Source organism: Ensifer adhaerens, assembly GCF_002940685.1.
GTDB lineage: Bacteria > Pseudomonadota > Alphaproteobacteria > Rhizobiales > Rhizobiaceae > Ensifer > Ensifer adhaerens_E.
This window is the reverse complement of the sequence record NZ_PNFP01000013.1, coordinates 56106-112911: the sequence shown is the minus strand read 5'-3', so window position 1 is coordinate 112911 and position 56806 is coordinate 56106. Positions and strand designations below refer to the sequence as shown.

51 protein-coding genes (2 of these 51 only partly in view) are annotated in these 56806 nt (G+C 61.6%); 30 read left to right on the top strand and 21 right to left on the bottom strand.

The window, feature by feature from the left end; translation table 11 throughout:
* The 4 genes from C1A35_RS24040 to C1A35_RS24025 form a co-directional block, all read left to right on the top strand.
* Positions 1–616, top strand: partial view of an HpcH/HpaI aldolase/citrate lyase family protein gene (locus C1A35_RS24040; RefSeq protein ID WP_104666790.1) — the 3' portion only. The gene continues 233 nt to the left of window position 1, outside the view; the window shows 616 of its 849 coding nt (coding positions 234–849); the start codon falls outside the window, past its left edge; the stop codon is at positions 614–616.
* 27 nt (positions 617–643) lie between these two features.
* Positions 644–1672, top strand: a complete 1029-nt coding sequence (locus C1A35_RS24035; protein WP_104666789.1) for a hydroxyacid dehydrogenase — start codon at positions 644–646, stop codon at positions 1670–1672.
* Positions 1673–1695: 23 nt separating this feature from the next.
* Entirely contained in the window at positions 1696–2373 is a 678-nt protein-coding gene (locus tag C1A35_RS24030; protein ID WP_104666788.1) for an RraA family protein, read from the top strand.
* Between the two features lie 352 nt (positions 2374–2725).
* A complete protein-coding gene (locus C1A35_RS24025) occupies positions 2726–3775 on the top strand; it encodes an ornithine cyclodeaminase (protein ID WP_104666787.1) in 1050 nt (349 codons plus the stop codon).
* 184 nt (positions 3776–3959) lie between these two features.
* Here C1A35_RS24025 and C1A35_RS24020 read toward each other — a convergent pair whose 3' ends face one another.
* The 3 genes from C1A35_RS24020 to C1A35_RS24005 form a co-directional block, all read right to left on the bottom strand.
* Complete coding sequence (locus tag C1A35_RS24020; RefSeq protein ID WP_104666786.1) at positions 3960–4355, bottom strand: hypothetical protein; 396 nt, start codon at positions 4353–4355, stop codon at positions 3960–3962.
* A gap of 852 nt (positions 4356–5207) precedes the next feature.
* On the bottom strand, positions 5208–6446 hold the full coding sequence (locus tag C1A35_RS24010) for an NAD(P)/FAD-dependent oxidoreductase (protein WP_104666784.1): 1239 nt from the start codon (positions 6444–6446) through the stop codon (positions 5208–5210).
* Positions 6447–6470: 24 nt separating this feature from the next.
* The gene (locus C1A35_RS24005; RefSeq protein ID WP_104666783.1) at positions 6471–7295 is read right to left on the bottom strand and encodes a M55 family metallopeptidase; all 825 of its coding nucleotides are present in this window, start codon (positions 7293–7295) and stop codon (positions 6471–6473) included.
* Positions 7296–7406: 111 nt separating this feature from the next.
* Here C1A35_RS24005 and C1A35_RS24000 point away from each other — a divergent pair, with 111 nt between their 5' ends.
* The 10 genes from C1A35_RS24000 (at position 7407) to C1A35_RS23955 (ending at position 19355) form a co-directional block, all read left to right on the top strand.
* Positions 7407–8864: a M81 family metallopeptidase gene (locus tag C1A35_RS24000; protein WP_104666782.1), complete on the top strand. Its 1458-nt coding sequence runs from the start codon at positions 7407–7409 to the stop codon at positions 8862–8864.
* 178 nt (positions 8865–9042) lie between these two features.
* Entirely contained in the window at positions 9043–9675 is a 633-nt protein-coding gene (locus tag C1A35_RS23995) for a helix-turn-helix domain-containing protein (protein ID WP_104666897.1), read from the top strand.
* Positions 9676–9798: 123 nt separating this feature from the next.
* The gene (locus C1A35_RS23990) at positions 9799–11340 is read left to right on the top strand and encodes an ABC transporter substrate-binding protein (protein WP_104666781.1); all 1542 of its coding nucleotides are present in this window, start codon (positions 9799–9801) and stop codon (positions 11338–11340) included.
* Positions 11341–11474: 134 nt separating this feature from the next.
* Positions 11475–12488 (top strand): ABC transporter permease, encoded by a 1014-nt coding sequence (locus tag C1A35_RS23985; protein WP_104666780.1) that lies wholly within the window; start codon positions 11475–11477, stop codon positions 12486–12488.
* Between the two features lie 2 nt (positions 12489–12490).
* Positions 12491–13399: a D,D-dipeptide ABC transporter permease gene (gene ddpC, locus C1A35_RS23980; protein ID WP_104666779.1), complete on the top strand. Its 909-nt coding sequence runs from the start codon at positions 12491–12493 to the stop codon at positions 13397–13399.
* Positions 13396–14421, top strand: coding sequence for an ABC transporter ATP-binding protein (locus tag C1A35_RS23975; RefSeq protein WP_104666778.1), 1026 nt, complete (start codon positions 13396–13398; stop codon positions 14419–14421). The genes ddpC and C1A35_RS23975 overlap by 4 nt, the downstream gene beginning before the upstream one ends.
* On the top strand, positions 14418–15410 hold the full coding sequence (locus C1A35_RS23970) for an oligopeptide/dipeptide ABC transporter ATP-binding protein (RefSeq protein ID WP_234822972.1): 993 nt from the start codon (positions 14418–14420) through the stop codon (positions 15408–15410). The genes C1A35_RS23975 and C1A35_RS23970 overlap by 4 nt, the downstream gene beginning before the upstream one ends.
* Before the next feature lie 229 nt (positions 15411–15639).
* A complete protein-coding gene (locus tag C1A35_RS23965; protein ID WP_234822971.1) occupies positions 15640–16794 on the top strand; it encodes an alanine racemase in 1155 nt (384 codons plus the stop codon).
* Between the two features lie 63 nt (positions 16795–16857).
* Entirely contained in the window at positions 16858–17682 is an 825-nt protein-coding gene (locus tag C1A35_RS23960; RefSeq protein ID WP_104666776.1) for a creatininase family protein, read from the top strand.
* 53 nt (positions 17683–17735) lie between these two features.
* On the top strand, positions 17736–19355 hold the full coding sequence (locus C1A35_RS23955; RefSeq protein ID WP_104666775.1) for an ABC transporter substrate-binding protein: 1620 nt from the start codon (positions 17736–17738) through the stop codon (positions 19353–19355).
* Here the strand turns inward: C1A35_RS23955 and C1A35_RS23950 are convergent.
* The 8 genes from C1A35_RS23950 to C1A35_RS23920 form a co-directional block, all read right to left on the bottom strand.
* On the bottom strand, positions 19298–19606 hold the full coding sequence (locus C1A35_RS23950) for a hypothetical protein (RefSeq protein WP_158665144.1): 309 nt from the start codon (positions 19604–19606) through the stop codon (positions 19298–19300). The two genes, C1A35_RS23955 and C1A35_RS23950, sit on opposite strands and share 58 nt — an antisense overlap.
* Before the next feature lie 206 nt (positions 19607–19812).
* Positions 19813–20043 carry a 30S ribosomal protein S21 gene (rpsU, locus tag C1A35_RS23945; protein WP_057249963.1) on the bottom strand — a complete coding sequence of 77 codons (231 nt, stop codon included), beginning with the start codon at positions 20041–20043 and terminating at the stop codon, positions 19813–19815.
* Positions 20044–20209: 166 nt separating this feature from the next.
* Positions 20210–21013 carry a L,D-transpeptidase gene (locus C1A35_RS23940; protein ID WP_104666773.1) on the bottom strand — a complete coding sequence of 268 codons (804 nt, stop codon included), beginning with the start codon at positions 21011–21013 and terminating at the stop codon, positions 20210–20212.
* 227 nt (positions 21014–21240) lie between these two features.
* Entirely contained in the window at positions 21241–22812 is a 1572-nt protein-coding gene (locus tag C1A35_RS23935) for a DHA2 family efflux MFS transporter permease subunit (protein WP_158665143.1), read from the bottom strand.
* Between the two features lie 16 nt (positions 22813–22828).
* Entirely contained in the window at positions 22829–23998 is a 1170-nt protein-coding gene (locus tag C1A35_RS23930; protein WP_104666771.1) for an HlyD family secretion protein, read from the bottom strand.
* A 115-nt stretch (positions 23999–24113) separates the two neighbouring features.
* The gene (locus C1A35_RS23925) at positions 24114–25109 is read right to left on the bottom strand and encodes a LysR family transcriptional regulator (protein ID WP_104666770.1); all 996 of its coding nucleotides are present in this window, start codon (positions 25107–25109) and stop codon (positions 24114–24116) included.
* A gap of 65 nt (positions 25110–25174) precedes the next feature.
* Entirely contained in the window at positions 25175–25456 is a 282-nt protein-coding gene (locus C1A35_RS36030; protein ID WP_158665142.1) for a hypothetical protein, read from the bottom strand.
* A gap of 12 nt (positions 25457–25468) precedes the next feature.
* Positions 25469–26419, bottom strand: a complete 951-nt coding sequence (locus tag C1A35_RS23920) for a LysR family transcriptional regulator (protein WP_104666769.1) — start codon at positions 26417–26419, stop codon at positions 25469–25471.
* An 89-nt stretch (positions 26420–26508) separates the two neighbouring features.
* Between C1A35_RS23920 and C1A35_RS23915 the strand changes: the two genes are divergently transcribed.
* From C1A35_RS23915 to C1A35_RS23870, 10 genes are read left to right on the top strand one after another with little or no spacing between them, the layout of a single operon-like run.
* Positions 26509–27132: an NUDIX hydrolase gene (locus C1A35_RS23915; protein ID WP_104666768.1), complete on the top strand. Its 624-nt coding sequence runs from the start codon at positions 26509–26511 to the stop codon at positions 27130–27132.
* A complete protein-coding gene (locus C1A35_RS23910; RefSeq protein WP_104666767.1) occupies positions 27129–28127 on the top strand; it encodes a Gfo/Idh/MocA family protein in 999 nt (332 codons plus the stop codon). Before C1A35_RS23915 ends, C1A35_RS23910 begins: the two co-directional genes overlap by 4 nt.
* A 3-nt stretch (positions 28128–28130) precedes the next feature.
* Positions 28131–29285, top strand: a complete 1155-nt coding sequence (locus C1A35_RS23905; RefSeq protein ID WP_104666766.1) for a DegT/DnrJ/EryC1/StrS family aminotransferase — start codon at positions 28131–28133, stop codon at positions 29283–29285.
* Positions 29282–31165 carry a DegT/DnrJ/EryC1/StrS family aminotransferase gene (locus tag C1A35_RS23900; protein ID WP_104666765.1) on the top strand — a complete coding sequence of 628 codons (1884 nt, stop codon included), beginning with the start codon at positions 29282–29284 and terminating at the stop codon, positions 31163–31165. Before C1A35_RS23905 ends, C1A35_RS23900 begins: the two co-directional genes overlap by 4 nt.
* Positions 31162–32538: an NAD(P)/FAD-dependent oxidoreductase gene (locus tag C1A35_RS36025; RefSeq protein WP_158665141.1), complete on the top strand. Its 1377-nt coding sequence runs from the start codon at positions 31162–31164 to the stop codon at positions 32536–32538. The genes C1A35_RS23900 and C1A35_RS36025 overlap by 4 nt, the downstream gene beginning before the upstream one ends.
* On the top strand, positions 32535–33239 hold the full coding sequence (locus C1A35_RS23890; protein ID WP_158665140.1) for an HAD family hydrolase: 705 nt from the start codon (positions 32535–32537) through the stop codon (positions 33237–33239). The genes C1A35_RS36025 and C1A35_RS23890 overlap by 4 nt, the downstream gene beginning before the upstream one ends.
* Positions 33236–34501: an MFS transporter gene (locus C1A35_RS23885; RefSeq protein ID WP_104666762.1), complete on the top strand. Its 1266-nt coding sequence runs from the start codon at positions 33236–33238 to the stop codon at positions 34499–34501. The genes C1A35_RS23890 and C1A35_RS23885 overlap by 4 nt, the downstream gene beginning before the upstream one ends.
* Positions 34502–34521: 20 nt before the next feature.
* Positions 34522–35400 (top strand): hypothetical protein, encoded by an 879-nt coding sequence (locus C1A35_RS23880; protein ID WP_104666761.1) that lies wholly within the window; start codon positions 34522–34524, stop codon positions 35398–35400.
* 7 nt (positions 35401–35407) lie between these two features.
* Positions 35408–36223, top strand: a complete 816-nt coding sequence (locus tag C1A35_RS23875; RefSeq protein ID WP_104666760.1) for an HAD hydrolase family protein — start codon at positions 35408–35410, stop codon at positions 36221–36223.
* Positions 36220–36792, top strand: coding sequence for a nucleoside 2-deoxyribosyltransferase (locus tag C1A35_RS23870; RefSeq protein WP_104666759.1), 573 nt, complete (start codon positions 36220–36222; stop codon positions 36790–36792). Before C1A35_RS23875 ends, C1A35_RS23870 begins: the two co-directional genes overlap by 4 nt.
* 250 nt (positions 36793–37042) lie before the next feature.
* Here C1A35_RS23870 and C1A35_RS23865 read toward each other — a convergent pair whose 3' ends face one another.
* Together C1A35_RS23865 and C1A35_RS23860 are read right to left on the bottom strand one after the other, a co-directional pair.
* Entirely contained in the window at positions 37043–37270 is a 228-nt protein-coding gene (locus tag C1A35_RS23865; protein ID WP_104666758.1) for a hypothetical protein, read from the bottom strand.
* Positions 37267–38619, bottom strand: coding sequence for a S8 family peptidase (locus C1A35_RS23860; protein ID WP_104666757.1), 1353 nt, complete (start codon positions 38617–38619; stop codon positions 37267–37269). Before C1A35_RS23860 ends, C1A35_RS23865 begins: the two co-directional genes overlap by 4 nt.
* A gap of 641 nt (positions 38620–39260) precedes the next feature.
* Here C1A35_RS23860 and C1A35_RS23855 point away from each other — a divergent pair.
* The 3 genes from C1A35_RS23855 to C1A35_RS23845 are packed head-to-tail and all read left to right on the top strand — an operon-like array spanning position 39261 to position 42429.
* On the top strand, positions 39261–40529 hold the full coding sequence (locus tag C1A35_RS23855) for a tyrosinase family protein (RefSeq protein ID WP_104666756.1): 1269 nt from the start codon (positions 39261–39263) through the stop codon (positions 40527–40529).
* Between the two features lie 38 nt (positions 40530–40567).
* Positions 40568–41383, top strand: a complete 816-nt coding sequence (locus tag C1A35_RS23850) for a hypothetical protein (RefSeq protein ID WP_104666755.1) — start codon at positions 40568–40570, stop codon at positions 41381–41383.
* Entirely contained in the window at positions 41380–42429 is a 1050-nt protein-coding gene (locus C1A35_RS23845; protein ID WP_104666754.1) for an SCO family protein, read from the top strand. The genes C1A35_RS23850 and C1A35_RS23845 overlap by 4 nt, the downstream gene beginning before the upstream one ends.
* Positions 42430–42533: 104 nt before the next feature.
* Here the strand turns inward: C1A35_RS23845 and C1A35_RS23840 are convergent, their stop codons facing one another.
* The 7 genes from C1A35_RS23840 to C1A35_RS23810 form a co-directional block, all read right to left on the bottom strand.
* Positions 42534–45446, bottom strand: coding sequence for a phospholipase D-like domain-containing protein (locus C1A35_RS23840; RefSeq protein ID WP_104666753.1), 2913 nt, complete (start codon positions 45444–45446; stop codon positions 42534–42536).
* 347 nt (positions 45447–45793) lie between these two features.
* Positions 45794–46861 carry an ABC transporter ATP-binding protein gene (locus C1A35_RS23835; RefSeq protein WP_104666752.1) on the bottom strand — a complete coding sequence of 356 codons (1068 nt, stop codon included), beginning with the start codon at positions 46859–46861 and terminating at the stop codon, positions 45794–45796.
* A 30-nt stretch (positions 46862–46891) separates the two neighbouring features.
* A complete protein-coding gene (locus tag C1A35_RS23830; RefSeq protein ID WP_104666751.1) occupies positions 46892–47746 on the bottom strand; it encodes a carbohydrate ABC transporter permease in 855 nt (284 codons plus the stop codon).
* Positions 47736–48641: a carbohydrate ABC transporter permease gene (locus C1A35_RS23825; protein WP_440271561.1), complete on the bottom strand. Its 906-nt coding sequence runs from the start codon at positions 48639–48641 to the stop codon at positions 47736–47738. The genes C1A35_RS23830 and C1A35_RS23825 overlap by 11 nt, the downstream gene beginning before the upstream one ends.
* A 98-nt stretch (positions 48642–48739) precedes the next feature.
* Positions 48740–49954 (bottom strand): ABC transporter substrate-binding protein, encoded by a 1215-nt coding sequence (locus tag C1A35_RS23820; RefSeq protein ID WP_104666750.1) that lies wholly within the window; start codon positions 49952–49954, stop codon positions 48740–48742.
* A gap of 86 nt (positions 49955–50040) precedes the next feature.
* Positions 50041–50826, bottom strand: a complete 786-nt coding sequence (locus C1A35_RS23815; RefSeq protein ID WP_104666749.1) for a DUF4037 domain-containing protein — start codon at positions 50824–50826, stop codon at positions 50041–50043.
* 32 nt (positions 50827–50858) lie between these two features.
* Complete coding sequence (locus C1A35_RS23810; RefSeq protein ID WP_104666748.1) at positions 50859–52178, bottom strand: alpha-L-fucosidase; 1320 nt, start codon at positions 52176–52178, stop codon at positions 50859–50861.
* Positions 52179–52380: 202 nt separating this feature from the next.
* Here C1A35_RS23810 and C1A35_RS23805 point away from each other — a divergent pair, with 202 nt between their 5' ends.
* Positions 52381–53388: a LacI family DNA-binding transcriptional regulator gene (locus C1A35_RS23805; protein WP_104666747.1), complete on the top strand. Its 1008-nt coding sequence runs from the start codon at positions 52381–52383 to the stop codon at positions 53386–53388.
* Between the two features lie 53 nt (positions 53389–53441).
* Here the strand turns inward: C1A35_RS23805 and C1A35_RS23800 are convergent, their stop codons facing one another.
* A complete protein-coding gene (locus C1A35_RS23800; protein WP_104666746.1) occupies positions 53442–54713 on the bottom strand; it encodes a Zn-dependent hydrolase in 1272 nt (423 codons plus the stop codon).
* 142 nt (positions 54714–54855) lie between these two features.
* On the opposite strand from C1A35_RS23800, the gene C1A35_RS23795 reads away from it, so the two are divergent.
* Both C1A35_RS23795 and C1A35_RS23790 read left to right on the top strand, forming a co-directional pair.
* On the top strand, positions 54856–56358 hold the full coding sequence (locus C1A35_RS23795) for an aldehyde dehydrogenase family protein (RefSeq protein ID WP_104666745.1): 1503 nt from the start codon (positions 54856–54858) through the stop codon (positions 56356–56358).
* Positions 56359–56492: 134 nt separating this feature from the next.
* A protein-coding gene (locus C1A35_RS23790; protein WP_158665139.1) for an amidohydrolase crosses the window boundary here: on the top strand, positions 56493–56806 show its start. 1393 nt of this gene lie beyond the right edge of the window; the window shows 314 of its 1707 coding nt (coding positions 1–314); it begins with the start codon at positions 56493–56495; the stop codon falls past the right edge of the window.

The following is a 56806-nucleotide window of genomic DNA, read 5'->3' as shown; positions in this document are numbered from 1 at the left end:
GGCGGCGGCCTGCGTAGCCGGCGCCGATGCGCTTTACGTGCCCAAGGTTTCCTCGCCTGAGCTCCTGCACAGGCTCGACCGCCATCTGCAGCCGATCGAAGCGGCGACCGGTCGCAGCCAGATGCGCTTCGTGCCGCTGATCGAGGATCCGATCGGATTGCAGAATGTCGCGTCCATCGCTGCAGGGCCCCGGGTTTTCGCGATTTCGGCTGGTGGCGAAGATCTCGCCACATCCATGGCGGCGCAACCGACGCCGGAGGTTCTGCGTCTGCCGAAGCTGCTGATTCACTACGCGGCGAAAGCCGCGGGGATCATGTCCTTCGGATTGCTGCGCAGCACCGCAGATTATGCCGACAAGGTGGCGCTCGCCGCCGCGATAAAGGAGGCCAAGGACTTCGGCTTCGATGGCGCGACCTGCATCCATCCGAGCGTCGTTGCCTTGCTGAACGACGGCTTTTCGCCGTCCGAAGCCGAACTCGACCGAGCCCGACGCCTCATCGATGCGGCGGATGCCGCGTCAGCCGACGGCGTCGGTGCCTTCGTCTTCGAGGGCAAGTTTGTCGACCTGCCGATTGTCACCCGCGCCCGCGCCTTGCTGCTGCGCGCCTCACATTGACCTTGCCCCACGCTATTGGAGAAAACAGTGCCAAACCCTTCCAGCGCCACGGGTGAGCGCCGCCGCAAATGGCGCGTTCTCGTCACCCACAATACGATCGCTTCAAGTGCGGTCGAATTGCTCAATGCGCATGACTGCGATGTCTTCTTCTCGCCGCCCTACGACGCCTCCGATGTCGTCGCTGCGCGCGCCGCCGAACTCGGGATCGATGCAATCATGGTTCGTCAGGGGCAGATCAGCGAGGCGGTGATCGCCGCCTCGCCGAACCTGAAGGTTATCGTCAAACATGGTGTCGGCGTCGACAATGTCGACATCCAGGCGGCGGCGGACCGGGGCGTGCCGGTGCTGCGTTCCATGGGATCGAACGCACGCGCGGTTGCCGAACACGCGATCGCTCTTTCGCTCGCCCTGCTCAAGGAGATCGGGCCGCTGACGGCGGCGGTCAAGAACGGTCGCTGGCCGAAGCCGACCTTCATGGGACGGGACATTGCCGGCACGGTGATGGGGCTCGTCGGCTATGGCGCGATCGGCCGGGAAACCGCGGCGATGGCCCGCGCGCTCGGCATGGACGTGATCGTCTACGATCCGCACGCGGCGGCGGGGCTCGCCGAGGAGAGGGTCGAGACCGTCAGCGATGTGGACGATCTTGTCCGCCGCGCCGATATCGTCAGCCTGCATTGCCCGCTGACGGCCGAAACGCGCCACCTGATCGACGCGCGTCGCCTTTCGTTGATGAGGCCGACGTCATTCATCGTCAACACCGCCCGTGGCGGCCTCGTCGATGAGGCCGCGCTCGCCTCCGCCTTGCGCGACAAGCGCATCGCGGGTGCCGCCCTCGACAGCTTCGCCACAGAGCCACCGGCCGCAGACAACCCGCTATGGGCAGCGCCGGACCTGCTGGCCACGCCGCATATCGGCGGCGTGACCAAGGGCTCGTCAAAGGCCATGGCAGAGATCGCCGCACGGCACATCATCCGCGTGCTCGGCGGCGAAGAGCCCGACGCCTTCAGCCTTGCCACGCCGCAGAGCCTCGGCCTGCGCAAACAGCCAGCCTAACCGTTCCGAGGAGAGAACAAGAGATGCCGATCGGTTTCCGAGTGAAGAGCGACATGGAACGTGTCGATCCCTCCCATGTCGAGGCGTTCCGCGCCTTGCCTGTCGCCAATGTGTCCGACAGCATGTCCAGGCTGGTCGCCGGCGGAGACCGGTTGCGCCCGATGCACGGCGGCGGCGTGCTGGCCGGCCCGGCGCTCACGGTCAAGACTTGCCCCGGCGACAACCTGATGCTGCACAAGGCGATCGACATCGCCAGACCCGGTGACGTCATCGTCGTCGATGCCGGCGGCGATACCACCAACGCGCTCATGGGCGAGCTGATGTTGGCCCACGCGGTAAAGCGCGGGGTCGCCGGCTTCGTTCTCAACGGTGCGATCCGCGACGCCGAGGCCATACGCGCCCAGGAATTGCCGCTTTATGCGATCGGCGTGACGCATCGAGGCCCTTACCGCACCGGTCCCGGCGAAATCGGTTTTCAGATTTCGATAGCCGGCATGGTCATCAATCCGGGAGATCTCGTTCTCGGGGATTTCGATGGTGTGGTCTGCATTCCAAGAGCCGATGTCGACACGATCCTCAAGGCGACCCGCGCCAAACACGATGCCGAGGCCAAGCAGATGACGGCGACGATGCGCGGCGACATTGACCGATCCTGGGTTGACCGGGAGCTGGAGCGGTTGGGCTGCAGTTTCGACCGCTGACCAGCTCATCGGGCCGGCGATGGGCACCGCGCAGACGTCAGAACCCCTTCCGTCGATCGAGGTCGCATGTTTTCGCCTGAGGCAGAACCGTGGTTCCGCCTCAGGCCCGTCCGTCACACGCCCTGTCAGTTCCGACAAAACCCGGATCCCCGAAGACCGCACGGCCCTCAAAGTGGGTGGACAGGACTTTTACCTCGCCGATTTCCACCCTTCGGTGGATAGAAATCGTCCGGGGCAAGGCGCGAATGAGGCCACTTCGGACTGGACGAATTCCTCGAAGTGAAGACACTGGATTCACCGGCGCGATAGCTCCGTCGAAGCGTTCAGCATCAACCTCGCAAGGAACTGCCAAATGGTTCTCCCTCCTTCCTCGAAAGCGCTCGTGCCCTTCGTCAGCGTCGAAAACATGATGCGCCTCGTGCATCACGTCGGCGTCGAACGCATGTTGATGGAACTCACGGACGCGGTTGAAGCCGACTTCCTCAGGTGGGAAAGCTTCGACAAATCGCCACGCGTCGCCTCGCATTCCCGCGAGGGCGTGATCGAGCTGATGCCGACCTCCGACGGCGAGATCTACAGCTTCAAATATGTAAACGGTCATCCGAAAAACATGGCGGAGGGGCTTCAGACGGTGACGGCCTTCGGACTTCTGGCGGAGGTTTCCACCGGCTATCCCGTGCTTCTGACGGAGATGACGCTTCTGACGGCGCTGCGAACCGCAGCGACTTCGGCAATGGCCGCCCGACACTTGGCGCCGAAGGGCGCCAAGGTCATGGGGATGATCGGCAACGGCGCCCAGGCGGAATTCCAGGCGCTCGCCATGAAAGCCGTGCTTGGCGTCGAGGAAATCCGGCTCTACGACATCGATCCGCGTGCGACCGAAAAGACCTTGGCGAACCTCAAGGGCTCAGGCCTGACGGTCACGGCCTGCAAGACAGCGCAAGATGCGATCGAGGGTGCCGGCATCATCACGACCTGCACGGCCGACAAGCAATTCGCGACCATCCTCACGGACAACATGGTGGGTGCGGGCATTCACATCAACGCCATTGGCGGCGATTGCCCCGGCAAGACGGAACTGCACGGCGACATTTTGCTGAGGGCGGACACGTTCGTCGAGTACACGCCGCAAACCCGCATCGAAGGCGAGATCCAGCAGATGGCGCCGGATTACCCGGTTACCGAGCTTTGGCGCGTCGTGCGCGGCGAGCTGCCCGGGCGCCGTGACGCAACCCAGATCACGCTGTTTGACAGCGTTGGTTTCGCCATCGAGGACTTCTCCGCCCTTCGATATGTCCGCAACATCGTCAAGGGCACCGATTTCTATCAGGACATCGACATCATCGCTGATCCCGACGATCCGCGCGACCTGTTCGGCATGTTGCGGCGATCCGCGATGTAGCGATCCCGTTGCGGATTGTGTGCCGGCTGGGCGGGGGGCTATCTGTTGAAGCGACGGCGATCTGTTGCGATGACCAAAGCGCCTTGACGTGCCCGGCGGACGCCGGCCGCCGACGAAGAACATCAGGCTTCGCCGGCGACACCGTCGTGATCGATGATCGGGTCGCGGACCGACCGCGTCCCGTTCACCGTGCAGGGCCTGCGTCGATGTGGGCGTTGCCTGGGCCGTGAACAGCAAACTGTACGATGCTGAGGGCGCAGATCACGGTGTAGAAGATCGAGAACGAGACAATGACGATCCATCGCTCGGTCTTGAACTCTTCTCCGCGATGAAAAGGGCTGGTCTGCTCGCGATATCTTTGCTGCCATCCTTCACCGTCCCCAACGAGTGCGCTCGCCTGCAGCATCCACCAGACACCGACAACCCAACCGGTTCCGAAGCTCGTGAGGAGCAGAACGAACGAGAACAGGCCGATCCATTCCGTTAACGTCGAGGGCATGCCTTGTTCATCGAGCCCATAGGCGGTTGCTCCCCACCCGATCCCGAGGATGGCAGCGGCTGCCAGGAGACGCGTCGTCATTGCTGTTCGCCTTCGGCCCGCACCACAGGCGCCGAATCCGGAACATCGGACCGTGGGTCGGTTAGCGCCAGTCCAGCCAGGGCCGCAAGGCATAGGCAGGTGCAGATACTTATCATCTTGCGCTGCCTTCTGAATTCCTGTCCGTGCCAAAGCTCCCACGTTGCCCGGCGTACCTTCTCCATCTGAACGGCGTTCGGTTGAGTGACATCGGTCCATACGTCGAAGTGGATCTGCACACGCAAAGTGATTGCGAAAGCGATTAAGACACCCGCGGCAAAGGTAACCATGCAGAGAAGTCGAAACCATTCCAACGGTGACAGCGAGAACATCAGCCCCCCTCTCTACCAGAAGTGTATTTCACAAATCTTGTTATTCAAGATAATCCTAATTTACTATGGGCAGCTTCTTGTTGCCGTGGGTTAATGCGGCAAGGTTGAAACATTCCGAAAGAAGTCAGTTCCCGCACCGTCGGCCAATCCAGTGCACCGGCACGAGTCTTGTGTTGCAACTCTCGTCGACATGTCGCGGAAAGGTCCGGTATGGGGAGCTGAAGTGGAACGGTACCGCGTGGCTGTCCATGTCGAGCCGCGCTCAGTGAGGGTGGTTCGCGACCCGGCAATCACTGAAGCTCTTTAACGTGGGAGGTCAATGTCGGCCTTCAGGGTCTACCAAACGCTGGTCCGTTCGACGAGAAAGGAGCCGGCCATGGGCAATCCCAAGGACGGAAAAGACGCAGGTATGTGCCTTTGCAGGCGCAAACGCAAAACCGCTGCCGGCCGGCGTACCGATCGTCATTGCAGCGGTGTCAATCGTCCGCGTCGCCAACGGTTGCGCAGAGCGCAGTCCTAAAGGCTACGCCCAGTTTCGCGCGAGAGGCAACAGGGGCAGGGTCAACGGATTGGTGTGATGCCCGCTCATCTGTTCCGCCAGGAGAAGCGCTGTTGTCGGCCCGAGGGTAAAGCCCTGATGCCCGTGGCCGAAATGGAACCACAGACCCTTGTGCCTGCTAGGCCCGACGACGGGTAGCATGTCGGGCATGCAGGGGCGCGTGCCCGACCATGGCTTTACTTCAACGGGTTCGCGCAGCCCGAAGAGTTCGCGGGCGGCGCTGACGGCGTGCCGTATCTGTCGTGATGCAGGCGCTGCGCCGAGCGGCGCCAGGTGCGCGCCGGTCAGGACCCGCCACCCCGCGTTCATCGGGGCGATGAGGGCGGACCTGTCGACGTCCAGCATCGAAATGCGAGGGCCGTACTCGCCGCCAAAGTGCCAGTGATAGCCGCGCTTGAACACCATGGGTACACGATAGCCGAACCGCGCCGCGAGCACCGGGGACCACGGCCCCAGGGCGACGACCGCGTTTTCGGCCGCGACGTCTCCGTCCTCCGCCAGGACCCGCCAGCCGGCGCCGGTCTGTTGCAGGGACATGGCGTCACCTCTGGCAAGCTTTCCGCCACGGGCGACAAAGAGCGCGGCGTAGCGGGAGACCAGCTCGCCGGGATCGCGGCAGGTCCAGGGTGAAGTCCAATGGACCGCGCCCGCCAGCCGGCATTTGAGTGCAGGCTCGCCTGCCGCAAGTTCGTCGGACGTGAGCACGTCCGACGGCACGCCATAATCACGCTTCAGCCGCTCGGCGGTTGCGGCCGCGGCGTCGAGTTTTTCCGGTGAACGGTAGACCGCGCGCCAGCCCTGGCGGACGATCAGGTCGCCGGCCTTGGCGGGTTCGACAAAGCGCGCGTGATCGTCGCTTGCCCGCAGCGCCAGCTTCGAATAGGCCGCGATGGTTCTCGCATAGGGCGCGGGTGCCGACTGCGTGAAGTAGCGCCAGAGCGGGCCCGCCAGTCGCGGCATGTCGCCGAGCCCCCAGTCCGTATCGTTGCCGCGCTTCAGCGCGACCCTTACGATTTCGCGCAGGGAACGCGGGAAGGCATAGGGCTCCACGGCCTCGGTCTGGATGATGCCGGCATTGCCGTAGCTGGTTTCCCGGCCGGGCGCCTTGCGATCGATGAGCAGTACCTGGTGCCCGGCCTCCTGCAAGGCGAGGGCGGTAGAGACGCCGACCATGCCGGCGCCGAGGACGATAGAGGTGGTCATGATTGGGTACCGGAGAAGGGCTCGTCAGAAGGTCAGGCGGGAGTTGTAGCCGACCACGAACTGGATGAAGCGCGAGACGTCGACCATGTCGTCGCCCCGGTAGCGGATCGTGTAGCCGTCGGTGCGTTCGACCCCCTTGAGATAGGAGAGGTACTCGGCCGGAAGGCGGTTGCGGAAGACAATCTCAAGGACAGGATTCTCCAGCTTGAAGGGCCTCGCCGATCCGGCTTTCGCCAGCGCCGCCTTGACGCCCTCGCGGAGCCGGCGATGGGCGACGGCCGGCGTCAGCGTGATCGCCGATTGCGTGCTGTAGACCTGCTTGACCGGCACCGTCACGATGTCGCCGATACGCTCCCTGATTTCCTCCAGGGCAACATTGTCACCGGAGGCGAGCAGCACCGGGACGTCGAAATGTCCGGCAATGGCGGCGTTGATGCCGGCCTCCGGCATGACGACCCCGTTGATGCGCACTTCGGCAAAGGCAGTGCCGCCGATCGTGTGCGACAGCACGCCGCCCACATGGCTCGCACCGGCGTGGTAGCCGAGAAGCATGGCGCCGACGAAGGAGCCGAGCTCGACGCCCTGCATCATCATCAGCGGACGCGGCCAGCTGCGCACCACCTGCACATAGTCGGGCAGGCGGTCGATCAGGATGCTCTCGCCATTTCCGTGGGAATCGCTGAGGATGACTTCCTCTACACCTTGCTCATGCGCGGCCTCGCAGGCATGGACCACGGTATCGGTCATCCAGCGACGGGCGTTCTCATACTCGAAACCTTCCGGCATCAGTTGGTCGCGGCTGACGACCCCTACGATTCCCTCGATGTCAGCGGAAATATAGATGCGCATTCCTGCCTCCCCAGTCAGCCGCGCGATGGCGCGGATAATGCATTTGACTTTCCGACGATAAACATAGTTTTATGATTAGAAAATATCTTTCTTGATTGGCGGGGGACGAAAATGAAACTTTTCATCGCAGGGCTGGACACCGAGACCAACACCTTTTCGCCGATGCAGACCGGCCTCGAGGCCTTCCGGGAAAACCTGATTGCCTATGGCGACGCGACCTGCAGGCCGCTCAATTGCTGCTCGTCCCAGATGTTCGTCTGGCGCAACGCCGCCCAGGAAAAGGGCTGGGATGTGGTCGAGAGCCTGTGCGCCGTGGCGGAGCCCGGCGGCAGGACGACGCGGGCGGTCTATGAAAGCTTCCGCGCCACCATTCTCGACGATCTCAAGGCGGCGATGCCGGTTAACGCTGTCATGCTTGCTCTCCATGGCGCCTGCGTCGCCGACGGCTACGACGATGTCGAAGGGGATCTGCTCGCCCATGTTCGGCAAGTGGTTGGGCCCGACGTACCCGTCGCGGCCGAGCTCGATCTCCACTGCCATATCACCGAACGCATGCTCGCCAACGCGACCATGATCGCCACCTACAAGGAATATCCGCATACCGACATCGAAGAGGTTGCGGAGCAGCTGTTCCGGTTGATGGAGCGCACGCTCGCGGGCGAAGTGAAGCCAGCCATGGGCGTCCATGACTGCCGCATGATCAACACCTTCCATCCCCATCGCGCGCCGTTGCGCGGCATTGTCGACCGCATGAAGGCGATGGAGGGGCAGGACGGGGTGCTCTCGGTCTCCTTTGGCCACGGCTTCCCCTGGGGCGATGTTGAGGATGTCGGCGCCAAGATGCTTGTCGTGACCGACAACGATCCGGAAAAAGCCGCGCGTGTCGCCCGGTCCTTCGGTCGGGAGATATTCGAGGCACGTGAACACATGCGGGGAGATTATCTCGGCATCGACGCCGCACTGGATCGCGCGGTTGCCGCGAAAGGCGGTCCCGTCGTGCTTGCCGACGTCTCGGACAATGCGGGCGGGGGTGCTCCCGGAGACTCAACCTTCATCCTGCGCCGCGTCATCGAACGCGGCATCGAAGACGTGGCCTCCTGTCTCTACTGGGATCCGATTGCCGTGCGCATGTGCCGCGAGGCGGGAGAAGGGGCCACATTGGCGCTGAGGATCGGCGGCAAGGTTGGGCCTGCGTCCGGCGACCCGCTCGACCTGACGGTGAAGGTCAGGCGCGTGGCCTCCGGCATCACCCAGCGCTTCGGGCCGACGCCGCTTGCCATCGGCGATGCCGTGTGGGTCTCGGCCGGGAGCATCGACATCGTGCTCAACACGGTGCGCACCCAGACCTTCCACCCGGAATGCATGACGGCGCTGGGCCTGGACCCCGCGCGCAAGAAGATCGTCGTGGTGAAATCCAGCAACCACTTCCGTGCCGGCTTCGAACCGATCGCCCACGAAATTCTCTATGTCAGCGCGTCCGGCGCCTTGCAGCCGACTTTCGAGGATCTGGCGTTCACCAAGCTGAAGCGCCCCTACTGGCCAAGGGTCGCCAACCCGTTCGCCGAATAGAAAGCCGGCGGAGCGCTGCAAGTCGTTGTGGGGCAGGGATTGCCTTCAACACGATGTTGATTTCGGTCGCGTATTATAGGAAATGGTTTTCCTATAATACCAATCGGATTCTGTGTGTTGCGGACGGGAAAGAACCGGCGAGCACTTTGATGGCTGCAGGCAAATGGAGACGCCAACGATGACCGACGCGAAATCCAGCCTCGGCGAGATTCTGAAGGATATTCGCAATCGTAACCGCTGGACCTTGGCCGAAGTCAGCTCCATGACCGGGCTTGCGGTCTCGACCCTTTCCAAGGTCGAGAACAACCAGATGCAGCTCACCTACGACCGGTTGATCCAGCTTGCCCAGGGCCTGAAGGTCGACATCGTCGAGCTTTTCGGGACCATGGCGGGCACGGAAGACGTCCCCAACATGCTCGGTCGGCGCACCTATACCAAGTCCGGCGACGGGCGGGAGATCGTCACGCAGAACTACGACTATCTCTATGTCTGTACGGAGATTTCGAAGAAGTCGATGGTTCCGATCCTGGCGGTGGCGCGGGCGCGCACGCTCGAGGAATTCGGCCCGCTCATCCGGCACAAGGGCGAGGAATTCTTCTACGTTATCGACGGCGAACTGGAACTTCACACTGAGATCTACGCGCCCCTGCGGCTCAAGAAGGGCGATTCCTGCTATTTCGACGCGATGATGGGCCACGCCTATCTGAGCGTCAGCGACGAGCCGGCGCAGATTCTATGTGTGTGCTCGACCCCGGAAACCGAATTGGTCTCCACATTGGCGAACGCGCAGACGATTAAGCTCAAAAGCTGATCGAAACTAAAAAACGAATACGATAAGAAAAAATATTGCACTTAGGAAAATCGTTTCCTAGTCTAGGGCTGCGGTGGGTGCCGGGAGGGCATCGCACGCCGCAGTTCTGGGGAGGACTACGAGATGAACGGTTCCAAGTGGAAATCGATCGGCATTGCATTGCTTCTGGCATCGACGCCGCTTTCCGACGCGATGGCTGCGCAGGACGTGCTGGTGCTGGCGCGCGCGGAAGATCCGCCGACGGCCGATCCAGGCATTGAGATCAGCAACAGCGGCTACACGCTTACTTACGCCGCCTATGAAAGGCTCGTCGCCTACAAGGGTGCCTCGACGGAAGTCGGGCCGGAACTCGCCGAAAGCTGGACTGCCGACGATGCCGGTCTCGTCTGGACCTTCAAGATTGCGGCTGGCCACAAGTTCGATGACGGCTCGCCGGTCGATGCCGCTGCCGTCAAGTTCAGCTTCGATCGGCTGATGAAGCTGAAGGCTGGCCCCTCGGACGCCTTTCCGGTGCTGAAGGAGGTCGAGGTCGTCGACCCGCAGACCGTGAGATTTCACCTGACCGCGCCGTTTGCTCCGTTCATTTCCACGCTTGCCGTCTCCGGCGCTGCGATCATCAATCCCAAGGTGATGGAGCATGAGAGGGACGGCGACATGGCGAAGGCCTGGCTTGCCGAACATTCGGCCGGCAGCGGCCCCTACCGCATCGCCTCCTGGGAGCGCAACCAGAGCATCGTGCTCGACCGCAACGAACACTATTCGGGCAGCCAGCCGGCGCTGAAGCAGGTGGTCCTGCGCATCGTCGGCGACGTCTCGGCCCGCCGCCTGCAATTGACCAACGGTGACGCCGACATCATCGAGCAGATCCCGCTCGATCAGGCCGAAGCGCTGCAGAAGGATGCCTCCGTCGTCGTCGAGAGCAATCCGAGCATGTATGTGAACTACATCTACATGAACAATCGCCAGCCGCCGCTGGACGACGCCAAGGTGCGCCAGGCGATTTCCTATGCCGTCGACTACCAGGGCATCATCGACGGTATCATGCTCGGCCAGGCCAAGCAGATGCGCGGCGCGGTGCCGAGCGGCATGTGGGGACACGACCCGGAAGGCTTCCAGTACACGTATGACGTCGAGAAGGCCAAGGCTCTGCTCGCCGAATCCGGCAAGAGCGACATCCATCTGACCTACACCTTCTCGCAGGCAGATCCCGCCTGGGAGCCGGTCGGTCTGGCGCTGCAAGCCTCCCTTGCAGAAGTCGGCATCAAGCTCGATCTGCAGGCGGTCGCCGACACGACGAAGCGCGAGCTGGTCGCCAACGGCAAGTTCGACATGGCGCCTGGTGCCTGGACGCCCGATTTTGCCGACCCATACATGTTCATGAATTACTGGTTCGACGCCGACAAGATGGGCGGCCCGGGCAACCGTTCCTTCTACGGCAACAGCAAGGTTACGGGTCTCGTGAAAGAGGCGGCATCGATCGTCGATGAAGGCAAGCGCAAGGCGCTCTACATCGAAGCGCAGAAGCTTTCGACGGACGATGCGCCCTATCTCTACATCATGGAGAAGAACGACATCTTCGCCCGCCGCGCCGCGGTGAAGGGCTATGTCTACAATCCCATGCTGATCCAGGTCTACAACTTCGGAACCATGTCGAAAACGGAATGAGGCATGAGGTCAAGCCGCGCCTTGGCCAACCTCCTTTCGCGGAACGCCTGCCGCCGGTCGCAGTGACCGCGGCGGCAGGGGTTCATCGTTTCCCAAGCTAGGCAGGGGTTTCCCTGCCGGAAGGGCTGACGTCCATGGCAATCACCCGCATCATCGTTCCGCGCCTGATCCTCCTGCTTTTCGTCGTGCTGGGGGTCGCGGTCATCACCTTCACGATCTCGCACCTCATTCCCGGCGATCCTGCCCGCATGATCGCGGGCGACCGGGCAAGCGCCGAAACGCTTGAAAACGTCAGACGCAATCTGGGCCTCGACCGACCGGTCGTCGAGCAGTTCACCATCTACATCGGCAATCTGCTTCAGGGCGATCTCGGCACGTCGCTTCGGACCAACCGCCCGGTCGCAGCCGACATCCGCACCTTCCTGCCGGCGACGCTGGAGCTTGGAACGGTCGCACTCTTCATCGCGATCTGTCTCGGCGTGCCGCTGGGCGTGCTGTCGGCCGTCTACAAGGACGGCCCGATCGACCAGATCGCGCGCACGGTCTCCGTCTGCGGCATCTCGATGCCGGTCTTCTGGTTCGGCCTGATCCTGATCTATGTCTTCTACGCCAAGTTCCAGATCCTGCCCGGCAGCGGGCGGCTGGCGATGGGCATCGTAGCACCCGAACGCATCACCGGCTTCCTGCTCATCGACTCGCTGCTGCAGGGCCGCTTCGATGCCTTTCGCAGCGCCCTCTACCACATCATCCTGCCGGGCTTCGTGCTGGCCTTCGCCAACATGGGCGTCATCACCCGCCAGATCCGCGCCTCGATGCTCGATGTGCTGCAGGAAGACTACATTCGCACGGCGCGCGCCAGCGGCCTGCGCAAGGGCATGATCATCTTCAATTATGCGCTCAGAAACGCGCTGATCCCGTCGATCACGCTGCTGGGGCTGGCGCTCGGCGATCTGCTCTACGGTGCGGTGCTGACCGAGACCATCTTCGCCTGGCCGGGCATGGGCACCTATGTCGTCACATCCATCCAGACGCTCGATTTCCCCGCCATCATGGGCTTCACCATCGTCGCATCCATCGGCTACGTGCTGATCAACCTCCTGGTCGATCTCGCCTACATGCTCGCCGACCCGCAGATCAGGGAGGTCTGACCATGTCCGCCGTCATGCCGACAGAACCTGTCGCAGCCAATGCCGCAATGCGCAGGACGAAGTCCCTCTCCGAGCGGATGCGGTATCTCTGGTACCTCGGCCGCCGCAGCCCGCTGACCCTGGTCGGCGTCGCGATCATCCTCGCCGTTCTCGTGATGATCATCGCCGCGCCTTTTATCGCGCCCTACAATCCGGACAAGGTGTCGCTGACGGCACGGCTGTTGCCGCCGAGTGCCGCGCACTGGTTCGGTACGGACGAGGTCGGCCGCGACCTGTTCTCGCGCGTGATCTATGGGGCAAGGGCGTCCTGCGGCGCCGCCTTCATGATCGTCCTGATCTCGATGTCGGTCGGGGTGCTGATCGGCTGCTTCTCGGGCGTCGTCGGCGGGCGGGTCGATACCGCCATCATGCGATTGATGGATGTCGTGCTCGCCCTGCCGGCGCTGGTGCTCGCCATGGCGCTGGCCGCAGCGCTCGGTCCAAGCCTGTTCAATTCGATGTTGGCGGTCGCGATCGTGCGCATCCCCGCCTATGTGCGCCTCGCCCGCGGCCAGACGCTTTCGCTGCGCGAGCAGGTCTTCGTGAAGGCGGCGCGCACCTATGGCGCCTCGCCCTTCTACATCCTGCGCTGGCATATCCTGCCGAATGCGATGTCGCCGATCATCGTCCAGGCGACGCTCGATCTCGGCGGCGTCGTGTTGATCGCAGCCGCCCTCAGCTTCATCGGTCTCGGCGCCCAGCCGCCAACCGCCGAATGGGGGGCGCTCGTCAGCAGCGGCCGCAGCTACATGCTCGATCAATGGTGGTACGCGACCTTCCCGGGGCTGGCGATCCTGATCACGGCCATGGGGTGCAATCTCGTTGGCGACGGCATCCGCGACATGCTCGACCCGCGCTTGAGGGGCAGATGATGACGACCGGCACGGCAGAACCACGCGGCCAGGCGCTGGCCATCAACAATCTGTCGCTGGAGTTTCCAACCTTCAGCGGCGCCGTCAAGGCGCTCGACGACGTGTCGATCAGCGTCGGAAAGGCCGAGATCGTCGGCATCGTCGGCGAGTCCGGCTGCGGCAAATCGGTGACGACGATGGCCGCAACGGGACTTCTGCCCAAGGGGCGCTACCGGGTCACCGGCGGCACGGTCAGGCTCTTTGGTCACAGCACCCTCTCCATGGACGACAGTCAGTTGCAGGACCTGCGCGGCAAGGTGGTCTCGACCATCTTCCAGGAGCCGATGAACGCGCTGAACCCGACGATCCGCATCGGCAGGCAACTGACCGACGTCATCATGCGTCACGAGGAGGTTGGCCCGGCTGATGCCAGGCGCATCGCCCGCGACATTCTCGCCGACATGCTGATTGGCGAACCGGAGCGGGTGATGAACCTCTACCCGTTCGAGCTCTCCGGCGGCATGCGGCAGCGCGTGCTGATCGCCATGGCTTTCTCCTGTAATCCCGGTCTCATCATCGCCGACGAGCCGACGACCGCGCTTGATGTCACCGTCCAGGCGGTGATACTTAGACTGATCCAGAACCGAGCCCGACGGACGGGCACCGCCGTCATCTTCATCTCGCACAATGTCGCCGTCGTGTCGCAGCTCTGCGACCGGCTCTATGTGATGTATGCGGGAAGGATCGTCGAGCACGGCGCCACCCGCACCGTGCTCGAAACGCCCCAGCATCCCTACACCCAGGCGCTGTTGCGCTGCCTGCCGGAGCGGGTGGCGCCGAAGCAGGAACTCGAGGCGATCCCTGGTGCCGTGCCGAACCTTCTGCAGCCGCCTTCCGGCTGCTATTTCCAGCCGCGATGCAAGGAGGCCGTCGAACAATGTCGATCCCAGACCCCGCAGTTGACGGGAGCCGACGGACAGCAGGTGGCCTGCTGGCGGCGCGGTGTCGCGGTGGAGCTGCCAGAGCAGGGAGGCCGGCGATGACGGAAAGCGTTGAAACGATGATGCGACCGGTGCTCGAGGTCTCGGACCTCCATGTCCGCTTCCCGGCGTCCCGAAACTGGCTCGGTCGCCCCACGTCCCACGTGCATGCCGTCAACGGCGTGAACCTGACGGTCCGCGCCGGCAAGAGCCTCGGCATTGTCGGCGAGTCCGGCTGCGGCAAGAGCACGCTCGCCCAGGCGATCATCGGCCTTGCGCCTTACGAAGAGGGCAGGGTCAAGATCGACGGGGAGGACTTTCAGGGCGCACAGGGCAAGCAGAAGCGCGCCTTGCGGCAGAAGATGCAGATCGTCTTTCAGGACCCGCAATCCTCGCTCGACCGGCGCCTGCCGGTCTGGCGGCTGATCAGCGAACCGCTGCACATTCGCGGCGGCCGCAGCAGGGCCGAGCTGCATGAGAAAGCGGAGGAACTGGCCGTCGCCGTCGGGCTCCGGCCGGAACATCTCGATCGGTTGCCGCACGAGTTTTCCGGCGGTCAGCGCCAGCGCATCGCCATTGCCCGCGCGATCAGCACCGACCCGGAGCTGATGGTGCTGGACGAACCGACATCGGCGCTCGACGTCTCGGTACAGGCGCAGATCATCAACCTGCTCCTGAAGCTGCAGCGCGAGCGCGGGCTCACCTATCTCCTGATTTCGCACGACGTCGCGCTGGTGAGGCATTTCTGCGACGACGTGGCGGTGATGTATCTCGGCCAGATCGTCGAATCCGGCCCGGCCGACGAGGTGTTGCGCAATCCCCGCCATCCCTACACCCAGACGCTTCTGGCGGCGGCGCCGAGCTTCGAAAGCCCGCTGCCGGACATTGCGCAGGTGCGCGCGGGCGAGCTCCCCAACAATCGCCATCTGCCGGACGGCTGCTTCTATAAGCAGAGATGCGACAGGATCAGCGGTGGTTGCGAGGCCGGCCAAGTGCTGCGGCGCCTGAGCGACAGCGCCCGCCACGTCAGGTGTCACCTGGCACAGGCGTAAAAGCGCAGAAATCTCACGTCAGACTCGCGTCTGCCGGCCGCAACCGGCGGAACGGCACGGTGACGCCTGTGCCATTTGATGCGCGATTTCGATAGTTTGAGAAATATAATTTTCTTATAGGAAAAATAATTTGCTTGATATTTCCGACTGTGCAAATTTGTAGCCGCCGCCTTCGGGCGGAGCTTGCCAATCGGGTTTCTCGCGAACCCGCCGCTTGCCGGAGATGATATTGACTGACTCAACGCTGATAGCTGCCTTCCGTCGGCCGAGCCCGGCCGACCTGCCGACGCCCTACGTCGAACTCGACGAAGATCGGCTGACGGCCAATCTGCGCGGCATGCAGACGCGGGCCGATGCCGCAGGTGTTGCGCTACGCCCGCATATCAAGACCCACAAGAGCCTGGCGATCGCCCGCCGCCAACTCGATCTCGGCGCGGTCGGTGTGACTGCTTCCAAGCCGGAGGAAGCGCTTGTCTTCGTCGAGGCGGGTGTTGCCTCGATCACGCTTGCCTATCCGATCGTCCGGCCGGAAAAGATCGACCGGCTGGTGGCAAGCGCCAAGGCGCGAGGAACCGAGCTGCTGCTGATTGCGGCACATGAGACAGGCGTCGACGCGATAGGGGCAGCAGCAGCGGCGAACGGCGTTCGCCTTGGCGTGTTCCTCAAGGTCGACGTCGGGCTCGGCCGTGTCGGCGTCAAGCCGCAGGACCCGGCCGCCCTCGTGCTGGTGGAGCGGATCGACCGCCATCCACACCTGACCTTTGCCGGCCTGCTTTCCCATGCCGGCCACTCCTACGGCAGCAAGAGCCCGGAGGAACTCGCAACGATCGCGGCGGCGGAGGCGCGCGATCTTCTCGATCTGGCCGGCCGTTTGCGGCAAGCCGGGGTTGCCGTACCGGTCATTTCGGTCGGTGCGACACCGACATGCCTCGGCGCTCCCATTCCTGAAGGCGTCACGGAGATCCGCCCGGGCAACTACGCCCTCCTCGACCGCACGGCGCTGCGTCTGGGGATAGCCACGCCGGACGCTATTTCGCTTTCGGTGGTAGCGACCGTCGTTGCCCACAACGACAGGCATTTCATCGTCGACGCCGGCTCCAAGTCGCTGTCGTCCGATCTCGGCGCGCATGGCTCCGGCGGCAGCGGATTTGGCATCGTCGTCAGCGTCGACGGAGGCTCTGAGGCGTCCTGGGAGGTCGAGCGGCTTTCCGAAGAGCACGGCTTTGTCCGTTTTGACGGTGCGCCGCCCGCGATCGGCAGCCGCGTCCGCATCTTTCCCAATCATTCCTGCGCCGTCGTCGCGCAATTCGACAGCGTGACCCTGCGGCAATCGGATGGGCGGGCGGTGACACTGCGGGTCGATGCCAGGGGACGCCAGACGTAAGACGCGTGCCCGCCGGCGCCGCGGCGAACAGATGTTGCTTTGCTGAAATGAAAGAGGCCAGACATGACGAAAGAAGTTGAATGGGCGCGCATGACTGCGCCAAGCCTGCGCGAAATTGCCGGCAAGCCGGGCGCGCTTGCAATCCTGCCGATCGGCTCGCTGGAGCAGCACGGCCCGCACCTGCCAGTCATCACGGACACCGCCAGCGCATCGGCGGCCGCGATCCGCGCGGCTCGGCTGGTTGCCGATGACATTCCGGTTGCCGTTCTTCCGGGCCTGTGGACCGGCATGAGCGAGCATCATCTGCCGTTCGGCGGCACGATCACGCTCGACTATGACACGCTGAGCCGTCTCATCCGCTGCATCGTCCGCTCGCTGAAGACACTCGGCTTCCAGCGCCTGTTCATCGTCAACGGTCACGGTGGCAACATGGAGCCGCTTGCCGTTGCCGTGCGTGAGCTGGCGGTGGAGTTCGCCATGCCGATCGTCGCCACCACGCCGTGGATGCTGGCGCCGGAGGAAGCGCAGAAGATCTTCGAGGTCGATACGGGCGCCCACCACGCCTGCGAAGGCGAGGCATCGGTCATGCTGGCGATCGTGCCGGACGCGGTAAAGACCGAAATGTTCGGCCAGGCCTTCGGCAACCAGCGGCACCCCGTCGACGTGCCGGGCGACGTGTCGCGCTTCTATTCCTTCGCAGAGCGTGCGCCGGTGACCGGCACCTGGGGTGATCCGCGCAGCGCAACCGCGGAAAAGGGCGAACGCTTCCTCGACCTGCAGGCGAGCGAACTCGTGAAGCTGATCCGCAACGACGTGCTCTGGACCACGCCGGACCCGGTCTGGACGCCTGGCCGCGGGCTCGGCACGACGGCCGGCAAGGCCGACTGATTTTTCCGGCGCCATCCGCCGTCACATTGCATTTCCTTAGGGAGGACACACCAATGAACGTGAAATTCGCGCGGACACGCAAGTCCCTTGTCTCGCTCTTCGCCGCAACCATGCTCTCGGGCGCTGCACTGACGCCGGCCATGGCAAAGACACTCGTCTATTGCTCGGAAAGCGCGCCCGAAGGGTTTGACGCGGCACTTTATTCGGCCAACAGCACCTGGGACGCATCGGCCGAAACGGTCTATGACCGCCTCACGGAATTCGAGCCCGGCACCACGAATGTCGTTCCGGGGCTCGCCGAAAGCTGGACCATTTCCGCCGACAATCTCGAATACACGCTGAAACTGCGCGGGGGCGTGAAGTTCCAGACGACGGACGATTTCACGCCAACGCGCGATTTCAATGCCGACGACGTGCTCTTCACCTTCAACCGCCAGATGGACAAGAGCGATCCCTGGAACAGCTACTTCCCTGGCGCGAACTGGGAAATGTTCAACGCGATGGAGATGCCCGCGGCGATCAAGGAGATCGTCAAGGTCGATGACAAGACTGTCAGGTTCGTGCTGAACCAGCCGGATGCATCGCTTCCCTCCAAGCTGGCGCTGAACTTCGGTTCGATCATGTCCAAGGAATATGCCGACAAACTGGCGGCCGACGGACGGCGCGAGGACCTTGATCGCAAACCCGTCGGTACCGGGCCGTTCCGCTTTGTCGATTACCAGCAGGACGCAGCCATTCGCTTTGCGGCGAATTCAGATTATTGGGCAGGTGCCCCGAAGATCGACAACCTGATCTTTGCTATCACCACCGATGCGACGACGCGCATGCAGAAACTGCAGGCCGGTGAATGCCACGTTGCTCCCTATCCCGCACCCGCGGACGTGGCCGGCCTCAAGGCAAATCCTGACCTCAACGTGCTGGAACAGCCGGGCCTCAATGTTTCCTATCTGGCGATGAATACGCTGGTGCCGCCGTTCGACAAGCTGGAGGTGCGCCGGGCCATCAACATGGCGATCGACCGGAAGGCTATCGTCGATTCGGTCTTTCAGGGCATGGGCCAGATCGCCCAGAGCGTCCTGCCGCCGACCATGTGGGGTTACAACGGCAGCATCGACGGCTACGGCTACGACGTCGAGGCGGCAAAGAAGCTTCTCGACGACGCTGGCGTCAAGGATCTGAGCATGAAGATCTGGGCGATGCCGGTCAGCCGTCCCTATATGCCGAACGCACGCCGTGCGGCCGAACTGATGCAAGCGGATCTCGCCAAGGTCGGCATCAAGGTCGAGATCGTCTCCTACGAATGGGGCGAATACCTCAAGAAGTCGCGCGACAAGGCGCGCGATGGCGCCATCATCCTGGGGGGTACGAGCGACAACGGCGATCCGGACAACCTGCTCAGCTACTTCTTCAGTTGCTCAGGCGTCGGCGGCAGCAACAATGCCAACTGGTGCTACAAGCCACTGGACGAGATTTTCCAGAAGGCCCGCGCCAGCGCGAACCAGGCTGAGCGGACCAAGCTCTACGAAGAAGCACAAGCAATCATCAGCGACCAGGCCCCCTGGGTTCCGATCGCACACTCGACTGTCGTGCTGCCGATGTCGAAGAAGGTGAAGGGCTACGTCATGGAGCCTCTGGGGTCGCATCGCTTCGACAAGGTCGACATCGAGGAGTAGGCGGCCGCAAGTGTCAGAACAAGGCCGGCGGCCATGCAGAGAAGGCAGACACCGAACTTCGCGGCAAGGAGAGGAATACGGCCTGCGCGCGGCACGAGGTTGCGCCAGGCCGAGAAGCGATATTCGACGTAGAATACGCAGGAGACGCCGATCGCATAGAGAAGCTGCGAAATCGGGTTGCCCGCGATCCCCAAAGATTGCGCAGCCGACAGAAGCGCATCGGGCTGAGCGCGCGGTCCGGCGAGAGCCATTCAGCAGACGCGATGGTGTGCTGAGCCCACGCCGATGCGCGATCAAGCACGAAAGGAGATCACAATAGTACTCGGCGGGGGGGGGGGGCGCCCGGTTCTCGGCTAATTGCCGGGGCAATACCCAGCCTCCTGCGGCGACCAGTTATCCGGTCAAACCGCGCGCGAACGGGTTCGGCCGCAAGCGGCCGCCCCAAGCGTTCCTGAAGTTATCTGCTCTTTTTCGGTTTCGAGGGAAGCAGGCCTTCGCGCTGCATTTGCTTGCGAGCATTCTTGCGCTGGCGGCTCACGGCCTCAGCCTTTTCGCGCGCTCTCTTGACCGAGGGCTTTTCAAAAGCCTCGCGCATCCGCATTTCGCGAAAAATGCCTTCGCGCTGGAGTTTCTTCTTCAGGACGCGGAGCGCCTGATCGACATTGTTATCGCGTACTAGAACCTGCATGAGCCGCTCGTGGGTTGGAAAAGGTCGCTCAACTTACAAGTTTTCGCGCTGATTCCAAGTTCATAGTTCGCAGAAACGCGAACTTTCTAAAATATAGGGAGGCGACGATGAAGCCGGGTCAGGTGCAAAATTCCGGACCTCGAACGATTGCTCCAGCGGAAGGCCTTCACGCCACCACGATCGGGACCTTGGTCGGCGACGCCTTGACCCGGTTGTAAAGGTCGATGACGTCCTGATTGATCATGCGCACGCAGCCGGAAGACGCTTGAGTGCCAATGGTCCACCATTCCGGCGAGCCGTGCACGCGATAGCCGGTGTCGTGGCCGTCCTTGAAGATATAGTGCGCGCGGGCGCCGAGCGGGTTGTCGAGCCCACCCGGCTGACCACCCGACCATTTCACAAGCTCAGGCTTGCGCGCGATCATCTCCTTGGGCGGCGTCCAGGTCGGCCACTGCTTTGTGTACTGGATCTCGGCGCGGCCGTTCCATTCAAAGCCGGCCTTGCCGATGCCGACGCCGTAGCGGACCGCTTCACCGCCTTCCTGCACCCAATAGAGATACCGCTCGTTGAGCCGAACCACGATCGTGCCCGGCGGCTCGCCGGTCGGATCGATTACGATCTGACGCCGGAATTCCGGCTTGACCTTCTGGAATGGGACTGCCGGGATCACGAGACCATTATCGACTATCGACGCATACATCGTGCTGTTGTCGGTGATGTTGCTGTCGACGCTGATCGGTGGGACCGGTCGGATGGACCCGGTCGACATGCGGTCAACGCCGACAGGCGGCATACCACCAGACGGCTCCATTGGTTCCAGCGACGGGAGGTCGAGGGCCTGCGAACAGCCGGAAGCGCCGAGCAGGGTCATGACGCCGAGGCCCGAAAGCACAGCGCGGCGGGAGACAATATAACCTGTCTCCGGGATGGGGACGCCGGAGGGCAGCTTCTGATCTTGCGGCTTACGCATACATTTTTACCCGAACGAACGGTTGGCATCATACCCACCGGATGGGCGCATCTTCACAATTCATGGTTAACAAGGCGTAAAACCGGCCTGCCCGCTGGTTTCCACGCGAGGGTAGGGTGGTAGACGCCATGGGCATAACTCAATTGCCCGTCGGAAGGGCGACATTTCTGGTTTCGGGCAACAGCACCCGGACAACGGAAACATTCCTTCCGGGCTGGCGCGGAAAACTAAAGAAACCGTCCCGGCAGGGTCGGCCGCCGCATCGCAAGCGTGATTGCCACTACAAGCAACGTTGCGATACCCAGTACGAGGAAGGCATCGGAGTAGCTGAGGACGAATGCCTCACGCTGGAGGCTGCGCCCGACTACGGCCGTTGCTTGCGCCAGCGCATCCTGCGCGCTTGCACCTTGCGATCGAAACCCATTGGCAATCGTCTGTAAACGCTGGTTCACTTCTGCGGCGCCGCTTTGTACATGCAAGCCCAGAAGGTTCGAATGGAGCTGTTCTCGGATGCGCACGAGGGTCGTTACGAGCGCCATGCCCACGGCGCTGCCGAGCGTGCGGATGATGTGGACAAGCGAGGCGATCCAGGGGATCTCACGAAACGTGATGTCTTCCGTGATCACCACCATCGTCGGGATTGCAATCAGCGGCGCCCCGAGTGCCTGCAGCAGGACCGCCACGAGAAAGTCGTCCGCGATCCAGACATTGCTGACATTGACGGCGAACAGGATCCCGGCAGCGGTCAGCAGGCCCCCGACAACCAGCAGGTTCCTGGGGTCGATGCGATAGCACAGCCACGCGACGAAGGGCGCAAGCAGGAACTGCGGCGCGATCGTCATGAGGAACAGCGGTCCGCTTTCCAGCGCGCGATATCCCTGAACCCGCATCAGATATTGCGGGATGACAAAGGCCGAACTCATGATCGCGATCCGGCTTACGAACATGACGGCAAGCCCGAGGCCGATGTTGCGGCGCAGGAGAAGCTTCGGGCCGACGACCGGATCGGGATGAAGCACGGCATGAACGAGAAAGGCCCCGATCAGGAAGATACCGGCTAGAAGAAGCCCGACGATCAGCCCGGAGTTCAGCCAGTCCAGCCGGTTGCCCTGGTCGAGCGCTGCCACCAGGGCAGCAAGACCGAGAGACAGCGAGAGCAAGCCAAAACCATCGAACCGGCGAAAACGCAAGTATTTCACGGGATCCCTGACGAGGCCGTAGGCGGCCGCCAGAAACGTCGCCGCCCCCGGAAGCGCACTGAGCCAAAAGAGATACTGCCAGGACAGATGGTTGAGGATCCACGCCTCCAGCGACACCGAGAGGCTCGGCGTCGCCACGGATACGAGCGCGTAGAGCGACAGCCCGTAGAGGCGCTGGTTTTGCGGCAGGTGCCGCATGATCACGGCATAGGCCATCGGGATCAGGATCCCGGCGCTCAGGCCTCGCAGGGCCTGCAGCGAAAGCAGGAAGAAGAGGTTGGGGCTGAGGGGTGCCGCAAGCGAGAACGCCGTGAACAACGCCGCGCCGATCATGACGCCCCGTGCGGGCGACAGGATTCCGCGCAGCCAGACCGCGGCAGGGATTGCCGCAACCTCGGCCACGACATAGGCGGTCGTGATCCACGACGCCTCGTCGAAGCCGAGGCCGAGCGCGCCCCTGATATCCGCAAGGCCGATCTCGGTCATGCGGGAATTGAGAATGGAGGTGAAGGTGCCGAGCAAAACCGCGGCGATCGCGGTCACCGTTGCCAGGCTGGGCAGGTCTGATCGGCCTTGCCGCGCGAACGAAACGTTGATCACAGCCAGATCCTCCCGATCAGCGACCAGTAGCGTCAGCCATCTGGTCGGTATGGATCGTCGACAGAACGGACATGCCCGGCCGCAACAGATCCTTCAGCCCGTCGGGAACGTCGGTAAGTGCGATCCTGACGGCGATGCGCTGGGCCACCTTGGTGAAGTTGCCGGTGGCGTTGTCCGGCGGCAGCAGGGCGAACTCCGAACCGCTTGCCGGCGAGATCCGCTCGACACGGCCGTAAAGGGTCTCGCCGGGAAACATGTCGACGGCGATGGAGACCGCTTGACCGACCCGGACCTTGCCGAGTTGGGTCTCCTTGTAGTTGGCGACGACATAGACGTTCGGAAGCGGGACAACGGAAATGACCCGCATGCCCGGCGACACATACTGACCGGTGCGAACGCTGCTTGAATTGACGACGCCATCGGACGGAGCGGCGATCCTGGTGCGGGCGAGCTCGATCTCGGCAAGCGCCAGCTCCGCCTTGCGGCTCGCCAGGTCTGCTTCCGCCTGTTCGCGTTGGGTGCCGAGCACGCTCACCTCTTCGCGCGTCGCAGCGGCGTCCGCTCGTTTCTCGGTCAGTTGCGCTTCGAAGCGTTTGATCCCGGCAAGCGCTTCCTCGAGCCTTTGATTGGTCGACCAACCGTCGCGCGTCAGCGCCGTCTGCCGGGCGTGCTCGGCCTGCGCGCGGTCACGATCCGCGGCGATCGCCGAAATACCGGCTTCCGCCTGCGCGATCAGGCGCTGCTGCAATCGAAGCCGACTGTCGACGTTGCGGATGGCCGCTTCACCGGCGGCAACCGCCGCCGAGGCGCGGGTCACTTTCGCCTGATATTCCGACGCATCGATCTCGGCGAGGAGGTCTCCTTTATGCACACGCTCGAAGTCGTGCACGGCGACCCTTCTAATGGTGCCTGCGACTTGCGCGCTGATCGGAGCGATGTCGGCGCGCAGATAGGCATTGTCGGTCGACTGGTTGGTGAAGCCGGCGACCCATTGCCCCCAGCCAAGCGGAACAACCACGGCAAGACCGATCCCGCCGACGATGACTGCGGTTCGGGCCAGCGCGAGATAGCTCCTGCGCCGGAATTTTCGGGTGTCTGCGGCGGGTGCCTTGGTGTCGTCAATCGACCCGCGTGCCGTCGTTTCGCGCGGGCTCTTAGGGGACAATTCGGTAACGATGGCGTTCATTGTCGTCGTCTCTTTCGCCGGAGCGGCAGGATCAAGATTTCAACAATATGGCCCTCAAGTCCTCATGAATGAAATGAACGCTCGTCACTTGATGCATGAATGTGGTTCATGATCCTTAAGCGAGAATCTGATGCTGATCGGCGGCATAGCTCCGTGAACTTGCGATGAGTTCCTCGCGAAGCCAGCGCACGGACGGGTGTGCGCCCATCGTGCGGTGGGACAACATGGATACTTCGAGCGGAGGCGTCTCGTAGGGCGGCTCGCGCCAGACAAGATCAAAGGCCTGCGCCGCCCGCTCGGCAAGGCGCAAGGGCGTGAAGGCGATCATGTCGGTCGTCGCCACGAGCGCAGGAACGACGAGAATATGCGAAACGGTGGCGCCGACCCTTCGTACCAGGCCTTGCGCCGCGAGCAGGCCTTCGATGTGGCGTGGATTGCTGGTGATGTGCGCCCGCTCGAGGCCACCCTCGTCGATCGTGCCGCCGCCATGCGCCTCGGAACGATCGGAAATCAGGATGTCGACATGCGGCGACATCGACAGTTGCTGCAGGCCAAAGTCACCGGTCGCCGCCGGATGGTCCTTGCGCATCAACCAGACGCTGCGATCGGAAAAGAACGGTTCCCTGACAAACCGGGTGGGTGTCTTGCCGAAGACGCCGATCGCCGCGTGAATGGAACCGCGATCGAGTTCCTCGGCGATGTTCATTTCACTCAATGAGCGCACACGGCAGCGCGCGTTCGGCGCGCGCTCGCGCAGGCGCGCCATGAAGTCGGCAATCGTCGTGGCGGTTATGTAGTCCGACGTGGCAATGGAGAATTCGATGTCGGAGGAATCGGCGTGAAAAACCGGCTCGCAGATCGCAGTTTCGATCTGCCGCAACGCCGGCTTGAACGCCTGGGACAATTCCATCGCCCGCGGGGTGGGATGCATGCCGTCCGGGCCGCGAATGAAAAGTTCGTCGCCGATGATCTCGCGCAAGCGTGCAAGAGCGTGGCTGATCGCGGACTGCGTCAGACGCAAACGGTCTGCCGCCTTGGTGACACCGCGCTCATCGAGCACGGCGTTGAAGATCCGGATCAGGTTCAGATCGAGACTATGAATATCGCGCATGCTTAGGATGCCACCCTTTCATTTGATCCCGGCCGGTTTGTCCCCCATATCCGGGCCGGCCCAGCTTATCCTTTAGCCCGGCGCGACAACCACCCCTCGGGAAGAACGAAATGAACGACAACGAACACGGTTCGACAAGCGCTTTCGCCTCGCACCGCCTGCGCGATCGAATTGCGGCGGATGGACTTGCCTATCTCCTCGCCTTGATGCCCGTGGCTCTCCTGCTCCACTAGAAACGAAACCTCGAGCAGCGCTTCATTTCGTTCGGATGCGGCACCCTGCAGGAAGGTTGGAGTCTGCACTGCGAACCCGCCCGTTCCGCCGCACGCGCGAACCAGGTCGATCATGTGCGGGAGGGGTCAAACCGCGACATTGCCGCCGCGCACAAAGGCATCTCTGATTGCGCTCTCGAGCGCCGCAATCTCCGGGACCGAAGGTGATCGGCCGCGCAAGAGATTGATGTGCATATATGGAAGCTGCGGCAGCGCGCCGTCGGGAATGACTTCTAGAAAGCGCGGCACGGTTTCAGACAAGAATGGCGCAATCGCCATGTCTGCGGCCAGCATCGCCAGGACGGTGCCAAGGCTGCCGACCTGCGTAACGGGCCGCCAAACAATACCCGCGTCATTCAACGCCTCGGATACAGGGGCGCGAAACATGTCTCCGTCGTCCCCCAACGCAACCATCAATGGTTGATTGCGATACGTTCGGGCATCTCGGGCACCGACCCACACAAGCCGATCTGTGACAATGCGGCCATCGCTGTCCTCGCCGACCAGTTCGGTCGTCAGGGTCAGATCGACCTGGCCAAGCTCCAGCAGTTCTCGCAACTTGCCGCTCGCCAGGCTAACGAGCTTGACCCTGACGTTCGGATGTTGCTGAGCAAAACAGCGCAGAATGTTCGGGATGTATCGCTCTACAAGGTCGTGCGGAACGCCTAGACGGATCTCGGTCTCCTCAACCGAGCGGCGAACTTCCCGCAGGATCTCATCATTGAGGGCAATCAATTTTACGGTGCTGCCGTAAAACAGTCTGCCTTCGGGGGTCAGCCGTATCCGGTTTGCGAGGCGCTCGAACAGGATCATGCCGATCTGCTGTTCCAACCGGCCTATCTGTTGACTGACGGCGGATTGCGTGAGGTTGAGCCGGCGCGCTGCCTTGGTGATTTGCCCCGATTCCGCGACGGCGACGAAGGCCCGCAGCAGCACCAGGTCAAGATCACGCGGCAATCCCAAACGAACATCCTCAATCGCCTGCGGCTTTACCTGCCGAATTCTCAAGTGAGTAGTACGATTGCTAATGGCTACCATCGCAACCTTTGTCTGTAAAGGTTGCGTCGCCTGAAATAGGCTCCCGGAAAGATTGCAAGGCCAAGCCCTTCGAGACCGCGGGGAATAGAATGAATCTCGACAAGCCTCGTTCCGAAAACATCTGCGCCGAATGGGAGAAGCTTCACGGCGGACAGCTCCCGGCGCCTTGCGCCTTGTCGGAAGGCTGGGTTTCCATTCCTTACGTTGGTCGCTACCAGTTGCAGTCTACGCGTGATCGAGACAATGCCAGTGCGGTCCTGGAGTTGCTTTCGCAAAGGTCCGACCCTTTTGGTCGGGATAGCCTGCCCGGTCATATCACGGCGTCCGCATTCATTATCAACCCGCGCCGCGATGCCGTGTTGCTGACGCATCACGCCAAGCTTGATTGCTGGCTGCCGCTTGGTGGGCATTGCGACGGAATACGTGATCCGCGTTTTTCGGCACTGCGCGAGTGCTATGAAGAGTCTGGCCTGAAATGCATCGTGGGGTTGCAACAGGATCTTTTCGACATCGATATCCACGACATTCCGGCAAGCGGTTCCATGCCGCAGCACACCCACTACGACCTTCGATTTTTGCTGCAGGCGGACGACAGCGCTCCCCTGAAGCTGACCAGTGAGTCCAAGGCGCTCCACTGGGTCGGCCTCGAGCAGCTCCCAAGCTATACCGACCGGCCATCTGTGCTGGTTCTTACAAGAAAGCTAAGCATATGATAAAACTTGGTTTTGTTGGCTATGGGGCGCAGGCGCAGGAGATTCTGGTTCCCTGCTGCCAGACACTTCTCGGTGCTGAGATTCACGCGATCTGCGACTACGACGCCGACCGCCAAAGGGATGCGGGCCGGCTGTTGCCGCCGCATCGGATATTCGGCGACTATCGACACATGATCGAGACATGCGAGCTGGATGCTCTGATTGTCGCCTGCTATCCGAACGAGCACTACCAGATTGCAAATCACGCCATCGAACGACGTCTTCCTGTTTTCGTCGAAAAGCCGCCCGCGCCTTCAAGCCTTCATCTCAGGTCATTGATCGAGCATGCGGAGCGCCGCAGTTGCACGACCGGCGTCGGCATGAATTTTCGTTATGCCAGTGTGACGCAGCGGCTGAAGACGCTCGCCAGTGGACCGCTTCATTCGATAACGCTGCGCCATTTCTGTAACAAACCCACCGTTCCGCTTTGGAATCAAAACGAGCTGTTGGGTTCGTTTCTCTACGCGCAGTCCATCCACAGTATCGACTTCCTGATCGACCTTTGTGGCCCTGTCGCCGACGTTTCCGTCTTTGGAGATTGCGACGGCTCGATCGTCGTCATGACAGTCATCCTGCGATTTTCCTCCGGGGCAACGGCCTCGCTCGTGACGAGCAACACGAGCCCTCATTTTGTCTTCGACTTCGACGCGATCTGCACGGGCGGGCGGCACATTACCGGCAAGACGCTCTGGGAAATAGGCGTGACCGAGGTCGGCAAGACCTATGCGGGAGAGGAAACGAAGCGCTGGAGCGAACATTGGGCACACAGCCCGCTGGAGTCGGGCTTCACGCGGACCGGTTACGCCGGCCAGCTCACCGAGTTCCTGGATGCCGTTCGCGAAAAGCGCGAATCGGCGATCAGCTTCCGGTCCGTGCTGGAGACCTATCGCTGCCTGGATGAGATCGAGGCGCAGGCGAAATCACAAGATCTCATTTTCGTGCAAAAGGCGTCCTGAACCATGCAAACGAGCGCAAAGACCTCCCGGCAACTACAGAACCTTCACATTCATTTTGATGAAATCGATCTGCATGCGGTTACCAGGGCGTTCAACTCGACGAGTTTTTCCGGACGATCGCCAATCATCGCCGACTATGAAGCTGTCATCAGCGCCTATTTCGGCAGCCCGCATGCGCTTGCCTGCAGCAACGGCACCGTGGCAATCGAACTCGCGTTGCGCTCTCTCGAACTGAAGCCCGGCGCTGCGGTCGCGGTACCGCCGACCGCGCCCGTCATGACAATCTTGCCGGTTATCTCACTGGGTCTGCGCCCGGTTTTCTATGACGTCCGCCCCGATAGCTTTGCACCCGATCTGGATGATCTCCGTTCGCTTTCTGCGGAAGGAATCGCGGCCCTGATCACTGTGCCGATGTGGGGGTACCCGTGGGACATGGAGGCTGTGGCCGGCTTTTGCAGTTCGAACGGGATCGCTCTGATCGAGGACTGCGCCCATGCGTTCGGCACCGAAATGAATGGGCGCAAGTTCGGAACGTTTGGCGATATCGCGACCTTCAGCACCCATGAGCGCAAGCTGGTCAGCACCGGCGAGGGCGGGTTCTGCATTACGCCGCATGCTCATCTGCACGAGCGCATGCGGACTTGGCAGCATCACGGCGCGCTCTTCGACGCCAGCGGCGCATACCGCGTCGGCGAACGCATCGGCAGCAATTCCAAGCTTGCGCCACTTTGCGCGGCGCTCGGCATATCGCAGTTTGCCCGCCTCGACATCAAGATAGCCAGCCGCCGAGCCGTTGTGGCCAGGCTCCGCGAAGCACTGAAGCCGTGCAAGACCCTTGTGGAATTCAATCGCTATCCAGGCTCGGAAATCAACGGATATGCCATGGTCTTCTGGTTCGAAGGCGAGGACCGTGGCCGCAGCCAGCTCCTGGCGGCCAGCGGCATTCAGTCGGATACGGTGCGCTACAACTACAAGCCCCTGTATCACGCTCCTGCTTTCGCGCGCTATGCTCGTCCTTGCCCCAATGCTGAGAAGCTGATTGGCTCGATCATCACCCTCCCATGCCACGAGGGGCTGAGCGAGAACGATATTTGCGAAATCGCCGCTGTCGTTGAGGACATTTATGGTCGCGACTACCGGCGATCGGTAGCATCATGACGTCCCAGGCCAAATCGAACGACGTCGCGGCGTCTCGCGAGGCCCTGGCGCAAGTGGCTGAGGACGCGGCAATCCATGCCGAAGTCGAGGCGGTCTTGGCCGCGGCCATGGGTCCCATGGACGATGGCATGTCTCACTTGGCGCTCTACGAGCACGCACTTGCATCTCGCCTGGGCTGGAAAGACGCCGTCGCCGTGTCCTCCGACAGTGGCGCCATCACGGTGCTGCTCGGAGCGTTGAACATGGCGCCGGGAGATGCCGTTCTCGTTTATTATGCCGCACCCGCCTGGCTGTTCGGTGCCCTCGATCAGGCGAGGGTAGATGTTGTCGGCCAGACGGACATTCAGGCTATCCCCGCTGGCTTCGGGCCGAAAGAGCTCGGTCGCATCAGGGCGGTTTTTTGCGCGCCCGACGGTGTCGGCGGCGACGACCTTGCGGGAGTCCGGTCAAAGGCGGCCGGCCTCGGCGTTCCTCTCGTCCTCGACCTGACGCGTTGCCTGGGAACACATGCGGCCATCACCACAAGGGCAGGCCACGCCCCCATCGCGTTTTTTTCAACCGGTCACGATCAGGGGCCGTTCTCGACCGGAGAAGGAGGCGTTCTGCTTTTTGAAGACGGTGAAGTGGGCGAACGGGCACGCAGTTTCGCGCAGTTCGGGAGGCTTGACGGCGTCCACGTCGGGGTGAACCACAAGATCAGCCCGGCGCAGGCTGCCCTCGGTCAGGTCCGGCTGGAGCAGGTTTTCCCAGGATCAAGCGGCATCAAATCCGGCGCCACGTTCATCAAGCAGGCGGCCCCCGCCAACTCCAGGCTTACGGATCGGTTCGACCCCAGAAGCCCGGCGGATCGCGCCGAAGTCACCCTTGCCCTGGCCGGCGATCTTTCGGGTGCGGGAGAACCGGTCCTGCGCTATGAGCGGGCGCTTGAGAAATGGTTCGGGGCCCCCCATGCGTTAAGCGTGTCGTCAGGGTATGCCGCGGTGCTCGTGGCTCTCTCCGCTCTTGGCCTGCAGCCAGGTGACGAAGTACTGCTGGCCCCGACGTGCCCACTTTGTACCGTCTTTGCATTAACGGCGATCGGGGTGATCCCCGTCTTCTGCGACACCCATCGCGACAGCTTTTCGCTGGATCTGGATCAGGCGCGCAGCCGGCTGAGCCCCCGCACGCGGGCCGTTATGGATGTGCCGATGTGGGGATATCCAGTGCAGGCCGACAAGACTTCCCAGTTCGCGAAAGCCCATGGTCTCTTCTATGTGCTCGACCTTGCGCTCGGCCACGGGACAGAGCTGGATGGCCAACTCATCTGGAAACACGCTGACCTCGCTACCTTTTCCACGCACGGCAGCAAGATTCTGGTGACGGGCGAGGGCGGTTTCGTCGTCTGCGCAAGCCCCGAGCTGGCGGCTCGCGTACATGCCGCACGGCACCATGGCGATCGCGACAGAGGCGCGAACTACAGGCTGGCTGGGGTTCAGGCGGCCTTGGGTATCGCCCGGCTGCCTCTTCTTTCCGGCCATATCCTGCGCCGCCGCCAATTGATGGACGAGATCGCGGAAGGACTTGGCAATCCCCATCTGGCTCCGTTTCCGCAAGTCTCGGGCGGCCTCGCATGCGGAGTGAAAATGCTGATCCAGGAGCGATCCGACGCAGGCTCGTCGCTCAACGAGCATCTGGCAACGCTTGGTGTACCCTCGGATATCCGGACATATCGCTGCCGGCCACTCTATGAGTTTCCGGTGTTGTCCGAGCGGCGCAGCGAATGCCCAAACGCCGCATCGCTCCTGTCTTCCGTCGCAACTCTACCGGTGCATCCGGGGATCACGCCTCATATGCGTGACCACATCATCTCCGCCCTGAACAGTTACCGGAGACGCCCATGAGCAATCCGGCAGCATGTGATACGGCGAACCAGGCGGTTGTGATCGGGGCCAGCGTCGCAGGGCTACTGACAGCCAGCGTGCTCTCCGCACACTTTGATCGGGTCCTGGTGCTTGACCGCGACCTGCTGCCGTCGACGCCGGAACCTCGGTCGATGGTACAGCAGGAACATCACGTCCATTTGCTCCTGCAGCGAGGCAAACTCATCATCGAAGGCCTCCTCCCCGGGCTGATGGAAGATCTGGAGCGTGAAGGCGCACTGGTCGCGGACCTTTGCCTCGACGTCAAGTGTCACCATGCCGGCCGGTGGAAGCGCCGCTGGCACAGCGGAATCACCGCACACTACTGCTCGCGAACGCTCCTCGAACATGTTTTGCGACGCCGCGTAAGCCGGATCGAAAACGTCAGGATTGCGGCTGCGACTGATGTCGAGGGGCTTATCTTCGACGAAACCAACCGCCGGGTGGTCGGCGTGAACGCGCGCGAGCGCAACAACACGCTTCGCGAGATAAAAGCTGCCCTTGTGGTCGACGCCGGCGGGCGCGGATCGAAGGCAGAGCAATGGCTGGCGGGGGTTGGCTACGGGGCGGTTGAACGCGAACAAATCGTCACGCATCTGGGCTATGTGTCCGGCATATTCGAACCGCCGGAAGGATTTAGGGCAGACTGGCAGGTGCTGCTCTGCCTGCCGAAACTGCCCGCTCAAAAGCAGATGGCGGTGGTCAGCCCGATTGAGCACGGTCGCTGGATGGTGACGGCAGGCGCTTGGTTCGGTCAGCAGCCCACCCCGGATCTCACCGACTTTCACGACTACCTGGCGAAGCTGCCGATACCGGATCTCTACGAGGCCGTCCGATCGGCACGCCTGATCGGGGCGCTGAAACGATACCGAATGCCCGGCGGCCTGCGTCGACGGTTCGACGCAATGGCGGAGTGGCCGGAAGGCTTTCTTGCCATCGGGGACGCAGTCTGCAGCATCAATCCGATCTACAGCCAGGGCATGAGCGCCTCGGCGCTGCAAGTCGATGCCATTCGACCGCACCTGCACCGGGTTAATGGACGACGGGGCGCCTGCCGGGAGTTGCAGGCGGCGATATGCCAGTCGGTCGAACACCCTTGGCAGCAGGCCGCAGCGGTGGAGCGGCGTTTCGAAGGTGTAGGCGATCGGCCGAGCCTTTCCGACCGACTGCGTTTTGCCTATTTCGATCGCCTACTCGTCGCATCCGCCGTCAACAGAAAGGCCGCGATCGCTCTTCTGCGCGTCAACAACCTGATGGCCGGCCCCGAAACGCTTCTCGGCGCCGGCATGGTGTTCCGGGCACTTCTCGCGCCGATCGGCGCAAGGTTTTCCCCACACCTCGGAGAGACCCTATGAATGACTACGGCCAGTATGCCCACGTCGTCTTCGACTGGAACGGAACGGTGATCGACGACTTCGACCTGGCCGTGCGATCGGTAAACAGGGTTCGCACTGCCGAGGGGTTGGAGGAAATTGACCATTCGACCTATCGACGACTTTTTCGCTTCCCCATTGTCGAATTTTATCGCGACATCGGTTTCGACTTCCGTGCGACGCCGTTCGATGTCTTGGTGGCCAGCTATCTGCTACACTTCGATGCCGAGGTCGGTGATTGCGCGCTGTGCGACGGCTTTCACGAACTGGTGGAGATCCTTCGTGCAGCCGGCAGCCGGCTCGCCATCCTCTCCGCATCGCACCAACAGACACTTGTGCGAACCGCCCAACGTCTGCAGGTCGCTGACAAGGTCGACCATATCTTTGGCCTCGATGACAGTGCAGCTTCTGGCAAGATTGCCCGTGCGCGCGAGCTTGATCGACGGCTGGAGCGCGAGCCGGGTGCGCGCGTGCTCCTGATCGGTGATACCGATCACGATTACGCCGTGGCTGTCGATCGGAACTGGGACTTTATCGCCGTCGCCAGCGGGCATCAGAGCCGCTTGCGGCTGACATCGCTGGGGGTGCCTGTCTTCGACCGGCTGAGCGACCTGGCGGCGCATTTCTGCGCAGCGCAAACCCAGTCAAAGGCGCGGCCCGCGGGCGGGACGGTGCGCGCATGACACAGCCCGTCCTCGCCCGCGGCACCTGGTTCACAATCCTCATTTTGTGGTTCGCCGGCATCTGCGCCGCAATGCAATTTGCAAAGATGTCGATAGCTTTCGGCGAGCTGCAACGCGAACTCGGTGTCAGTGCTTCCCTGGTGAGTACGCTCATGGGGGCAACAGGCCTGTTCGGGCTCATCTTCGGGGTCAGCGGCGCCGCAATCGCGCGTTCGATCGGTTATCGACGCGTTCTGCTCGGCTCTCTCTATATAGCCGCGCTGCTGTCCTTCGCCGAGGCTGGGCTGCCCTCGGTCGAAACCTTTTATGCGCTTCGGTTGCTTGAAGGGATAACCAACCTTCTGATCGTCGTCGCCGCTCCAACACTGATGAGTGCCCACGCTCCTCCTGGACGGCTGCCGTTTGTCATGGGGCTGTGGGGCACCTTCTACGGCGTGGGGTTTGCGGTTGCAGGCGTCGTTGGTCCGCAGCTGCTTGCCCTTGGAGGCAGCGTCGCGCTGCAGGCCGCTCACGGCGTGCTGACAATCGTGATCGCACTGCTCCTGACCGCCCGGCCCCTGGCGCAAACGCCAGTCGCCCCACGGGGTAAGATCGGCCTGGCCCAAATGTTCCGGCAACAGGTCGGCATTATCGTTGCCGCGTATCGCAAGATGCGCACGTCTCTGCCCGGCTTGCTGTTCTTCTTTCACTCCTCGATCTATCTGGGCCTGCTTGTTTTCCTGCCCAGTTTTGTGCCCCATCAGGCCCTCACTCAGTTTCTCTTCGTCGCCATGCCGCTGATCAGTATTTGCGGAACGCTGACCGCCGGCTTTCTCGTCCAGGCAGGTGTAAGCGCGGGCAGGGTTCTGCTTTGCGGCTTTGCGCTGCTCGCGCTCCTTCTTTGCGGTTTCCTGGTGCCTGAGATCTCGACATACGGCGGCGGCTCGATGTTCGTGGCTCTTTGCTGCGCTGCCATCCTGGTGTCCGGCGTTCTTCAGGGAGGTATCTTCGTGTTGACATCTCACCTGGCAGCCAATCCCGGAGAGGAAGCGCTCGCCTTTGGCCTGATTGCCCAGCTCGGTAGTCTCGGCAGCATTCTCGGACCGGTGATCTTTGCCAACCTCATTGAACTGGGTGGCCTTAACGCGTTCGCCTTGTCGAGCCTCGCAGGCATCGTAATGGCCACGCTGGTCGCCGCTCTCGGCCTATCGCGAGTGAGCCCGAACATCGTCGCTCGAACAATCACAGGCCCAAAGCCCAACGAAATCGGACCGTCTATCTGAAGCTTCCGGAGGAACCGCGCATGACAGAGAATGCCACCAGCATTACGCCACAATGGAACGACGTGCGCGCCTCATGGGACAGTCTGCAGGTTTTGCGCCGGGGGGAGTCGAAGGAGATTCGGATCGTTGACGATGCACATGTCATCGTGCGGATGATCCCGAGCCTCTATTCCTACACGCAGAATCGCTCTGCCGTTATCGAAGGTACCGATACTGCGCGCCTTCGGTCATTTCAGCGCCTCGCCGCGATGCTGAAGCGATCGGGCGTGGACGTCGCGACTGTCGCATTCGGCGACGACTACTACATTACCCGGCGATTGAAAAAGGACGGAAAGGATTACGTTCCGCCGCTGGAAGTTATTGTAAAGGCTCGACACGTCGGAACGCCAAAACACAGCCTGTATCGGATCGAAGACTATCCGACGCTCGACGGCGGCCACTTCCGCCCGGATCAGCCACACCTGCCTTACGTACGGTTCGACTACACGAACCCACTCACCAACTCAGATGGCCAACGGTTGCGCGACGAGTGCATCCCCAATCAGTTGGCAGCGCATTTTATCGACGTCGCCGCAGCTGAACAGACGGCGATGGCCGCGTTTGGCTGCCTATTTGCCCATCTGAGTACCTGCGGCATCCGTCTCGACGACATCTGCTTGAAGATCGACCACACCGGGCGGGTTGTCTTTGGAGAGATTTCCCCGGACTGCATGCGCTCCGCATGGGTCGGTGAAGAAGACGATTTCTTCGGACTGATGGGAGAGGACACAAGCAAAGACACCTTTCGCGCCGGTTCTTCGCCTGAGGTGGTCCGAAATCGCTACGATCGCTTCGTGGCCTTGCTCAATCGACCGGTTCGAGCGCCGGTTTCGCCCTTCTCCTCTCCATCGATTGGTTGAGTGCGGGATGGCTGCCTTTGCCTTTGATCTTGACGGAACGATCTGCTTCGACGGGCAGAGCATCGCCCCGACAATTCTGGATGCACTGGAAGAATTGGCATCCAACCATCAGATCATCATCGCTTCAGCGCGCCACCCGGTTAACATTCGCGACGTCGTTCCCGCAGCATTGTTTGCCCGGATCGACATCGTTGGCGCGAACGGCGCAATCGCTTATGCGGCGGGGGTGCGCGTTCACCGGTGCGTCATGGCCGCCCCAGTCGCACGTTCGGTGTTGCAAACCCTCGAGGCCGCGCGATGCGCCTACTTCGCGTATGGCGAGGACTTCGTGATCGTCAACTCCCGTGGGATGCACCTCGCAATAGCGCGCGATCTCGGCAGAAAACTCCGTCCGGGATCCGACCGAGATCTGGCGGGCGTTTTGAAGGTGCTTGCGTTGCCCGACGAAAATTGCGCCGAGCCGTCATCGCAGTGCCAGGCCCTGGACGGGGTTCGTATCGAGCGGCACAGCGACGGAACTTTCGACGTCATGGGCGCGGACGTCGACAAAGCCCTTGGCATCCGTGCTTTGATCGCCGCAGATACGCCGCTGTTTGCGGCCTTCGGCAATGACAGCAATGATGAGGCCATGCTCGAGTTGAGCAGGCACGCCGTCGTCGTCGGCGATCACCCGTCATTGCTGCGCATCGACAGGCGGCATCTCCGGTCGGGGCACGATCAGACCGAGAGAATTGCAACGACCATCCGTCACCTCAACATCGAAAGCTCGGCAGTTCCAGGCAAGACTGGAGCCGGCGTTCCCCCGCAACAGAGGCAGCCATGAGATCGATCTATCTTGCAGGTCCCGACGTCTTCTACCCCGACTTCGAACAACTGGTCGCGCGCAAAGCCGAACTGGTCCGCCAGCGCGGATTCTTGCCTATTTACGCCGGCGTGATGGACTACCCCGTGGCGCCAAGCAAATGGCAGACGGGCGTTGCCATAAGCGCAGTCAACGAACTGCTGATGCGGGGCGCGGACATGCTGATCGCCAATCTGACACCCTTTCGCGGTCTCGCCGCGGACACCGGTACCGCGTTTGAGATAGGCTTCATGTCGGCTCGCGATAAACCGATCTACGCGTATAGCAATGCATCGGCGAAGCATACCGAACGGATCGTCCAGTTTTACAACGGAGAACGACGCATAGATTCTTCGGGCTTGCCGCGAGGGTCGGACAACACCTTGATCGAAGATTTCGAAATGACCGACAACCTCATGATCGACGGGACCGTGGCGCTTCGAAATGGACGCATATGTGTGCCGCCTGATGGGAGGGATCTGCCTTTTGATGACCTTAGAGTTTTTGAGGCATGTTTGAATGCGCTCGTCTTGGCCGAGTGCGGCAAGTAGGGGTCGGAATTCAGGGCAGCACTTCGGGTTACCGCGGGGAAACTCAACGTGGGGCAGCGCCTGCACGCTCCAAACCAAGGGATTTCGGCTTCGTGGAAAGTCCAGGGCAACGGAAGGGCCACTTCCCTGAATGCGCCGCATGAGGGCCGGTCGCCACATCTCCAACCCTTCTGCCAACAGGCCATTGTCCTGATCGCGACGCTCGACTTCCTCGGTCCGATTCAGATTACACGTCGGTCGAATGATCCGGTCAGCTCGCCTGGGTCTTGTAGGTGCTATCCTCGCGGACTGACGAGACACCCTTCACAGTGCGAAGCGCACCCACCGCATGAGGATCGACACTACCGTTTACAATCATGAAGCGCTCATGGCTCTCCACTTCTTCGAGGCCTTGCGACTTCAGGGCCTCGACAATCTCGCTCAAACGGCGGCTCTCGCTCATATCGACCCGTATCGTGACTCCGATCTTATCGGTCATATTTCACCGCTTCCTTTTGCTTGAAGCAGCCCCTTGCCGACGTCTCTTGCCGGGTGGGGGAGGGGCTTCGTAATCTGAATCAAGCGTGCCCATAACGCCCATCCCCGCAGCTTCTGATCAGACTCGGCAATTAGCGCCGCAACGCCTGCGACATGGGGGGTCGCCATGCTGGTGCCATCCCAACGATCATACTTATCATCTGGCAAAGACGAAAGTATGTCCACGCCGGGGGCGGCAACGTCGACTTCCTGGCCCGGGTTCAGGCCGCCGCATGAGAATGACGCCGGATCGAGCGAGCGGTCGATGGCGCCAACCGCCAGGATCGTGGACGCGTTCGCCGGAGAGCCGACCGGCGCTATGCGTTGAGGACGCGTACTCTCGTTCCCAGCGGCGGCAACGACCAGAGTTCCGGCGTCGAGGCATACCCGCCCGATTTGCTCGTAATCGTCGCTTGGCGAGTCACCAACTTGCGTCGGAGCGCCCAGCGACATTGAAATAATGTGGCAACCCTCGTCCAACGCCCAGTCCATGCCCGCGATAATCGATCGGTCGGTTCCGAAACCATCGTCACCCAGCACCTTTCCCGCGTAGATTTCTGCGTCGTAGGCGATGCCATAACGTGGCCCGGTGGTCGGTCGTAGCGGACCGCACGCCGTCCCAATGCAGTGCGTGCCATGACCGTGTACGTCATCCTGGGAACTATTTGTTGCGAAGAGTTTCTTCTTGACTGCCCGACCGACAAAGTCCTGATGAGTTTCGTCGAATCCGGTGTCGAGCACCGCCACCTTTATCCCGGCCCCACTCAAGGCGCTTTCGAGAACTCTGACAACCTGCAGACCCCAAGTGCTGCTCGTCTCGTCAAAGACGGTGGAAGCGATGAGGCCCCCGGCCGCCTTTCTGCCCAGCAAACGATCGATGAGGTCGTTTACGCCGTCACGATACCCAAGTAGATAGTCGAAATTCTGAGCTGTTGTAAGGATGCTCGTGTCCGGCTTGCAGTCTAACTGCCTTGTCGCTGGACCACCAAGGGCGCGGTAGGATCGCTCGGGACGAACTGCGCTTACAACTTTGCGCTGCACCGCGTTTTCCAGCATGGGCTTCAGTTTCTCGCCGTCTCGGCGCACAATCGCGATGCCGAAACGTTCAAAGTACTGAACATCGGCTCCGTCAAAGTCGTTTGGTACCGCAGCCGCGCTGCGGAAATCTTTCGACGACGCCACGCGAAACCCACTTTTCTCAAGTTGCTGTACGCCGTCGCTGCTTGCCTTGGGCGTAAATCGCACCACCGTGCCAAGACCTGATGTGCTGTTGCCGTGGCCGCTGACGCTACGCCTTGCTGACTTTGCCATAGTATTATCCCCCCGATGACAGGTTTTTAAAGACAATACTCAATGTTCAATACTTGATCTGAACGACGAGTAGGGGCCGGTGAGTGAAGCCGATACCGTTTGAACCCCAACGCCAAGTGCATTTTTATGCATAAATGCCTAAAGCAGGTGTTGCCAACAATAAGCCATCCCGCCCACTTGTGCAACGTGTATCGATAAAATCAGCAACCTTGGGTCGGGGGCGGAAGCCTGCGGAAGATGACAGTGCCAGGACGTCCTACACTTTCCCGCAGGGGCGTTTGGCAAAAGTGTAACTCCTTATCCTTGCGCCTCGCCATTGATTACGAGCTTTCCTTCCTGCCGCGAATGTCAGAGGTGCTCGGGCCTAAGAAATGGCGGCGGTAGCGGGGCACGTCGCGCCGGACGAAAGCAGCCTTTCGGCGGAAATCAATCCGCGTTGTCGCAGGTGGCCCGGTCGGCAAACCCACCACCTGAACCGATCCCTGCCGGTGGTATAGGCGGATCTGTTACCCGGTATGTATCACTAGGATTGCAATAGTGAATCAAGGTGTTGTGACCTGTAATTGTACGAGAGGCTGTTCAATGCTAGAATTTCTTGGTTTTGGTGGCGCAGGATGTGCCACCATTTTCGGGAGGGGGCGATGCGCGTTGAGATTGACGTGTTTAGTACCGGCACCGACGGGCGTGTTTTTCTGTCCTGGACCCCGGTTCCAGCCACTGCTCGCCTCCTTGACGGTCCGGGTGGCCAACAAGCTGTCGAAATCGAACTTCGTAGCACCGGATCAAAAGGTCAGGTCGTCTTCGAGACGTTCAAAACGCATCGCGGCACGCCCAGTTTGCGCCTGAGCATGCCAGGCGATGGTTCGCCTGTGCGGTTCTGGGTTGCCGGAGACTTCGGATCGCCGAGCGAGAAGTTCGGTGACGCGGTTATCACCGCAATAGGGGTCAGTAACGGTGCCGAGCTGGCCACGGTCGAGGCGATGGTTCGCGTACGAAAAAGCGCCAATGCACTCACGGTGGCCGAACGCGATCGGCTGGTGGATGCCTTCGGCAAGCTCAATGCCAGAGGTGCGGGTCGTTTCACCGATTTCCGCACCATGCACATACGGGGAACCTTGGACGAATCCCACGGCAACTATGGCTTCCTGCCTTGGCATCGTGCCTATCTGCTCGATCTGGAGCGGGAATTGCAGGCGCTCGTGCCGGAAGTCGCGCTGCCATACTGGCAATTCAACAAGCCGGCCCCAAACGTCTTTACGCGTGAGTTCCTGGGGGTTGCGAATTCTGTTGGCCGTCTCGAATTTTCCAACGGGCATCCATTTAATGATTGGGGAACAGATAGCGGTATCGGGATCCTGAGGTCGCCAGATTTCGACACCGCGCAAGCGCCGCCGGATCTGAAGGATGAGGACGCGACAGTCGGCTTCGGTGACGGCGTTTTTGCCAACTTTTCCTATTTTAACGAGAATGATCTTGGTCGCAGCGGGATTGAACTCGACCCGCATGGCTATGCGCATACAAGCTTTTCCGGCTGGATCCGGCGGCCGCCAACGGCGCCGAAAGACCCGCTGTTCTTCCTGCTTCATTGCAACGTGGATCGGCTTTGGGCGAAGTGGCAATGGTTCTATAAGCGACACGCCGATACCGATCCCAAGTCCTTTCCGCAAGGCAACAATTTCCGGATTGGGCACAATCTTAATGATACGATGTGGCCGTGGAACGGCCTGACCGGTGATCCACGCCCTCCGGCCGCGCCTGGCGGGACGCTTGCGCCATCTCCGTTGACGACCGCACCTGGAAATAGCCCCAAGGTTCGTTCGATGCTCGACTTTCAGGGCGTGCAGGGCGGACCGCATCAGGGCTTCGATTATGACGATGTACCATTCGAAATCGCCGACGCCGTCAGTTGACAGCGACGTCGCGTTGGCGGTGAGCCGGGAGATCGAAGATGAATGTCGATGAGTATCGGAAACAGTATGGCGAGAGGATCGAAAGGTCGACCGCAGCATCAAAAACGCTGGGCACTCCGGAAGCGCGTTCCTCGGGCGATGACAGTTCTGTGTCTGCAAAAATCGAACTGTTGAGAGATGGTAACGCCGGCTTGCAAGAACGTAGCCGTGCGCTACGGGAATTGCAGGCGGCGGCTTTCACGGGCCCGAAGTTCAGCCCGTTCCAAGCATCCTTCATTAACGTTCTGAGGGGCATCGCGTTGAAGGAGGAAGACCCCCTGCGGCAAAGTGCGCTTGAGTATCTCTCAGCAGAAGGCGACCCGGTGGCCCGCCAAGTGCTGACCGAGGGGCTGACGGACCCCACCAAGGCTGCCATCTCCGAGGCGAAAGCGGTGCAATTGCTGGCCCAGGACGATCACGCGGATGCCGCAAGCATTGCCAAACAGGTTTTTGCCAGAACCTCTGATCCCGGCGCAAAGGAAGAAGCGGTGAGGGCCATGGCCTCCGACCCCACCGCGGTCGACCTGCTCACCGACATCATCAAGGATCAGTCTCTGCCCGATCAACTGCGGTCGTTGGGGGCCTCGAGCCTGCGTTCCGTTGATCCGCAAGCATTTCAGAATGAGGCGTTGCGCATCATAGCCGATGACAAGGAAAGCGATGCCCTCAAGACCCGGTATGTGGTTATCCTGGATCGCATGAATGGCGCCGGAGCGCTCGGACAGGACCTGTCGGATACTCTTGAACAGTTGTCTTCGAGCACAAAGGATGCGCGGCTGCGCAAGGTCCTGACCAAGGTGCTTCAACGGCGATGAGTCCAGCCCCTGGCGATCTGTCCGCAGCGGTCGATCATATTGAGAAGGTACGGCAGGGCCTGCTTCCCGCCCAGGATCTTGTCCCGCTGTTCGCCGAACAGTCATCCTTCATGCACTTGCTGACGGCGCCGGAGATTGAGCGGTTCCGAGGCTATGCGCTCTCCACCTTCGGCATGGTGGGTCTTCCCGTCAATGCAGAGCCCATTGTCCTTGAGGAGCTCGAAACCGGAACGGAGCCATACACTATTGCCGCAGCGGCGATGGCGATGCTCGGAGCGGCAGATCACGGCCAGGAAGCGATGGACCTGTTGAAGGCGGCGCGCGTGCGGGTTCTCGCGCGGGATGTAAACGTCCAGTATCAACGCTTCGAGCCGATCTTCGATATCGCGTCAAACGAAACGGCCTTGGGCATCATCGACGACGCTATTGCGCGTCTGTCTTCTCGTCGCCAGTCCCTGCCAATGCAAGCCCCGGGCCCGGCGGCCGAACGCTCGCAGTGCTGTTGCTGTGGCGGCGCAGATCACGCGGCACCCGGGAAGCAGGTCGATCCCGGCAAGCTTGTCCTTGAGGATCAGATCGGGGCAAGAACATCTTTTGGGGCATTTTTTCGTGGCCAGATCGGTATTCTCACCTTTTTCTACACGCGGTGCATGAATCCCGAAAAATGCTCGCTCACAATTTCCAATCTCGCTCGCCTCCAGCGCGCGCTCGCCGAGAAGAACCTGAGCGACAGCGTTCGGATCGGCGCAATCAGCTACGACCCGGCGTACGACTTGCCTCACCGTCTGGCAGCCTACGGGCGTGAACGAGGGCTGATTTTTGGCGAAGGCTGCCGCATGTTTCGCTCACCGAATGGTTTCGGAGAAGTTCAGGAGAGTTTTGAACTCGCTGTCGGTTTCGGACCTCAGACAGTCAACCGGCATCAGATCGAGTTGCTGTTGCTTGATGAGCACGGGTTGCCTTTCAAGCGGTTTGTACGGATGAAATGGGATGCAAGCGAGGTGCTCGCAGCGCTTGAGGCGAGGATCACGTCAGGGGGCACTTAAGCGCCAGAATGTGAGCGTCTGCCCCGTTTGGTTTCGGTGGCAGCCCTGCACTCGTTCTGCAACGAAGGTGCCAGTCCTGCCAATCTCGCATGAAACACCTCGGCTCAGCTTTCCTGCTCGGCCAGCCATGCCGCCAGAGGAACTTTTATCATACGGGGCCTGACGGTTTCGTCGCCCGGCTCGACGAGGGCGACGGGTGGCCGATCTTCATCAAATTCCGGTGGTTTGGAGCGCAACCAATCCGCCTGGAAAAGATCCTCGAAGTACTTGACCGCGCGCGCATCCTGGATCACCAGGCTTGCGTCCCGATTGGTCGTGACACCTTGTCCGGACCAGTTGTGACTGCCAATGACAACGATGTCGTCATCTATGACGATGCCCTTGGTGTGGCAGCGACGGTTGACGCGGACGCGCTCGAGATCAAAACCGCGACGTTGAATATTGGTCGCGACCCGACGATCAGTGTCGAAGCCGTTTCTCATGATGATACGGAAGTCTTCGATCGCCGGATCCCTGTGCTTGCGCAGCATGACCTCGATCAGCTCCCGGAAGCCTGGGCGATCATTCCCGTCGCCTGAAGGTTTGAACGTCTGGTTCTGAAAGAGGATTCGTCGCTGCGCTCGATCCAGCAATTCCACAACGACCTCGGCGTAGTTGTCCGGTGTGAGCAGGGGATGGACCTTGATCTTGCCCGATATGGTCAGTGATTTGCGCAGGAGATACGGTGCTTCGATTGCGGCAGTTTCGGGCTCGAAGTACTCGATGGGGATCCAGACAAATCGCTCGATCGCAGGGGCCTCCGGACGCGCGGTCTCGCGCGCTTCAACCAGGTCCCTTTCAATGTGGTCGCGAAACGTCCTGGCCAGACCGGCGTGCTCTACGATCGCATGCCATTCGCGATTGTAGGCGTTCCACATTCCCGTTGGTGTTCCGATATCCTTGCCTTCGTCGACTGGCGCCTGATTGGAGGATTGCCAGTTGCCGGACGACAGCCAAAACGCGGCATTGTCCCGGACCGCAACCTTGATGTGGTAGCTGCTTTCGAAGAGCCCTGACGCGTTGCTCTTGTAGCCGACCGGCCGATAGACAGACGCGAGGGAGAAGGCCAGGCGGCCAGAGAGATCGGATGCGAGCAGGTCGACAACCTCCGCGTCCTTCAGGTCATCCTTCTTTGCTCCCTTCTTGTCGAGCGACTCACCTTCCTGCAGCACCAGCGTCATGTTCGCGCCGGGCGACGCGACCGCGCCGCGGACAGCCTCGACCACATGCGGCGCCCCGAAATCGTACATGGCAACCGTCAGGGTCTGATCGACTTTCTTCAGAAAGGACCGCAGTTCGGGCCAGCCCGTATCGGGGCTCGCGCAGAACGTTATCGACATCTCTTCCTTGACGGCCTTGAGCTTGCGCTTCTTGTAGGCGGATTGCCAAGGGGCCTCAGCTGCTGCCTCCAGGTCCAAGCCCAGCGTTTCTTCGAGCGTGGCGACCGCCACGTCGATCGGATAGCCGTCAATCGACGTCGGCAATGGCAGGAGCCCCATCGAAGTGAGATCTTCAGGCGCGTAACGCTGCCTTACGGAAACGACGACAACCGGCTCTTTCGTCATCACGCCCCGGGTTACCTTGAAGCCCGGCTTGACGGCAAGCACATCCCGCCGGCTCGCAAGGATGGTACGGATTGCCGGAATGGCCGCTTCGATCTGCTCCCAGGTCAGGCCTGTCCGGGGTGGCGTATCGCTCTGACCCGTCACTGTCGTCCCGCTGACCGTCATCGCCCCGCCCGGCGCGCCGAGCGAGACGGTGATTGTCAGAGGGATCGTTATCTTGACCTCGTTGTTCGCCATCATGACCCCTCCCAATTTCGTGGCATCGGGTTCCCGAGCCGGTTGTCTCGTTTCGGCGCCGATAATGGGCGGCCGTCGCGCATCCTCCAGCGCCTGGCTTATGCCTGCGGGTGTCACAGCGAAGTTGCGCGACAGGAAAATGCCTGCGCGATGCAGCCCGACGACTTCTCCGTTTTCCAGATCGATGACAGGCGAACCCGAATTGCCGGTCAGTGTAGAACAGTCGTGCTCGATATCCGCTGTCAGCTCGTTCATGACGAAGCCAGGCGCGATCTGCTTGTGTTCGTAGCCGTTGAAGAAGATCTCATCCATCAGCTTCTGCTCGGGCAGAAACGGATCACGGTGCGGATAGCCGATGACGGCGACCGTCTTGCCGACGCTCGACGTTCTCGACAGAGTCAGAGGGGGCGGCATGCTCAACCCGGACCTGCCCTTGACGCGGAGCAGCGCGATGTCGGGCAGGGTTATCGGAGCGAGATAGATGATGTCCGCAACGTCGAATTCGCGTTCGACCTGCGAGCCGAATTCTTCCGCGAAGTCAATTTTGACGCCGATCGGAATTCGCCGGTCGTCACCGAGGAGAAACCGGAGCCCGCCGGCGGATCGCAGGGCGAAGTACTCCGCCACATGGCGATTTGTGACGACGACCTCCGGGACGATCATCCAAGCCGTGCCAATCGAGGGCGCCGCGACATAGTTGGTCAACTCGACGCGCCCGACCGAAGGGATTGTCCGGCGAAGCTGCGCCGATGCGGCGACAAGCTTTTCGCGCCATGCGGTGGAAGCGGACTGAGCAAACTCCAGAACGGTGTCGCCATCTTTGATGGCCAGCACTGGGCGGCCCTGCCGCAATGCAATCGACTCTTGCCGTATCCGCGCAGCGTCCATTTCCGCCTGATGCCCTTGGGTCATGGTCGCGGCCGGCCGGGCCCCCGGCGGTCGTGGTTGCGGCATTGGCTTCGGAAGACTGTCGAGATCCAGTTTAGGGCGGGTGGCTTCCAGGAACGCAATGTCCAGCGGTGAGAGGGTCTTCAAACGGAGGTCATTGCCCTGCGCGTAGTCGCGCGTGACTTCTTGCTCGGCTGCAAGCCGTCTCACCAGATCCTGGTCGCGCGCATAGGGAGCGCCAAGATTTCGAGCATTGACTTCAATGAGTGTCTTACCAAGCTCTTTCATGACTGCGACCACAGCTGGAGGAGCGTTCTGATAATGATGTGAGGGGCACTTTCTGCACAACTTATACGTATACTAAACGACAAATTTGCGAAGTAACGTGCAACATGGATTCGAGACAACCTGCGAAGCCCTCTCGTTCTTGAGCGCCAACAGGGAAGGCACCATCAACTCGCCTTCGCGTTTGTCCGACGGCGCCCGGCAGACGCCAGCGGACGTCCGAAGCCCTATGGGCGACGGCCGGAAATCAGGCCATTTGCACCAAAATGATAGGCGGCAAGCAGGGTCACGCCATTACAGCGTTCGGACCAGCTTGTGATGACCGGTGGCGGCGAGGTGCTCGACTTTCGCTAGTTCAAGCGGTTGCCGCTCGTCGGATCGAACAGATGCGCCTTTTGGGCATCGTACCTGAGCTGAATTGGCTGCCCCGGAGAGACTGTGATCCGATCTCTCACCGCGGCGACGATAGATTGTTGACCGGTCTGCAATTGCAGGTGCGTATCGGAGCCAGTCGGTTCAATGATGATGACCTGGGATTGAACCCCTTGCTCGCTGATGCCGATGTGCTCGGGCCGGACACCAAGCCTTAGGGACCGCCCGACATAGGATCGAGCCTTATCCGGTAGCGGCCAGCGCGGTCCGTGCGCCACTTCAAGTTCCAGGGCCCCGCCGCCGTCGACAACCGTCCCGTCGATGAAGTTCATGGAGGGCGACCCGATAAATCCGGCAACGAAACTGTTGGCTGGCGCATCATAGACTTCGAGCGGCGAACCGATCTGTTCGATATGGCCGCCGCGCATGACGACGATGCGGTCGGCCATGGTCATGGCTTCCATCTGGTCGTGGGTGACATAGACCATGGTGGTCCCGAGGCGCTGGTGCAGCGTCTTGATTTCCGTACGCATCTGCATGCGCAGTTTTGCATCGAGATTGGAAAGCGGCTCATCGAAGAGGAAGACTGCCGGGTTGCGGACGATAGCGCGGCCCATCGCCACGCGCTGGCGCTGGCCGCCGGACAATTGCCGGGGATAACGATCGAGGAGGGCGGCGAGATCGAGGATGGCGGCGGCGTCGTCCACTTTTCGCTCGATCTCCTGCTTGCTTCGGCGGGCAAGCTTCAACGAAAAGGCCATGTTGTCGCGCACGGTCATGTGCGGATAGAGCGCATAGGACTGGAACACCATGGCGATGTCGCGCTCATTGGGCTCGAGATCATTGACGATCCGGTCGCCGATTTCGATCTCTCCGTCGCTGATGCTTTCCAGCCCGGCGATCATGCGCAGCAGGGTGGATTTGCCACAGCCTGAAGGTCCCACGAGCACCACGAATTCGCCGTCCTGTGCGGCGACGGAGATGCCATGCAGCACTTCGAGCGCACCGTAGCGTTTGACGGCGTTGCGAATGGTCAGTTTCGCCATGGATCTCTCCCGAAATTGTCGGCCGGCGCTTCAGCGCCCGCCCATGCCCGCATTGAGGGCGATGCTGTTGTAGATGAGCTTCTGCAGGATGATTGCGAGGACGATGCCTGGAAGCATGGAAAGGGTGGCGCCGGCCATCAGATAGTTCCACTGCGTCCCCTGTTGCGTCTGGAACAAAGTGAGGCCAACGGGCAGGGTGGCGTTGTCGGCTCCGGTCATGACGATCAGCGGCCAGAGGAAGTTGTTCCACTGCCCGATGAAGGTGAAGAGCGACAGCAACCCGATCGCCGGCATCGACAGGGGGACGATGATGCTGACGAGGATGCGCAAGCGGGATGCGCCGTCGATCCTTGCTGCTTCCTCGAGCTCCATGGGAATGGAGAGAAAGAACTGTCGCATCAGGAAGGCGCCGAAGGTGCCGAAGGAGATCGGCAGGATAACGCCGGCGAAGGTGTTGACGAGGTTCAGCTTGTTGACGATCAGAAACAGCGGAATGATGAGCATCAGCGGCGGCACCATCAGCGTTCCGATGTAGCCGATCAGCAGCGTTTCGCGCCCTTTGAATTTCAGTCGCGCGAAGGCATAGCCGGAGAGGCAGGAGACGACGACGGTGATCGCCGTCACGCAGACGGCGATGACGGCGCTGTTGAGGAAGAAGCGACCGAAGGGCAGTTGGGTCCAGGCGGCGGCAAAATTACCCCATTCGAAGACTTCGGGCAGGATGCGCGCCGGTATTGCCGTCACTTCGACATTCGAACGCACGGCGTTCGAAACCATCCAGAAGAACGGAAACAGGAAGGCGATCGCGACGAGCCCAAGGGCGGCGTGATTGATAATGTCGAGCATCATCCTGCGGCGTGCTCGGCTTTCGGATCTAGGCGTCATAATGCACCCATTTGCGCTGGAACCAGAATTGCAGGGCCGTCAGTGCCATGATCAGCGCGAACATCACCCAGGCGATGGCAGAGGCGTAGCCCATCTGGAAGTTCTGAAAGCCGCGTTGGTAGATGGCGTAGCCGAGCGTCGCGGTCGACGATCCCGGCCCGCCCTTCGTCATGACGTAGATCTGGTCGAAAACCTGCAGCGACGTGATCGCCGTCATGACCGTACCGAAGAACAGTGTCGGCGAGATCAGCGGCAGACGGATTTTCCAGAAGCGATCCCAGGCCGTTGCGCCATCGATCCGCGCCGCTTCCAGATAGGTGGCCGGCACCATGTCGAGAGCGGCGTTGAACAGAACGGTATTGTAGCCGACGCCGGCCCAGATCGAGGTCAGAACGACGGCCTGCATGGCGAGCGTGCGATCGTTGAGCACGCCAGCCAATGGCACCGACAGCGAAGCCATCAGGCTGTCGAAAAGCCCGCCGCTCGTAAAAATCAGCATCCAGACCATGGCAACCGCGATCAGCGGGGTGAACGTCGGAAGAAAGAAGATCACCCGGAACCAGCGCTGCCCGATCTTCAGGCTCGAAATCCAGGTCGCCAGCCCGAGCGAGATGATGATGTTCAATACGAGATATTCGACCGTGAAGAAGAGGGTGTTGCGCAAGACCGTCCAGAATTGCGGGTCGGTGGTAATCAGGCGCACATAATTGGAAATGCCGACAAAACGCGCCGAGCCGAGCAGCTGCCAATTGGTGAAGCTGAGCACGATCGAAGCCAGGATCGGCAGCACGAGGAACAGGACGATGCCGATCAGGCCAGGCAGCAGGAAGAACAAGGCTGTCCATCCCTCGCCTCTGAACCATTTGCGCGAGCGTGGCCTTGGCCTTGCGATCATATCGGTGTGTTTGCCCAGCATCATGGGACCCCTCCTATTCTGCGATGGCGCTGCGGTCGGGCGGACGAGCCCGGCCGCAGGCCGACGAGGTGCCCGGTTTACGGCAGCTGGCTCTGAATATCGCTCAACACGACGTCGGGTTTCGAGTCTCCGGTCAGTGCGAGCGGCACATATTGCATCACCAGATTCTCGAACTGGTTCCATTTGTCGTTGATGCGGAACGGCGTGGTGTGGGCGAACATGTATTCCAGCGTCTCGCGAGTGCCGGCTACATTCTTGGCAGCGCCGTCATACCAGGCTGTTTGCTGTGCAAGGCGCGCCGGCAGCGCGCGTCCGGCCGAGCCGAGGATTTCGGCGGCTTTCGGGCCGGTCAGCACCTGCAGTGCCTTGAAGGCAGCATCCTTGTGCTGGCTGGTGGCCGAAATGCCCCAGCCGGAGCCGGCGGTGATGAAGCGCGACGGACCGCTGCCGCGCGGCAGCGGTGCAACGCCGATCTTGAAATTGACGTTGGCCTGCCCGGTAATCAGCGACCATGGACCATCGATATACATGGCGACATTGCCCGAAGCGAAGCGGCCGCTTGCGGCCGAGGCATCGGCTGCCGAGGCAAAGACGGGCGAGAGCTTATCCTCGGCGGTGAGATCGGCATACTTGCCGAAAGCATCGACAAAGCCGGCATTGGTGAGGTCGAATTCATTGTCGTCGTTGAAATAGTCCGCGCCGAGCGCGACGGGGCCGGCGATGAAATCGAAAGCCTGGGTGCCGTAACCGAAGGTTCCGTCCTTCGTCAGTGCCTTGGCATCGGCCTTGAAATCGTCGAACGTCCAGTCCTTGGCGGGCTCCTTCAGACCGGCCGCGGCGAACTTGTCGCGATTGTAGAAGACCATCCACGGGCCGACATCATAAGGCAGCGCATAGAGGCTGCCGCCTTGTGACAGGCCGGACATGATCGACGTCTCGAAGTCCGCCACCTTCACGTCACCGCTTTTCACATAGTCGTCGAGCGGCGCCAGGATCGAATAGAAGTTCGGCAGGCGCATCGACTGCATCGAGACGATGTCGGCGATCTCTCCCGATGCCGCCAGAACCGGCAGTCGCGTCCAGTAGTCCGCCCATCCCGAAAGCTGCAGCTTGACCTTGATATCGGGATATTGCTCGGTGACGAGATCAGCCAGTTGCTGCCAGAGTTCCGCATCGTTCGGCTGGCCCCACATCTGCCAGGTCAGGGTGACAGGAGCATCCTGCGCCCTGGCGCCGATGCCGGCGAGTGCGCTTGCGGCAAGCGCGGCGACAAAGATCAATGAACGCTTCATGATTGTTTCTCCTCCTCGGTGACTTTCGTTGCAGTGACGCTCATCACGATCCGGACGCTCCCCTCCGGCTTGGTCTGGCGGCACGTTCAGGCCGCGATCAAGGCCTCCAGGTCGGCGATCAGGCCGATCAGTTCGGTTCGCTGGCGCTGCCATGTGTCCGGCCCCTGTCCCGGTTCCAAAATGGCGGTCATCCGCTGGAGGAAGTCAGGCGGCAGTTGCTTGAGTTCGGCCGCCATGGGCAGGTTCCAGCCGTCACCCGGGAAATAGACCCGGTTGAAGGCGAAGACGGTCTGCAGGATGGCGTTTGCCAGTTTGCCCGTCAGCCCGACGAGAAAGACGAGGTCGCGGCGAGCGACCTTGCTCTCGTAGTGATAATCCTTGGCCCAATAGCGCAGTACTTCCATGTATTGGCTGAGGACGGAGGCCCTCAGCGCTTCCGGATAGTCCGCCAGTTGCCGCTTCCAGCCGAGGAGCAGGCCCCGCGGATCGGCGATGATCTGCTGGCTGGCAAGGTCGGTCGGCAGATGATAGCCCCAGATCGTCCATTCGAAGCTCTTGGGCACCACGATGCCGGTAAGCCAGGATTCCAGGTCGCGCTGCACGCCGGAATATCGCCGCATCCAGATGCCATCCATGCGGATGCCCTCGGCCTGCCAGCCCCGCAGGGCGGCATCGAAGCGCCGCCACGCTGCGGTTTTTCGAACTTCCGGCCCGCGATAGGCATCGGCATAGACGCGGAAGTCGAAATCCGATTGCGCATCGGACCTGCCCTTGCCGCGCGATCCGGCAAGCGCGACGGCACCATTGCCGTCCTCGGCCAGATCGGCGATCAAGGGGGTCATCGCGGCGATGAGTTCGGCTTCGCGGCTCATGAGTGCACCGGCGGCTGGTCTTGGCTCTCTCCTTAATCCTTGAGGATCAGCTCGATGACCGGCGTCACGACATCCGGCTTCAGGACAGGCAGCTCCAGGGTCAGGATACCTTCACCGACGGCGACACCGATGTTGGAATCGACTTCGGCATCCGGGTCGAGCCAATGAAGTTCGCTGGCGTCATGCAGGAACTGGGCATATTTGACCTTGCGTCCCAGTCCTTCGATGTGGATGTGGCGGAACGGCCAGGTCTGGATGTGCAGATAGAGCCTGTTTCCTTTCTGCGTGAAGCGGCAACCGTTCGGAGCCTTGTAAGTCGAAGGACCGGCGCCATAGATCGCGCGGCCGTTCAGCCGCATCCATTCGCCATAGGTGTCGAGGGCCTTGATGGCGCGAGCATCAAAAGTGCCGCGACCGGTCGGGCCGACATTCATGAGAAGGTTGCCGCCGAGAGACACCGTGTCGACCAGGATGTTGATGAGCTGGCCGGCATCCTTCCAGCTCGTCTCGTCGCGATAATAGCCCCAGGAACCGCTGAAGGTGTGGCAGGCTTCCCAGCGCACCGGCAATCCGGCAACCGTCGGAGCGACGCGCGGCGTGTATTGTTCCGGCGTGACAAGATCGGGCATGTGATCGGCATCGCGCGGCAGGTCGAGACGGTCGCCGACGATGATGTCGGGCTGCAGCTCACGCACCAGTTTGATGAGATCGTCACTCTCCCATTCGGCGCGGCCCTTGCCGGGCAGGCCCTTGTAGACGCGGCGGGGATAGCTGAAGTCGAACCAGATCACATCGATCCTGCCGAAATTCGTGAGAAGTTCGGTCACCTGATCGCGCATGTATTTGGCATAACGCCTGACGTCGCGGCCCTCGTTGAGCTTGGCCGCATCGGGATGATTGCGCTGCGGATGGTGCGCATCGATCGGGAAATCCGGGTGATGCCAGTCAAGCAGCGAATAGTAGAAGCCGACCTTCAACCCCTCGGCACGCAGGGCTTCGACATAGGGTCCGATCAGGTCCTTGCCATAGGGCGTGTTCGTGACCTTGTAGTCGGTCACCTTGCTGTCCCAGAGGCAGAAGCCTTCGTGATGCTTGGCGGTGAGGACGACGTATTTCATCCCGGCTTCTCGCGCACGGCGCGCCCACTCGCGGGCGTCGTAGAGGTCGGGATCGAAGTTGTCGAAGTACTTCTGGTAGGCTTCGGTGGTGATTTCTTCCCGGTTCTTCAGCCATTCGTGGCGTGCGCCGAGAGCGTAAAGTCCGAAATGGATGAACATGCCGAAGCGGTCGTGTCCAAACCATGCCTTGCCGTCGGCCACATTCTGACCGCTACCAATCGCTGCGTCGCCCATATTATCCTCCCAGATGTCGCGTTCTATCGAACCGGTTCGATTTGATCATTGAATCTCATGTTCGATATGTCAAGCACGCTGTTGAAATCTCTTTCGGCATATTGCTTCATGGGCGACAAATGCTAGGGTTGTGGCCAGGGATCATCAAGCAAAGCACTTTTGATCGGAAGGTCGAGGGAAATAGAAACGGTTCGAGAGATTCATGGCCACGATACGCGACGTCGCCAAGCTTGCTGACGTATCCGTCTCGACGGTGTCGCTTGCCTTAAGCAATCCGGCGCGTGTCAGTCAGAAGACGCGGGAGAAGATTCGTCAGGCGATTGCTGCTGTCGGCTTCGTTGCCGATCCGCTTGCGCAGAGCCTGGCGCGCGGGCGTAGCCGCATGATCGGCTTCGTGGTGGGCAATGTCGGCAACCCGTTCTTCGGCGATATCCGGCGCGAGCTGGAAAACTACGCTCTCGACCACGAGCACTTCGTCGTCGTTACCGATTCTTCCGGAAAAACGGATCGCGAGAGGGCGATGGTCGAGCACTTGATCGGCCTGAAGACTGCCGGCTTGGCGCTTGCGCCATCAGGTTACGATCAGGACTATGTCGCGTTCGTCGCCGGCCTGAACGTGCCGATCGTGTGCTTCGACCAGAAGGTAGCAGGGATAGAGCGCGATTTCGTCGGTTCCGACAATTACCTTGCCGGCGCGATGCTGACAGAACATCTTCTGCAGCTCGGCCACAGGCGCATCGCCTTCATCACCGGCCCTAGCCATATGCATACGGCAACCGAGCGCTATCGCGGCTTTGCCGAGACCATGGCAAATGCCGGCATCGATGTGAATCCGAATTTCGTCGTCGATGGGCAGTTCACGCGCACTGCCGGCTACGAGGCGGCGATGCGGCTGCTCATCCAGCACGAGCGCCCAACCGCGATCCTCGGCGCCAACAACACCGTGGCGCTCTCGGCGCTGCAGGCCATGCAGGAACTGGGCTTCCGTTGTCCCGAGGACATCTCGCTCGCCATGATCGACAATGTGCAATGGAGTTCGGTCATCACGCCGCGCATTACGATGGTGGTTCAGGATACCTTGGCCCTCGGCAGCATCATAGCGCGCCGCCTGATGCACCGCATCCGCAGCCCCCAGGGCGCCGTCGAGCCGCCGGAGGATTTTGTGCTCGCCCCGAAATTCGTCCCTGGCAACTCCTGCCGAAGGATCTAGCTGGGCATAGCCCCTGGCCGACGACGCTTGTCGCTGACCTTTGACTTGCCCCTTCAACATTGCCGGAGAAAAGCGTCCGAGCCGCACGCCGCTTCTTCGGGCCGGGCTCGCGTCAATACCACGTCCAGAAGCACGTTCGCGCCAGCGGTGACATCAGCCGGCGTCGCGTATTCATTGGCGTTGTGGCTGATGCCACCGCGACACGGGACGAAAATCATCGTGGTCGGCACGCGCCTTGCGAGATTGAAGGCATCGTGGCCGGCGCCCGAGACGATGTCGCGATTGGTCAGCTGACGGTCTCTGGCGCCTTCCCTCACCGCCTGGATCAACGCGCCGTCAAAGGCCACCACGGGTGAATGCCAGCGCAGACGTCCGTGGACGCCGATTTCCTCATGGCTTCTCAAGAGGGCGTCCAGCCCGTTCAGGAGCCGCCGGTGCATTCCCTCAAGAACCGTTTCATCCGGATGCCTGAGGTCGACCGCCAGCTCCACCCGACCGGGAACGACGTTGATCGAACTCGGAAAGAGCTCGATGCAGCCGATCGTGCAGCGCGCCAGGTCGTCGGTTCGGCCGATGTCCTGAACCAGGCCAATCACCTGCGCGAGGACAGGCACGGGATCCTTGCGCATCGCCATCGGCACCGGCCCGGCATGGGTTTCCTCGCCGACGAGCGAGATCTCGTACCACCGGATGCCCTGGCCGCCAGTGACGACGCCGATGGTCCTGCCCTCCGCCTCGAGGATCGGTCCCTGCTCGATATGCAGCTCCAAATAGCAATCAGCGGCGGGTAGCTGGGGCAGGGCTTCACGATCGTAACCGTGCCGGACGAGATCATCGTCGACCGCGACCCCTGCGCTGTCGCGAGTGGCCAGAACCGTTTCCAGATCAAGCACGCCGCAGGCGACGCCTGAGCCCATCATCGCCGGTTGGAAACGGCACCCTTCTTCATTGGTCCAGACGCAGAGCTCGATCGGGCTGATGGTTTCCACCGATCTGTCATCCAGTGTCTCCAGAACTTCCAGTCCGGCGAGCACACCCAGCACACCGTCGAAGCGACCGCCGGTCGGCTGGGTATCGAGATGGCTGCCGATCAGGACCGGCGGTGCAGCGGGATCGCGGCCCGCGCGGCGAATGAAGAGGTTGCCGATCCGGTCCCTTCGGATCCGGTAGGCGCGCTGCGCGCACCAGCCTAGAAACAGCGCACGGCCGGCCTCATCCGCGTCCGAAAGCGCTTGCCGGCACGAGCCCCCCTCCGGCGTGGCGCCGACTTCCGCCATTGCCATCAGCCGTGTCCACAACCGCTCCCCATTGATCGCGTGCCGCATCTCGATCCTCCTTGCGCATGCTCTTGTCCGGTTAACCTTGTTGGCCGCGCGCTGCAGCGCCAGTCACCCTTGTGGGGGACTGTGATGGAGCCTGCCATGCTCGCTAGAAAATTCCGGATACGGATCAACGTGGAGGCAGGTCATGGACACGACGGCAGATAGACGATGGCACCGCATCGCAGAAGCGCTCCGACCCGAAACGCGCCTGCTGATCGACGGACAGTTCCGTGCAGCCGCAGATGGGCAAACGCTGGCATCGGTCAATCCCGCAACCGGCACCGTTGTCGCCAACATTGCCTGCGGCAATGCAGCCGATATCGAGGCGGCTTGCGATGCCGCCGCCAAACGGTTCCGGCAGGGCGTCTGGTCGCGCATGCGCCTGCGGCAGCGTGTCGATATTCTCACCCGTTTCTCCGAACTGATCGCCGAGAACGGCGCCGTTCTGGCGGTGCTCGATACGCTGGAGATGGGCAAGCCAATCGCGGAAATGGGCGCGATCGACGTGCCCGGCGCGGTACTGACCATGCGTTTCTTGGCCGAAAGCATCGACAAGATTGCTGGCAGCGCGCCAGTCACGAATTCGGACGCGCTGCACTACATCCTGCGTCAACCGCTCGGCGTCGTCGGCTGCATCACGCCGTGGAATTATCCGCTGATGATGGCGGTCTGGAAAGTCGCGCCGGCACTTGCCGCGGGCAACTGCGTCGTCCTGAAGCCGGCCGAGGACACGTCGCTGAGCGCGCTTGTGCTCGGTCGCCTGTTCCTGGAGGCAGGCGGTCCTGATGGCGTGTTCAACGTCGTGCCCGGACGTGGCGCCGTCGCCGGCCAGGCGCTGGCGCGCTCGATGCATGTCGAAAAGATTGCCTTTACCGGTTCGACGGCGATCGGCCGGCAGATGTATCGCTACGCCGCCGACACCAACCTCAAGGCGGTTTCGGCCGAACTCGGCGGCAAGTCGCCGCAGATCGTGCTTGCCGATGTGGAGGATCTCTCATCCGTCGCCGAGAAGATCGCCGACGGGCTGTTCGGCAATCAGGGTGAAGTCTGCTCGGCTGGATCGCGGATTCTGGTCGAACGAAGCATTCACGACGAATTCTGTGATCTTGTCGCCGGCCACGCCGCGCGGAAGTACCGGCCGGGCGATCCGCTCGATCCTGAGACCACCATGGGGCCGCTGGTCAACAAGACCCACCAGGGCCGCGTGCTCGACTACATCGACAGCGCCCGCAAGGAAGGAGCCACGCAGGTCCTTGGCGGGGATACCGCCGATCGGGCCGCCGAAGCGGCGTGCTTCGTGGCGCCGGCGCTTTTTGCCGGCGTCGACAACCGCATGAAGATCGCCCAGGAGGAAATCTTCGGACCGGTCGGGGCAATCATTCCACACGACGGCGTCGACGATGCCGTGAGGATTGCCAACGACAGTCCATACGGCCTTGCCGCCGGCGTCTGGACTTCAAACCTCAGCGCCGCGCACCGCATCGCGCGTGATCTCGAATGCGGCATGGTCTGGATCAACGGCTACATGAACGGCGACATGAGCCAGCCCTGGGGCGGCTGGAAGCTCTCCGGCCATGGCCGTGACAAATGTCTGCAGGCCTTGATCGACAACACTCAGTCCAAGTCGGTCTGGGTCACGCTCGATTGAGGGCCAGCAACACTGACAGCGACCAAATGCATCGCTGTCAGCAACACGCGCCCGCCATATCAAAGGGAGAGTTCACCTGCATTGATGCTGCGGGCGTGGTAGTGAGGAAGTCCGACAGGAAAGGTATGGACCCCATGTCCCAAAACACCAGGAAAACGCTGCGATCGCTGACAGGTCTTCTATTGGCCGCTTCGGCACTTTGCAGCGCGAGCGCTGCGGTCGCCGAAACGCTTGTCATCACCCATGCCAAGGTTCGCACGATGAACCCCGCCGCGCCGCTGGCGGAGGCCGTGGCGATCGACGAGGACGGCGTAATCCTTGCCGTCGGCGACGAGGCGGGCGTGCTGGAAATGGCGGGCGAGGGCGCGCATGTCGTCAGGCTCGGCGGCAAGCTGGTCCTGCCTGGGTTCCAGGATGCGCACGTGCATCTGATTGAAGCGGGCGTCAA

Excerpts from the sequence above, each read along its gene's own strand:
- C1A35_RS23820 (WP_104666750.1), bottom strand. The coding sequence starts at position 49,954 with ATGAAGCGTTCATTGATCTTTGTCGCCGCGCTTGCCGCAAGCGCACTC.
- C1A35_RS23985 (WP_104666780.1), top strand. The coding sequence starts at position 11,475 with ATGGCAATCACCCGCATCATCGTTCCGCGCCTGATCCTCCTGCTTTTC.
- rpsU (WP_057249963.1), bottom strand. The coding sequence starts at position 20,043 with ATGCAGGTTCTAGTACGCGATAACAATGTCGATCAGGCGCTCCGCGTC.
- C1A35_RS23835 (WP_104666752.1), bottom strand. The coding sequence starts at position 46,861 with ATGGCGAAACTGACCATTCGCAACGCCGTCAAACGCTACGGTGCGCTC.
- C1A35_RS23870 (WP_104666759.1), top strand. The coding sequence starts at position 36,220 with ATGAGATCGATCTATCTTGCAGGTCCCGACGTCTTCTACCCCGACTTC.
- C1A35_RS23910 (WP_104666767.1), top strand. The coding sequence starts at position 27,129 with ATGATAAAACTTGGTTTTGTTGGCTATGGGGCGCAGGCGCAGGAGATT.
- C1A35_RS36025 (WP_158665141.1), top strand. The coding sequence starts at position 31,162 with ATGAGCAATCCGGCAGCATGTGATACGGCGAACCAGGCGGTTGTGATC.
- C1A35_RS23860 (WP_104666757.1), bottom strand. The coding sequence starts at position 38,619 with ATGGCAAAGTCAGCAAGGCGTAGCGTCAGCGGCCACGGCAACAGCACA.
- C1A35_RS23920 (WP_104666769.1), bottom strand. The coding sequence starts at position 26,419 with ATGGTAGCCATTAGCAATCGTACTACTCACTTGAGAATTCGGCAGGTA.
- C1A35_RS23955 (WP_104666775.1), top strand. The coding sequence starts at position 17,736 with ATGAACGTGAAATTCGCGCGGACACGCAAGTCCCTTGTCTCGCTCTTC.
- ddpC (WP_104666779.1), top strand. The coding sequence starts at position 12,491 with ATGTCCGCCGTCATGCCGACAGAACCTGTCGCAGCCAATGCCGCAATG.
- C1A35_RS36030 (WP_158665142.1), bottom strand. The coding sequence starts at position 25,456 with ATGATCGACCTGGTTCGCGCGTGCGGCGGAACGGGCGGGTTCGCAGTG.
- C1A35_RS23915 (WP_104666768.1), top strand. The coding sequence starts at position 26,509 with ATGAATCTCGACAAGCCTCGTTCCGAAAACATCTGCGCCGAATGGGAG.
- C1A35_RS24010 (WP_104666784.1), bottom strand. The coding sequence starts at position 6,446 with ATGACCACCTCTATCGTCCTCGGCGCCGGCATGGTCGGCGTCTCTACC.
- C1A35_RS24025 (WP_104666787.1), top strand. The coding sequence starts at position 2,726 with ATGGTTCTCCCTCCTTCCTCGAAAGCGCTCGTGCCCTTCGTCAGCGTC.
- C1A35_RS23890 (WP_158665140.1), top strand. The coding sequence starts at position 32,535 with ATGAATGACTACGGCCAGTATGCCCACGTCGTCTTCGACTGGAACGGA.
- C1A35_RS23850 (WP_104666755.1), top strand. The coding sequence starts at position 40,568 with ATGAATGTCGATGAGTATCGGAAACAGTATGGCGAGAGGATCGAAAGG.
- C1A35_RS23815 (WP_104666749.1), bottom strand. The coding sequence starts at position 50,826 with ATGAGCCGCGAAGCCGAACTCATCGCCGCGATGACCCCCTTGATCGCC.
- C1A35_RS23810 (WP_104666748.1), bottom strand. The coding sequence starts at position 52,178 with ATGGGCGACGCAGCGATTGGTAGCGGTCAGAATGTGGCCGACGGCAAG.
- C1A35_RS23800 (WP_104666746.1), bottom strand. The coding sequence starts at position 54,713 with ATGCGGCACGCGATCAATGGGGAGCGGTTGTGGACACGGCTGATGGCA.
- C1A35_RS23855 (WP_104666756.1), top strand. The coding sequence starts at position 39,261 with ATGCGCGTTGAGATTGACGTGTTTAGTACCGGCACCGACGGGCGTGTT.
- C1A35_RS23900 (WP_104666765.1), top strand. The coding sequence starts at position 29,282 with ATGACGTCCCAGGCCAAATCGAACGACGTCGCGGCGTCTCGCGAGGCC.
- C1A35_RS23830 (WP_104666751.1), bottom strand. The coding sequence starts at position 47,746 with ATGACGCCTAGATCCGAAAGCCGAGCACGCCGCAGGATGATGCTCGAC.
- C1A35_RS24030 (WP_104666788.1), top strand. The coding sequence starts at position 1,696 with ATGCCGATCGGTTTCCGAGTGAAGAGCGACATGGAACGTGTCGATCCC.
- C1A35_RS23885 (WP_104666762.1), top strand. The coding sequence starts at position 33,236 with ATGACACAGCCCGTCCTCGCCCGCGGCACCTGGTTCACAATCCTCATT.
- C1A35_RS23950 (WP_158665144.1), bottom strand. The coding sequence starts at position 19,606 with ATGGCTCTCGCCGGACCGCGCGCTCAGCCCGATGCGCTTCTGTCGGCT.
- C1A35_RS24020 (WP_104666786.1), bottom strand. The coding sequence starts at position 4,355 with ATGACGACGCGTCTCCTGGCAGCCGCTGCCATCCTCGGGATCGGGTGG.
- C1A35_RS23905 (WP_104666766.1), top strand. The coding sequence starts at position 28,131 with ATGCAAACGAGCGCAAAGACCTCCCGGCAACTACAGAACCTTCACATT.
- C1A35_RS23975 (WP_104666778.1), top strand. The coding sequence starts at position 13,396 with ATGATGACGACCGGCACGGCAGAACCACGCGGCCAGGCGCTGGCCATC.
- C1A35_RS23805 (WP_104666747.1), top strand. The coding sequence starts at position 52,381 with ATGGCCACGATACGCGACGTCGCCAAGCTTGCTGACGTATCCGTCTCG.
- C1A35_RS23970 (WP_234822972.1), top strand. The coding sequence starts at position 14,418 with ATGACGGAAAGCGTTGAAACGATGATGCGACCGGTGCTCGAGGTCTCG.
- C1A35_RS23840 (WP_104666753.1), bottom strand. The coding sequence starts at position 45,446 with ATGAAAGAGCTTGGTAAGACACTCATTGAAGTCAATGCTCGAAATCTT.
- C1A35_RS23925 (WP_104666770.1), bottom strand. The coding sequence starts at position 25,109 with ATGCGCGATATTCATAGTCTCGATCTGAACCTGATCCGGATCTTCAAC.
- C1A35_RS23875 (WP_104666760.1), top strand. The coding sequence starts at position 35,408 with ATGGCTGCCTTTGCCTTTGATCTTGACGGAACGATCTGCTTCGACGGG.
- C1A35_RS23990 (WP_104666781.1), top strand. The coding sequence starts at position 9,799 with ATGAACGGTTCCAAGTGGAAATCGATCGGCATTGCATTGCTTCTGGCA.
- C1A35_RS23825 (WP_440271561.1), bottom strand. The coding sequence starts at position 48,641 with ATGATCGCAAGGCCAAGGCCACGCTCGCGCAAATGGTTCAGAGGCGAG.
- C1A35_RS23940 (WP_104666773.1), bottom strand. The coding sequence starts at position 21,013 with ATGCGTAAGCCGCAAGATCAGAAGCTGCCCTCCGGCGTCCCCATCCCG.
- C1A35_RS23880 (WP_104666761.1), top strand. The coding sequence starts at position 34,522 with ATGACAGAGAATGCCACCAGCATTACGCCACAATGGAACGACGTGCGC.
- C1A35_RS23845 (WP_104666754.1), top strand. The coding sequence starts at position 41,380 with ATGAGTCCAGCCCCTGGCGATCTGTCCGCAGCGGTCGATCATATTGAG.
- C1A35_RS23795 (WP_104666745.1), top strand. The coding sequence starts at position 54,856 with ATGGACACGACGGCAGATAGACGATGGCACCGCATCGCAGAAGCGCTC.
- C1A35_RS23930 (WP_104666771.1), bottom strand. The coding sequence starts at position 23,998 with ATGAACGCCATCGTTACCGAATTGTCCCCTAAGAGCCCGCGCGAAACG.
- C1A35_RS24005 (WP_104666783.1), bottom strand. The coding sequence starts at position 7,295 with ATGCGCATCTATATTTCCGCTGACATCGAGGGAATCGTAGGGGTCGTC.
- C1A35_RS23960 (WP_104666776.1), top strand. The coding sequence starts at position 16,858 with ATGACGAAAGAAGTTGAATGGGCGCGCATGACTGCGCCAAGCCTGCGC.
- C1A35_RS23995 (WP_104666897.1), top strand. The coding sequence starts at position 9,043 with ATGACCGACGCGAAATCCAGCCTCGGCGAGATTCTGAAGGATATTCGC.
- C1A35_RS24000 (WP_104666782.1), top strand. The coding sequence starts at position 7,407 with ATGAAACTTTTCATCGCAGGGCTGGACACCGAGACCAACACCTTTTCG.
- C1A35_RS23865 (WP_104666758.1), bottom strand. The coding sequence starts at position 37,270 with ATGACCGATAAGATCGGAGTCACGATACGGGTCGATATGAGCGAGAGC.